Source organism: Hydrogenophaga sp. RAC07 (assembly GCF_001713375.1).
Taxonomy (GTDB): Bacteria; Pseudomonadota; Gammaproteobacteria; order Burkholderiales; family Burkholderiaceae_C; genus Hydrogenophaga.
In genome coordinates this window covers 3,094,202-3,149,650 of sequence record NZ_CP016449.1, presented here as the reverse complement: position 1 = coordinate 3,149,650, position 55,449 = coordinate 3,094,202, and the positions used below count along the sequence as shown (strand labels likewise).

Below are 55,449 nucleotides of genomic sequence, written 5' to 3'. Positions count from 1 at the left end.
GGTTGATCTGGAGAAGTGCCGCTACGCCTTCCCGGGCCTGGACCTGGCCCACGCCACGCTCTACACCTCCACCACCTGGGACGTGGACACGCAGACGGTGCTCGCGGCCGATGAGGTGCTGGGCTTCTACGCGGCCTGGGCCGGCGCGGTGGGGCCGATCGCTGCGGCTGCACGGCCCTGGCACGGGGTGCTTCGCCGTGCCATGTGGTTGTGGTCCATCACCTGGTGCGCGAAGTGGCGCGCACTCTCCGGCGCATCGGCACACGCCGGTGCCGACGGCGAGGACTGGTCCGGCGAACGCAGCGAGGCTGCACTGGTGGACCATGTGCGCGAGCGTGTGCACCACTACCTGAGCGCCGACGTGGTGGACGGCGTGCTCGCCGGCTTCGACCGGTTTGAACGCGGGCTGCGCGCATGAAACTCGCCATCGTCGTGCCGGTGCTCAACGAAGCCGCCACGCTGGTGGCGCGACTGCAGGCGCTGGCGCCGCTGCGATCTCGCGGCGCCGAGCTGCTGGTGGTGGATGGGGGCAGCAGCGACGGCACCATGGCCATGGCACAGCCGCTGGCCGACCGCGTGCTGCAGGCCCCACGCGGCCGCGCCTCGCAACTCAATGCGGGCGCTGCCGCCACACGCGCCGATGTGCTGCTGTTCCTGCACGCCGACACACAACTGCCCGAAGACGCCGATCGGCTGATCGGGCAGGCGCTGGCCAGCGGCCACCGCTGGGGCCGGTTCGACGTGCGCATCGAGGGCCGCCACCCGCTGCTGCCCCTGGTGGCCTGGTTCATGAACCACCGCTCGCGCTTGACCGCCATGGCCACCGGCGACCAGGCGGTGTTCGTGCAGCGCAGGCTGTTCGAATCGGTCGGCGGTTTTGCGGCCATACCCTTGATGGAAGACATCGAGCTGAGCCGGCGCCTCAGGGCCATCGAGAGGCCTGCCTGCCTGCGCGAGCGCGTGAGCACCTCGGGCCGCCGCTGGGACCAGCACGGTTTCTGGCGCACCGTGCTGCTCATGTGGCGGCTGCGAGCGGCGCACGCCCTGGGCACCGACGCTCACACGCTCGCGCTGCGCTACGGCTACCGGCCTCGCGCGCCGGCGGCGGTGGCCATCCTTGCCAAGGCCCCGATCGCCGGGCTGGCCAAGACGCGGCTGATTCCCTTGCTGGGCGCGGCCGGTGCAGCCCGCGCACAGCGCGGCTTTGCGCTGCAGACGCTGGCCACGGCGAGCGCGGCGGGCACGGGCGTGGTGACGCTGTGGTGTGCACCCGATGCCGCACACCGCTTCTTTCGCGCGCTGGTGCGGCGCCTTGGCGTGGACACCGCCGCTCAGCCCGGCGGCGATCTGGGGCATCGCATGGCCGTCGTCATGTCGCACCACTTCGCGCAGACGCCGAACATGCCACTGCTCATCGTCGGCACCGACTGCCCGGCACTCACGCCCGAACACCTGCAACAAGCCACCGATGCGTTGCAGTCGGTGGATGTGGTGCTCATCCCGGCCGAGGACGGTGGCTATGTGCTCATCGGTTTTCGCAAGCCCGTGCCCGACGTGTTTGTCGACGTGGAATGGAGCACGCCGCGTGTGTTGACCCAAAGCCGTGAACGCTTGCGTGCGGCCGGCGCCGCCTGGCACGAGCTGGCGACGCTGTGGGATGTGGACGAACCCGTCGACTGGTTGCGGTGGCGTTCGAAGCCGGCGGCTGGCAAGGGCGGGCGCTGATCGACCCGCCCTTGTTCTGCGCGGCCAGGGTGCCCCACTGTCACACCGGTGTGGCAGTCCGTTCCCCCACCGTTGAACGGCCGATTCCCCATGAAAATCCCGCGCGCCTTGCCCACGCGGCCACGCAGCCAGCGCTGAGCTGTGTCGCACCGGTGTGACACCCTGCCGCCCGTGCGCCCGGCGTGTTTTGCCGGGCCACCGCACGATGGCCATGGGTGTGCACCGCGCCGTGCCCCCCGGTCCCTCAGCGCGGGCGTCAACGCCTTGTGACAGTTGATGCAAGGCGTCTGAGTCGCCTCCCCCAGTTGTGGGGTGTGCCGTGGCCTTCGGCAGCCCGGTTTCTCCTGTGAGGACGCGCTTTTGTCGTCGGTCAGTTGCCGTTTGGCACCGAAGTTGCAAAGCAGCCTGCGATTTGCGCCTGCGCAACTCAACCCTGTTCCCGGTCCCATCAACTCATTGGAGGATTTATGAAGACAACACTCTTGGCCTCGGCCATGGCCGTGGCGTTCGGCATCAGCGGCGTGGCGCAGGCCAACACCACCCATCAGAAAGTCGACGACGGCAGCACCGCCACCAGCACCAGCACCAGCACGAAAACGGTCACCAACACGGACAGCAGCACCAACACGAAAACGCACTCGCACACCAGCACGAACACAGACACCGACAGCAGTGTGAACAAGCGGTCGGGTTCTGCCAAAGCCATCGGTGACCGGTCGGTGGCGCTGAACAACGGCTCGACCAGCAGCTTCAGCAACGCGTTCAACGTGACCACGGCGAAAGCCACCAGCAGCCTGCACGGCATGGTCACCGGCAACAAGGTGATGGGCCTGGGCAACAGCGCCTACAACACGGGTGACGCCAATGGCGGGAAAGCCTATGGGGGCTACGGTGGCAAAGGCTATGGCGGCAGCGCCAGCGGCTCGGGCACCGGGGGCAGCGGCGCTGGCGGTGTGGGTGCCGTGGGTGCGGCCGGTGGCGATGCGTCCAATGGCGACGCCTCCAACGGCGGAGCCAGCAACGGCAGCGCCAAGGCCGGTTTTGGTGGCAAGGGCTACGGCGGTGGCGCCAACGGTGGCGACAGTGGCGGCTCGGCCTCGGCCAACGGCAGCGGCAAAGGCCCTGGGGGCAGCAGCGGCTCGGCCAACGGCGGCCGCGAATACGACGCGGGTGATTCCGGTGCGGGTGGCACGTCCGGCACGGCGGGTGCCGGCAGCGGCACCGGCACCGGCGGCACGGCCAGCTCCACCGGTGGTGGTGGCACCCGCAACGCGGGCGCCGGCAATGGGGGCGCCGGTGGCTCGGCCAACAACGGCAGCGCCACCAACGGCAGCGCCAGCAACGGCTCCAACGCCGCCGGCAACGGGGGCTCTGGTGGCAGTGGCACGGGCGGCACCGGCGGCGCCGGCAGCGGTGGAACCGTCACCGCCAACGGCGGCACCGGCGGCAACGGCGCGGGTGGCAGTGGTGGCGCGGGCGGCTCGAACAACGTGAACGCCGGCACCTTCAGCATGGCCAACACCATGACCAGCGTTGGCCAGTCGGCCGCGGGCATCATGGTCGCCAGCCAGAACAGCGGCATCGCCGCACTGGTGCAGCAGAGCGTGAACGTGCAGGCCAACCTGGCCGTGGGCAACTGATCGCAGACCGATCACACCGCGTGGCTGGCCTGCCAGGCAGGCCGCGCGGTGCCGTCCCTCACCACCCCGACCACGGAGGGCTCACCATGATCCCGAACCGTTTGCTGTGCATGGCGGTGTGCCTGCTGGGCACGGGCTTGCTCACGCCGCTGGTGCACGCCCAAACCGCCCGCGCGGCACCCCCCCTGTCCACCTCGTCCGGCTTCCCGGCCCAGGCGGTTGATGCGGCCACCCTCGCCGGCCAGCGCGGCGGCAGCACCCAGGTGCGCAACAACATGACGCTGACCGGCACCACCGCCGACAACTCGGCACACAACGTCAACACCGGCGACAACGCCATCAGCGCGGGCGCCTTCGCCAACATGAGCGGCATGCCGGTGGTGATTCAGAACTCGGGCGCCAACGTGCTCATCCAGAGCGCCGTGATCCTGAACCTGCAGATGAACTGAACCGGGCCTCCACCATGCCACTGCGTCCGCTGTTTCTCGCGCTGCTGTGCGCCGCCACTGCGGTGGGTGCGCAGACCGCGAACATCCCCGCCACCGGCGCGGGCGACGTGAACCTGCCCCTGACCAGCATCCGCCAGGCGCGCCTGGCCGGCACGTTGCTGCAGCAATACGATTTCAGTTGCGGATCGGCGGCCATTGCCACGCTGCTGACCCACCACTACAACACCCCGATCGACGAGCAGACCGTGTTCTCGCGCATGTATGCACAGGGCGACCGGTCCAAGATCCAGCGCGAGGGCTTTTCTCTGCTGGACATGAAACGTTTCCTGGCCACCCTGGGCTTCGAAGCCGATGGTTTCGAGCAGCCTCTGGGCAAACTGCTGGAAGCGCGTGTGCCCGCCATCGTGCTGATCAACCGCAACGGCTACCAGCACTTCGTCGTGGTCAAGGGTTTGCAGGGCCAGCGCGTGCTCCTGGGCGATCCCTCGCAAGGCACGCGCGCCGTGCCGCTCGCCGAATTCGAGTCGCAGTGGCAGAGCAAGCTGCTGTTCGTCATTCACAACCGCATGGAGCAGGCACGCTTCAACCTCGCCGCCGACTGGCGCGTGGCGCCGCGCGCGCCCCTGGGCAGCGACGCGACCCGCGCCGGCCTCGGGGGTCCGGGCCTGCCCAGGCACGGACCGGGAGACTTCTGATGAAACCCTCACTTCTCCCCAGCGGCAGGCGGGCAACGGCCCGGCTCGGGGTTCTTGTCGTGTGCCTGCTGGGCGCCTGGACGGACCTGGTGCAGGCCGCACCAACCACCCAGGTCTGGCAGGCCGTGAGCGACCGCACGCTGGACCGACAGCGTGGCGGCTTCTCCTTCGGCGGGGGCCTGGAGGTGTCGTTCGGCATCACGCGCTCGGTGTTCATCAACGGCCAACTGATCACCGAGACCGTGCTCAACATCACGCGCATGGCCGACATCACACCGGCCTGGGCATCGCGCCTGCGCGAGGAGCTGCAGTCGCTCACACTGGTGCAGAACGGGCCGGGCAACACCTTTGTGTCCGGTACTGCGCCCGCTCCCCGTCCGCCAGCCACGACCACCGCCACCGCCAACGGCAGCGGCAGCGGCAGCGGCGCCGCCACCACCAGCTCCATCGTGGGCACGGTCAGCGGCACGGTGATCCAGAACACGCTGAACAACCAGCAGATCCTGCACCAGACCATCATCAGCGCGAGCAGCAACAGCCTGGGCATGTTGAGGCTGGCAAGCCTGCACAGCAGCCTGTCCGAGGCGATCCGCCAGAGCGTCGGACAACACTGAGGGCCGCCCGTGGCGGTGGCCACCGGTTGCGCCGAGGTGTCGGCGGGTGGTCGGCGCCACGTGCTGGCACCGAACGAACCAGGTTTGTGTGTGATTGAGCATGCTCAATCGGCTCCCCCCGGACCGGTCGCACGATGCCGGTACCGCGATGGCCACGACGACAGCGTCCGATGCGACGAAGCGTTGCGGCGTTTTTGGGGGGCGACAGAATGAAAAGCTTCAGTTCGCATCGGTCATGGGGGGCGGTGACCGGTTCGGTCCTTGTCCTGTCCAGTGCCCTGGCGCAGGCCCAGGGTGTGCCGGCCCGCAAGAGCGCGGCCCAGCGCGTGGAGGCGCTTGAACAGCAGGTGGTGGAGCAGGGTCGCCAGCTGGATGCGATGCGCGAGCAACTGCGTGAGCAGACGGCCCGGCAGCAGGAACTGGAGCGTGCGCTGACGCAGCAGGCCGTACGCGACGCGCAAGCCGCCACCGCCGCGGCAGCGGCGGCACCACCTCCGCCGCCCGCCGCGCCCGTTGGTGACGCGGGCCGCCCGGTGCGGGTGGGTGCGGCTCCGCAGGGCGACCCGCAGCCCCCGGTGGTGGCGCCCATCTTCGACCAGCCCGGCATCCTCACGCAGCCGGGTCACTACGTGCTGGAGCCCTCCATCCAGTACGGCTACTCGTCGAGCAACCGCGTGGCCCTGGTGGGCTACACCGTCATCCCGGCGCTGCTGATCGGCCTGATCGATGTGCGCGAAGTCAAGCGCAGCACCCTGACCGCAGCGCTGACCGGCCGCTGGGGCTTGACCCGCCGCCTGGAGGTGGAGGCGAAGTTGCCCTACGTGATCCGCTCGGACGACTCCATCAGCCGCGAAATCTTCACCGGCACCGCCTCCGAGCGGGCCTTCAACGCGAGCGGCAACGCCATCGGCGACATCGAACTCGCGGCCCGCTACCAGCTCAACCAGCCGCAGGCGGACGAGCCCTTCCTCATCGGTTCGCTGCGCTTCAAGACCCGCACCGGCAAGGACCCGTTCGAGGTGGTCACCGACTGTGTGACCCGCTGCGAAGGCAACACCACCGGCACCGGCCTGCCGCTGGACCTGCCCACCGGCTCGGGCTTCTATTCGTTGCAGCCCGCGATCACCTGGCTGTTCCCGTCCGACCCCGCCGTGTTCTTTGGCGGCGTCAGCTACACCCACAATTTCGGCCGCAGCAACCTGAGCCGCCAGGTGCTCAACGGCCAGTTCGAGTCCATCGGCTCGGTCAAACCGGGCAATGTCTGGGGCATCAATTTCGGCATGGGTCTGGCGCTCAACGAGCGTTCGTCGTTCAGCATGGGGGTGGACCTGAACTCGGTCGGACGCACCAAACAGAACGGTGTGACCGTGCCGTCGTCGGTGCGCACCCAGCTGTCGTCGCTGCTCATGGGCTATTCGTACCGCTACAGCCCGAAGACCACCCTGAATGTCACGGTGGGCGCGGGGCTCACGCGCGACACACCCGACCTCACGCTCAGCGTGCGTCTGCCGATGTCGTTCTGAGAAAGCCCCGGTCATGTTCGCGCGCAAGATCCTCTGTCTGGGCCTGGGCACCGAGACAGGGGCGGTGGAGGACCACCTGCAGCGCACAGGATGGCTCGTGACCCGTTGCGTGGAGGTCTGCGCCGCAAGACGCCAGCTGGCCATGCGCCGGTTCGGGGTGGCGGTGCTGGTGGCCGGGACCACGCCCACGCTGGATGCCGCCGGCGTGGCCGAGGTGGAGGCCTGTGTGCATGCGTCGTCGCCCACCGAATGGGTGGCCCTGTGCAGCCCGGGCGATCTGGAGTCGCCCGCCTTTCGCGCGCTGATCCTGGGCTGCTTTTTCGACCACCAGGTGCTGCCGCTGGAATGGCGCGACCTGGACCGCATGCTCGAACACGCCGAGCAGCGGGTGCTGCTGCGCAGCCAGGCCGGCACGCCGGTGCCCAACGGCGACACCCTGGGCATGGTGGGCCAGGCGGAGGCGATGGTGAAACTGCGCCGACAGATCCGCAAGGTGGCCGAGACCGGCGCGCCGGTGCTGATCTGCGGTGAGAGCGGCACCGGCAAAGAGCTGGCAGCCCAGGCCATCCACAACTGCTCGTCGCGCAAGGACGGCCCGCTGGTCGAGGTCAACTGTGGCGCCATTGCTGCGTCGCTGATCCAGTCGGAGTTGTTTGGCTACGTGCGCGGCGCCTTCACCGGCGCGACCACGGACCGCCGTGGACTGATCGAGGCGGCCGATGGCGGCACCATCTTTCTCGACGAGATAGGCGATCTGCCCATGGAGCTGCAGGCCAACCTGCTGCGTTTCCTGCAAGAGAAGTCCATCCAACGCGTGGGGGCGGTGCGCAGCACGCCGGTGGACGTGCGCGTGATCGCCGCCTCCCACGTCAATCTCGCCGACGCGGTGGCGGTGGGGCGCTTTCGGGAAGACCTTTTTTACCGACTCAACGTGTTGCCGATCGAGGTGCCGCCCCTGCGCCAGCGCATGGAAGACGTGCCGCTGCTGGCCCGGCACTTCCTCAAGGCCTGCACGACCGACTGTCCCCACCGCGTCGAGGGGTTCAGCCGGCAGGCGGTGGAGGCCATGGCGGTCTACGCCTGGCCAGGCAATGTGCGCGAGCTCTACAACCGTGTTCAGCGCGCGGTGGTCATGACCGAACAACGCTGGATCGGCCCGCACGACCTGGGTCTGCAGCCCGCCGACGGTGTGGCGGCCCACGACCTGGGGCAGGCGCGCACGGCGGCGGAGCGCGACGTGATCTGCCGCGTGCTCATGCGCGTGGGCAGCAACGTCACCCTGGCCGCGCGCGAGCTCGGGGTCTCCCGCATGACGCTGTACCGGCTGATGGACAAGCACGGCATCGGGGCCGATCCAACCGAGCTGGTGCAGCGCCACTGAGCCCGGGCCACTGCGCGCCGGCCGCGCGAATGCTTGATGCGCGTCATGCCGCGTGCAAGCGCGCTGGGCTATGGTCCTGTCATGGCCCCCGCACCCGACCCCTCCCGATCAACCGTGGCCCCCGAGGCCTGGCATGCGCGACCGAGCCCCTGGGCGCTGCGGCAGCTGGACAGCACCGACACCGGCCTCACTCCCGCGCAGGCCGCCGAGCGTCTGGCGCAGCATGGCCCCAACCGCATCGAACAGGGGGCACCGCCCGGCGTGTGGATGCGCGTGCTGCGCCAGTTCAACAACCTGCTGATCTACGTGTTGCTCGTGGCCGCGCTGGTCACCTTCTGGTTGCGCGACTACCTGGACACGGCGGTGATCCTGGGTGTGGTGGTCATCAACGCCGTCATCGGTTTTGTGCAGGAAGGCAAGGCCGAGCGTGCGCTGGAAGCCGTGCGTGCCATGCTGGCCAGCCGGGCCACGGTGTTGCGCGGAGGAGATCGCCACGAGATCGACGCCGCCGATCTGGTGCCGGGCGACGTGGTGCTGCTCGAATCGGGGGCGCGCGTGCCGGCCGAGCTGCGGCTGCTGCGCACCAAGAACCTGCGCATCGACGAGTCGGCGCTCACCGGCGAGTCGGTGCCTGCCGAGAAGGATGCATCGCCCGTGGCGGCGGACGCGCCGCTGGGTGACCGCCTTTGCATGGCCTTTGCCGGCACCACGGTGGCGGTGGGGCAGGGCAGCGGCGTGGTGGTGGCCACCGCGGGCCAGACCGAGATCGGCAAGATCGGTGCGCTGGTGTCCGACCTGAACAACCTGGCCACGCCGCTCACGCGCCGCCTGGACCAGTTCGCGCGCCGGATCACGCTGGTGATCGGTGTGGTGAGCGTCATCACCTTTCTCTACGGCAGCTTCATCGGCGGCCTGCCGCCGCTGGCGCTGTTTTTTGCGGTGGTGGGTCTGGCGGTGGCCGCCATTCCCGAGGGCCTGCCCGCCATCGTCACCATCACGCTGGCCATCGGCACCGCCGCCATGGCGCGCCAGCGCGCGGTGGTGCGCCGCCTGCCCGCGGTGGAAACGCTGGGTTCGGTCAGCGTGATCTGCACCGACAAGACCGGAACCTTGACCCGCAATGAGATGACCGTCGTGCGCGTGATGCTGGCCGGCCGCACGCTGGACGTGACCGGTGCGGGCTATGCGCCCGAGGGTGGGTTCCACCACGATGGCGCCGCGCTGGACGCGATGCAGGACAACGGCCTGCAGCGCCTGGCGCGTTGTGCACTGCTGTGCAACGACGCCCAGCTGCACCACACGCCGGCCGCCGGCTGGGTGCTGGCCGGCGACCCCACCGAGGGCGCGCTGATGTCGCTGGCGCGCAAGGCCGGCCTCGACCCCGCGCAGGAGGCCACGCTCACGCCGCGCCGGGACGACATCCCGTTCGAGTCCGAACACCGTTTCATGGCCACGCTGCACCACGACCACACCGGGCGCGTGTTCGTGTTGCTCAAGGGCGCGCCCGAGCGCGTGCTCTCGCTGTGTGTGAACGACACCGGGGGTGGTCCGCTGGACAGCGCCGCCTGGCAGGCACGCATGGACGGGGCCGCGGCCGAAGGCCAGCGGGTGCTGGCGCTGGCCGAGTGCGACCTGCCGGCGGGCACGGTGTCCTTGACCATGGGCGACATCACCCCACGATTCACCTTGCTCGGGCTGGTGGGTCTGATGGACCCGCCGCGCGCCGAGGCCGTGGATGCGGTGGCCGAGTGTCGGCGCGCCGGCATCCGCGTGGTGATGATCACCGGCGACCACGCAGTGACGGCCGCGGCGATCGGCCGTGCGATCGGCCTGCGCGATGGCCAGCCGCTGAGCGGCGCCGAGATCGACCGGCTCGGTGACGACGCATTGAAAGAACGGCTCGCGCAGACCGACGTGGTCGCGCGCGCCAGTCCCGAGCACAAGCTGCGCCTGGTGGCCACGCTGCAGGCGCAGGGCCAGCTGGTGGCCATGACCGGCGACGGGGTGAACGACGCGCCCGCACTCAAGGCCGCCGACATCGGCGTGGCCATGGGCCAGCGCGGCACCGACGCGGCGCGCGAGGCGGCCGACCTGGTGCTCACCGACGACAACTTCGCCACCATCGCCGCCGCCGTGCGCGAAGGCCGCACCGTGTTCGACAACATCAAGAAGTCGCTGCTGTTCGTGCTGCCCACCAACGGCGGCGAGGCCGGGCTGATCCTGGCCGCGGTGTTCGCGGGCCTGGCCATGCCGGTCACGGCCGCGCAGATCCTGTGGATCAACATGGTGACCAGCATCACGCTGGACATCTCGCTGGCCTTCGAGCCGGCCGAGCGCGGCGTGATGCGACGCCCGCCGCGACCGGCGAACGAGCCCCTCATCACGCGCTGGATGCTCACGCGCGTGGTGTTCGTGAGCCTGCTGCTGATGGGCGCCTCGTTCCTTGTCTTCAACTGGCAGCTGGCGCGCGGTGGCAGTCTCGAGATGGCGCGCACCACCGTCATCAACCTGATGGTGGTGGGCGAAATCTTCTACCTCTTCAATGTGCGGCATTTCACCGCCAGCGCCTTGACGTGGGAGACCTTGCTGGGCAACCCGGTGGCGGTGTGGACCGGCGTGGTCACGCTGGTGCTCCAGCTGCTGCTGACCTACGCGCCGCCGATGCAGCAGCTGTTCGGCACCGCCGCGCTGGATGCGCCGACCTGGGGCGTCATCGTCGCGCTGGCGGCGGGCCTGTTCGTGGCGGTGGAGGCCGAGAAGGCGTGGCTGCGGTACCGCGGTGTGCACCGCATCTGAATGGCGGTGCCGGTCACTTGAAACGCTGCCAGCCCCAGCCGATGCGCAACGCCGTGGTGATGGCGCACAGCGCCGCAAAGCCGTAGGCGATGGGCGCGAACCACTGTGGCCACAGGCACATGGCGACAAACGCCGCGATGGTCTCGGTGGCTTCGGTCAGTCCACCCAGAAAGTAGAAACTCTTGTCGGGCAGGGCGGTGGATGTCAGGCCGCGCTGGGCGGCCACGATGGCAAACGCCAGGAAGCTGCTGGCCGTGCCCATGAAACTGGCCAGCAGCACGGCGGCCGGCAGCGCGTTCTGCGCCGGGTCGACCACGGCAAACGCCAGCGGGATGGCCGCGTAGAACAGAAAGTCCAGCGTGATGTCGAGAAAGCCGCCCCGGTCGGTGGGCTGGGTCAGTCGGGCGACCGCGCCGTCCAGGCCGTCCATGAGTCGCGAGAGCAGCAACAACACCAGGCCGGCCATGAAGTGCTGGAACACGATGGCCGCGGCTGCGGCCATGCCGATCGCGAAGCCGATGAAGGTGAGCGCGTCGGCGCCGATGCCCACACGCACCAGGGTGTGGGCCACGCGGGTGAGCACCGGCTTCAAGACCCGTTGAATGGCGCTATCCAGCACGGCCGAGCTCCACCACCAGTGCCGGGTCGGCCACGTCGGCCGCATCGTGCGTCACCAGCACGGCGGGCACGCCGCTGTCGCGCAGGTGCTCGAACACGAAGGCGCGGAACTGGTCACGCAGCGCGGCGTCGAGTTTGGAGAAGGGCTCGTCAAGCAGCAAGGCCTTGGGGCGTGCGAGCAGGGCGCGCATGAGCGCCACACGGGCGCGCTGACCGCCCGACAGCGTGGCCGGGTCGCGCGCGCCGAAGCCGGCCAGGCCCGCTTCGTCCAGCGCTTGCGCCACCGCCGCCAGCCGCTCGCGCTTCGGGCCGGCGGGCACGGCGAACAGCAGGTTCTCGGCCACCGTCATGTGGGCGAACAGCAGGTCGTCCTGGAACAGCAGGCCGATGCCGCGCTGCGCGGTGGGCTGCTTTGTGAGGTCGCGCCCGTCCAGCGTCACCGTGCCTTCGAACTGCAGGGCCTCGCTGCCTTCGGTCACGCTGTGCAGCGTGCCGGCGATGGCCGCAAGCACCGAGCTTTTGCCGCTGCCGCTGGGCCCCATCAGCGTGAGGGTGTGACCCGCAGCGACGTCGAAGCGCAGGTCTTGCACCAGCGTGTGGTCGCGGGTGGCGAGGCGGTGGATGTGAACGGCGAGCGTCATGCAACAGGGTGGGTGAATCGGCGGGGGCGGCCCAGCCAGGCGGCCAGTGCGAAGGCCAGCATCGGCAAGGCCAGCTGCAGGCCGGCGTAGGCGCTGGTGAGCGAACGCTGGCCACCGGACGCCAGTGTGACGGCTTCGGTGGTCACGCTGGCGAAACGACCGGCACCCACGTAGAGCGTGGGCAGGTACTGCGCCACGCTCACCGCAAACCCGACGGCGGCGGCCGAGGCCAGCGCGCGTTTGAGCAGCGGCCATTTCACGCGCAGCAAGAACGCCCAGCCCGAGCGGCCCAGGCTCGCGTTGAGCTGGGCGTAGCGCGGGTCGAAGCCGAGGTAGGCGGGGCTGAGTGCGAGCAACACATAGGGCAGCACCATGAGCGTGTGCGCGATCAAGAGACCGCTGGCCTGGCCTTCCAGCCGCAGCTGCAGGCCCACGCCATACAGGCCCACCACCCACAACACGGCGGGCAGCACCAGCGGCAGGTACAGCAGTGGGCGCAGGGCGTCGTCCCAGCGGCGCGGCGCGAGTTCGAGCCAGGCCACGCTCCACAGCAGCGCCACCGCGCTGCTGCCCGCTGCCAGCCACAGCGTGGTGAGCACGGTGCCGCTGCTCTGCATCACCTGCGCCCAGGCAGCGTTGGTGAACGACTGCGGCCACACGGCGGGAAACGCCCACACACCGCTGACGCTGCCCACGGCGAGCGCCAGCAGCACGGCGGCGTACACACCCACCAGCAGCCACAGGCCGATGTCAGTGCCCGGTGTGCGTGCGGTCGAGCCGCGAACGCCATGGCCATGCGCCAGCGCCTGGCGTTGCAGGCGCTGCGCACCCAGCCAGAACGCGCTGCAGGCCAGCACCATGAGCGCCAGCAACACACCTGCGGCCGCGCCTTGGGTGTAGGTGGCCGGGTCGGCGTCCTGCAGCCACTGCCAGGCCAGCACGGCGAGCGTGGGCGGGGAGGCCGGGCCGATGACGAGGGCCATGTCCACCACCGTGAGCCCATAAGCCAATACCGCCAGCAGCGGCCAGCGCAGGCGGGTGGCGAGCTGCGGCCACAGCACCAGCCAGAAAGCGCGGCGCGGCGCGTAGCCCAGGGTTTGAGCGAGGGCATGTTCGGCGCGCCAGCGCTGGCGCACGTCGTCGCGCTGCAGCTGGGTGGCGGCGGTCCAGAGCAGGAACGGGATCTCCTTGATCACGAGGGCTGCGATCAGGCCCAGGCCCCAGGGGTCTTGTGTGGTGGGCCAGGGCGGCGGGCTGTCAAACCCGGTGAGCCAGGGCGACAGCGCGCGCAGCAGCCAGCCGCTGGGCGCGAGCAGAAACAGGAAGCCGATGGCCAGCGCGGCGTGGGGTGTGGCCAGCATCACCGGCAGGCCGCGCAGCAGGCGTGCCAGGCGCTGGCGCACGAAGCCGCGCGCCAGCAGCGCGGCCGCGCCCCACCAGGCCAGCAGCGTGGAGGCCAGGCCGGTCCACAGGGTGAGCAGCGCGGCGTGGACCAGCGCCGGGTCTTGCGCGAGTGAGCGCCAGGCCGCGGAGTGGCTGCCGGTCCTGAGCGCTTCGAGCGCGGTCCACAGCAACGGCACGGCGGCCAGCGCCAGCAGGGCGCCTGCACCCAGGCGCCGAAACGAGGCGTGGGACAACAAGCGCATCACACGCCGTAGCGGCGCGCCCACTCCTTCTCCAGCGGATCGACCCACGAGGCGTGGGGTTCGGGCAGCGTGGGCGCGCCCTTGGCCACCAGGCCGGGCTGGTTGCCGGTCTGGAACAGTGCACGGTCGGCGGCCGGGAGGCGGGCCACGTCGAGCACGGTCGGGTCGCCCCAGTGCGCGATGTCGGCCTTGCGCGCCTGGGCGGCGGGTGAGAGCAGGAAGTTGGCCACCACCTGTGCGCCGGCTTTGGCGCGCGCGTTGTACGGAATGGCCACGAAGTGCGTGTTGCCGATCGTGCCCTTCTCGAACTGCCAGCTCACCACCGAGGTGGGCAGGCGTTTTGCGGCGATCTCGTTGGCGGCTTCGTTGGGGTTGAACGTGATGGCCAGCAGCAGTTCACCGTCGGCCATCATCTGGCGCACGGCGGCCGCGTTCTGCGGAAACTGTTTGCCCGCGCGCCACAGGTGCGGGCGCAGCGCGTCAAGAAATGGCCAGAGTGCGGCGGTCTGCGTGGCGAAGGCGGCGTCGGTCACGGGCTGTGCCAGCGCCTTGGCATCGGGCGCGAACTCCACCAGCGCCTGCTTGATGAAGGTGGTGCCGTGAAAGTCGGGCAGGCGTGGGTGGGTGATGCGCCCGGGCTGGGCGCGCGCCAGCGTCAGCAGGGCCTGCATGCTCTGCGGCTGCTGCGGCAGGCGCTTGCTGTCGGCGAACAAGGTGAACTGCGCCATGCCCCAGGGCGACTCCATGCCGTCGGTGGGCACGGAGAAGTCGTTGAGTGTGGTGGGCTTGCCGGCCACGTCGACCAGCTTGAAGTGGGGCAGGGTTTCGGCCCACGGGCCGAACAGCAGGCCTTCGCGTTTCATGGCGGCGAAGTTCTCGCCGTTGATCCACACCAGGTCCACCGTGCCCTCGCTCGCCGTTCGGCCTGCGGCCTTTTCGGCGCGCACGCGTTTGACCACGTCGGCCGTGTCGGTGATCTTCACGTGCTGCAGCTTCACACCATGAGAAGTTTGCACCTGCTGCGCCACCCACTGCAGGTAGGCGTTGGTCTGTTCGCTGCCGGCCCAGGCGTTCCAGAACACGGTCTGGCCGCGCGCGGCCTGTTCGATGGCAGGCCAGGTCGACTGGGCCCAAGCGGGCGACAGAGACGCTGCGCCGGCGGCGAGCAGCAGTTGGCGGCGTGACAGGTGGGCGGTGGGGTGCTGGGGCAAGGTGTTGTCTCCGTGGGATTCGATGGTTTTCGATGGACCGGGAGGAGCTTAGTTCAAGGCCATGCCCGTTGCCGCCGTGCGGTTGAGGCGAGGCTGGATCCACAGGCCGTCCACCGACCATTTGCCGACACCGTAGATCGCCAGCGCCGCCAGCAGCACACCCCAGGTGATGTGTTGCTGCAGCGCGGCGGGTGCGATCTCGGCCAGGCTGACCACCGCCACCACATTCACCACCGACAGCCCGAGCGCCGAAAAGCGCCCCGCCAGGCCGAGCAGCAAGAGCACCGGCAAGACCAGTTCACCCGCCGTGCCCGAGATGGCCGCGAGCTGCGGTGACAGCAGCGGCACCTTGTATTCCTCGGTGAACAGCAGCAGGGTCGTCTCCCAGTCGCGGATCTTGGTCAGGCCCGAGAGGAAAAACACCTGGGCCAGGTAGACGCGCGCCGCGAGCGCGGCCAGCGGTTGCGCCGCGTTGAGCGCCTGTGTGACGAGAGACCAGAGTTCGTGGCCGCGCTGCAGCAGGGTGGGTGTGCTCATGGGTTGTCCTCCGTGTGTGGGGTGTTCAGGGTTTGGGGTGATGTGTTGGCCACGCCGAGCACCAGGCCGCTGTGCACGGCCTGGGTGAGCCAGTCGGAGAAGTCGAAGTCGGCCGGGACCTGGCCCAGCGCGTCGGTCAGGGCCGCGCCGCGCAGCAGCGCCGGCAGCAGGCCGAGCGCGTTGGCGGGACAGGCCGCCACACACGGACGCCATCCCTGGCGCCAGACCACGGCGGTCTCGCCCACGCGGTCGCGCACGCGCTGGCCCGCCTCGGCCAGGGTGGGCTCACCGGTGGTGTGCGCGGTGACCAGGCTGACCACCGGCCAGGCGCTGGGGATGAGGGCCGTGCCGGGTGCAAGGCGCAGCGTGAGGGATTCCGGGTCTTCGCTGGACAGGCGCGCGAAGCTGGCCATGTCGGGCTCTGCATCGGGCGCGCCCGCAGCGCGGTGCAGCGCCCACTCCACCTGCGCCACGTCGGGCAGGTAGGGCACCTCCGCAAGCTGTTCGCTGTTGGCGAGAAAGACGGGCAGGGCATCACCCCACTGCGCCAGATCGCCGCAGCGCGGAGGTTCGCTGTGCCAGAGGTCGCGCGCCAGGGCGTTGAAGTTGTCGCGCCCGATCAGTTGCGCGATCACCGGGTAGGCGGCCATCAAGCTGCGTTCGGCGAGCGCGTGGCCGTTGGCCTGGTAGGCCATGAAGCCGCGAGACGCGTGCGTTTCAAGTCGCGTGTGCAGGTGGTGCGGGGCGCCGGTGGCCCGTGGGCTCCCGGGCCGCGCGAACAGCGCGTCGAGCAGGCTCTGCTGTTGAAGCATCAGGGTGTTCATGCGGCCACCGTGTCCAGCGCGCGGCTGGTGTGTTCGCGAGCCGTGGCCGCCTCGTCGAGCAGCACCTGCAGGTCGGGCACATCGGTGTCCCACTCGATCAGCGTGGGCACGGCGCCAAAGCGCTCCAGCGCGTGGCGGTACAGCGACCACACCGCGGGCACCACGCGGCTGCCGTGATCGTCGATCACGATGTCGCCACAGTCCACGTGGCCGGCCAGGTGCAGCTCGGCCACAGCGTCTGGCTCGAGGGCTTCGAGCCAGTCGCGGCAAGCGGCCAAAGGCTCTCGCAACGAGCCCTGAAGCCGGTCGTTGAGGCCGTTCACATAGATGTTGTTCACATCCACCAGCAGATGGCAGCCGGTGCGCCGGGCCAGCTGGTTGAGGAACTCGGGCTCGCCCATTTCGTTCGCTTGCCAGCGCAGGTAGGCCGACAGGTTTTCCACCGCGATCGGGCGCTGCAGGTGGTCTTGCACGCGCTGCACGTTGGCGCACATCGCGTCCAGCGCCTCGCGGGTGAAGGGGGTGGGCAGGAGGTCGGAGGCGTGCACCGCGTGCCCGGGTCGGGAGGACAGGCTGCCGCGCGCAAAGCAGGCGTGGTCGCTCACGCGCACCGGCTCGATCTCGGCCACCAGGGCCGCAAGCCGATCAAGGTGTGCCTCGTCGATGCCGGTGGCCGAGCCCAGCGACAGGCCCACGCCGTGCAGGCTCACGGGATAGTGCTCACGCCCCTGGCGCAGCACCGCACGGGCGGCGCCGCCGGGCGCAAAGAAGTTCTCGGAGTGGACTTCGATGAAATCCAGGGCCGGCTGCCGCTGCAGCAGCTCGGCGTGATGGGGGTGCCGCCAGCCGATGCCCACGGGTGCGACCTTGTGGGTCTGCAGGAAGGGGTCGGCGGCGGTCATGGTTGGCCTTGAGAGAGGTGGGGAGATCAGGACTTCTTCATGTCCATCTTGGCCTTGTCCAGACCAATGCCACCCATCTGTTGGCAGGTGCCGGCGGGCACGTACTTCCATTCGCCTTTGTCGTTGTCGACCTTGGACTGGCCTGCGCACGAGTGGGTGCCGGCGATGTTGGCGCAGTCGTTCTGACCGGCCTTGGCGATGCCGAAGCACTTCTCCTTGGCGGCGTTCTGCGCAAAGGCAGGTGACGAGAGCAGGGCCAGCGACATCAGGGAAGTGGCGGCGGCGGCAATCATGGTGCGTTGGTTCATGGGAGGCTCCTGAAAGGATGGAAGAGTTGAAGAACAACCCACTGGTTCGGCTGTCGAGGCACACCACCAGCGGGTTGGGGATTGGTCTGCCGGTGAAGGGCTTTCTTACGCCGCCCAGAAAAATTTCTTCAAAGCAGGTCGGCGATGCGGTCCCAGGCCTCGGGCGGAATGCGGCCGTGGTACTGCTCCACGAGCTGCCCGCTCTTGTCGAGCAAAAAGGCCGCGGGCAACTGGCCGGTGGGGCCGAAGCTGTCGCGGTACTGCGGCTCACCGGTCCAGAGCGTGGTGAAGCGCTGGTTGGCCGGCACGGTGGCGTTGACCAGTTGCTGGTAACTCACTGCGTTGCTTCGCAAGCGGTCGGTGCTCACGCTGACCAGCTCGAAGGGTTGGCCCGCCCAACCTTTGACGTTGGCGCGCAGCTCGGGCATCTTGTCGCGGCAGACAGCACAGTCGGTGGACCAGAAGACCACCATGACCACCCTGCCGCGCAAGGATTGCAGGTCGAAGGACTTGCCCTCGAGCGTGTTGCCGCGCAATTGCTGGGGTGTGCTGGTGATCGTTTGCGCCAGCGTGGCTGGCGCAAAGAGGGCGGTGGCGATGGTCAGGGCGATGAGGCGTGCGTTGAAATGTGCAGGTAACAGTGACATGGAAACCTCCTGGGTGGTCTTCAGTCGGCATGTCCGCCGTTTCATTACACTCAGCCCCCATGCCGCAGCCCAACTCCCCGTCGTTCGAGCAACAAGTCGCCGATCTGCGTGTGTATTTGCTCAAATTCGCGCGCCTGCAGCTGCGCAACGACGCCTGGGCCGAGGACGCGGTGTCCGAAACCATGCTGGCCGCCATTGCGCGACCGCAAGGCTTCGAGCAGCGTTCCCAGCTCAAGACCTGGCTGGTCGGGATCCTCAAGCACAAGATCATCGACGCGATGCGGCAGAACAGCCGCGAGGTGTGCCTGTCCAGCGACAGTGACGACGAGGGCGCCGATCCGCTGGAGCACATGGCTTTCAAGGCCGATGGACATTACGCCGAGAAACCCGCCGAGTGGGGCAACCCGGAGCAGGACCTGAGCAGCCGGCAGTTTTTCGAGGTGCTGGAAGCCTGCACCGACAAGCTGCCCCCGGTGCAGGGGCGTCTGTTCCTGATGCGCGAGTGGCTGGAGCTCTCCAGCGAGGACATCTGTAAGGAACTGTCGCTGACTCCGACCAATCTGTACGTTCAACTGCACCGGGCCCGGCTGCGGTTGAGAGAATGTCTTGAACTCAACTGGTTTGCCCGCCCCAACACGCCATGAAGCCGATTTATCCGCTGCGCCGCACCTGCAAGGAGGTCTCCGCGCTGCTCATCGCGCGCGAAGACCGCGCCCTGCCGCTGGTGGAGCGCATGGCCCTGCGGCTGCACATGGCCATGTGCCAGGCCTGTCCGCGTTTCGAGCGCCAGTTGCTCACCATGCGCAACGCCATGGGTCAGTGGCGCAACTACTCCGACAACGAGAGCTGAGCGCTCAGGACAACAGCGCTTGCGCAAACTCGCGCGCGTTGAAGGTTTCCAGGTCTTCCAGCTTTTCACCCACGCCGATGAAATAGATCGGCACCGGCTTTTCGCGCGCGATTGCGCAGATCACACCACCCTTGGCCGTGCCGTCGAGCTTGGTGATGATGAGACCCGTGAGCCCCAGGGTCTCGTCGAAGGCCTTCACCTGCATCAAGGCGTTCTGCCCGGTGTTGCCGTCGATCACCAGCAGCACTTCATGCGGTGAGGTTGGATCGGCCTTCTGCACCACGCGCTTGATCTTGCGCAGCTCTTCCATCAGGTGCAGCTGGGTCGGCAGGCGCCCGGCGGTGTCGACCAGCACCACGTCGCGTCCACGCGCGCGCCCGGCGGTCACCGCGTCAAAGCTCACCGCAGCCGGGTCGCCGCCTTGTTGCGTGATGATCTCCACCGTGTTCCGGTCGGCCCACACCGCGAGCTGCTCGCGCGCGGCAGCGCGAAAGGTGTCGGCCGCGGCCAGCAGCACGGTGGCGCCGCCCTGCGCCAGGTGCCGCGTGAGCTTGCCGATGGAGGTGGTCTTGCCCGCGCCATTCACGCCGGCGACCATGATCACGGTGGGTTTGTGTTCACCGATCACCAGCGGCTTTTGCAGCGGCATCAAGAGAGCGGTGATGGCATCGGCCAACAGGCCTTTGACCGCGGCGGGGTCGGTGGTCTTGCTTTCCTTCACCCGACGTTTCAGGTCCGCCAGCAGGTGGGTGGTGGCTTTCATGCCGGTGTCGGCCATCAGCAGCGCGGCTTCAAGTTCTTCGTACAGCGCGTCATCGATCTGTGTGCCGGTGAAGACCGTGGTGATGCTCGATCCGGTCTTGCGCAGGCCGTTCTTGAGCTTGTCCAGCCAGCCCTGGCGCACGGGTGCGGCGACAGGTGGCGGGGGGGGCGGTTCGACGGGGGTAGCCACCACAGGCGTGACTGTGGCGGGCGTGGGAATCGCCGGTGAGGGCTCGGTGGGGGCTTTTTTGCGAAAGAACGAGAACATTTGTCCATCTCTAGAATCCATTGCATTCTATGAAACGCACTCTGAACCTGCCGGACGGGCGCCGCGCCGCACTGTCCATCGCACTGGCTTTCGCGGCCTTCGGGTCGTCGGCACAGTCTTCAAGCCCGACTTCCGCCAACCCGGTGGCCCAGAGCTTCACGCTCTCCAACGGCATGACGCTGATCGTGCGGCCCGACCGGCGCGCTCCCACCGTGGCCCACATGCTGTGGGTGCGGGTGGGCTCCATCGACGAGGTGGACGGCACCTCGGGCGTGGCCCATGTGCTCGAACACATGATGTTCAAGGGCACTCCCGACCTCAAACCGGGTGAGTTCTCGCGCCGCATCGCGGCCCTGGGCGGGCGCGACAACGCCTTCACCAGCCGCGACGCCACGGCCTACCACCAGCAGGTGCCGGCGCAGGCGCTGGAGTCCGTGATGAAGCTGGAGGCCGATCGTTTTGCCAACAACCGGTGGAGCGACGACGAGTTCAAGCGCGAGATCGAGGTGGTGAAGGAAGAGCGCCGCCAGCGCACCGAAGAGTCGCCGCGCGCGCGCATGTTCGAAGCCATGAACGCCATGGTCTACCAGGCCAGCCCGTACCGTCGGCCCATCATCGGCTGGATGAGCGACATCGAGGCCATGACGCCCAACGATGCGCGCGAGTTCCACCAGCGCTGGTACACGCCAGCCAACGCTGCCGTGGTGATCGCGGGCGACGTGGACGTGGCGCAGACCCGTGCGCTGGCCGAGAAACATTTCGGTCCCATTCCTGCCCGCGCGCTGCCCGCGCGCAAGCCGCGCGAGGAACCGCCGCAGTCGGGTCCGCGCCGCATGGAGTACCGCGCCGTGGCCGACCAGTCGCTGGTGGCGCTGAGCTACAAGGTGCCGCGCTGGAGCGGCGCCGCCGAAGAAAGCAAGTCCAGCCAGGACGCGTTGGCCTTGACGGTCTTGTCGGCCGTGCTCGACGGGTACAACGGCGCCCGGCTCGACCGCGCACTGGTGCAAGGCCAGGGGACCGGGGGCAAACGCATCGCCGACAGCGCAGGCGCTTCCTACGGTTTGATGGGGCGCGGTCCCCAACTCTTCTCGCTGAGCGCGGTGCCGGCGCGTGGCGTCACACCGGAGATGGCCGCCGCAGCGCTCAAGTCCGAGGTGGAGCGCATTGCGCGCGAGGGCATCAGCGAAGCCGAGCTGCGCCGTGTCAAGACGCAGTGGACGGCGGGCGAGGTCTACAAACTTGATTCGGTGTTCAACCAGGCGCAGGAACTCGGCAGCTACTGGGCCAACGGCCTGGACATCCACACCGGGGACCGCCTGATGAACCGCCTGAAGGCGGTGACGGCTGCGCAGGTGCAGTCGGTCGCGCAACGCTACTTCTCCGATCAGCAGCTCACCACCGCGGTGCTGGTGCCCGAGGGGGGGCAGAAATGAAGGCCATTCTGAAAACACTGTTCCGCACCACCGCTGTGCTGGCTGTCCTGCTCGCCGGCGTGTTCAACACCGCGCAGGCGGCCATTCCCATCGAGCACTGGACGCACAGCAGCGGCGCGCGCGTGTACCTCGTCGCCAGCCCGTCCATCCCCATGCTGGACGTTCAGCTCGACTTCGACGGTGGCAGCCGGCGCGACCCGGCGGCGCAGGCCGGTCTGGCCAGCGCAACGGCGGGTTTGCTTTCGGGCGGCGTTGCCGCGCAGCCGGGCCTGCCCGCGCTGGACGAAAACCAGCTCAGCGAAGCCTGGGTGGATCTCGGGGCGCAGTTCGGGGCTCAGGCCAGCGCCGACCGCTTCACGCTGTCGCTTCGCACGCTGACCGAGCCTGATTTGCTGCAGCGCGCCGTGGCCTTGGCCGCCCGCCAGATTGCGGCACCGGCCTGGCCACAAGCGGTGTGGCAACGCGACCGCGAGCGTGTGCTGGCCTCGCTCAAGGAAGCCGAAAACCGGCCGGGCACGCAGGCCGGCCGCGCGTTTGCGCGCGCTGTCTACGGACCGCACCCCTATGGCTACCAACCCGACGCTGCCACCTTCAACGCGATCAGCGTGGCCGACATGCAGGCCTTCTACCGCCGACACGTGGTCACCTGCCGCGCGCAGGTGACGCTGGTGGGCGCGATCGACCGCGCACAGGCCGACGCCATCGTGGGTCGGTTCATGGCACCGCTGAAAGCGCACGGCTGCGAGCCTTTGCCGGCTGTGCCGCAGGTGCAGGCGCTGGAGCGCGCGATCGACGAGCGTCTGCCGTTCGCCGCCGCCCAAGCCCAGGTGTCGATCGGCCAGCCCGGCATTGCGCGCAACGACCCCGACTTCTTTCCGCTCTTCGTGGGCAACTACATCCTCGGCGGCGGTGGTTTTGTTTCGAGACTGACCACCGAAGTGCGTGAGAAGCGTGGCCTGAGCTACAGCGTGTTCAGCTACTTCGCGCCGGGCCGACATGCCGGGGCCTTCCAGATCGGCCTGACCACGCGTCCCGACCAGGCCGCCCAGGCCGTGGAGGTGTCGCGCAACGTGGTGAAGCAGTTCGTGGAGCAGGGCCCCACCGAGGCCGAGCTGGTGGCGGCCAAGGCGTTTCTGGTGAACGGCTTTTCACTGCGTATCGACAGCAACCGCAAGTTGCTCGACAACGTGGCCAACATCGGCTGGAACGGCCTGCCGCTGGATTACCTGGACACTTGGACCCAGCAGGTGGAGCGCGTGAGCGTGGCCGACATCCGCCGTGCGTTTGCTCGCGTGCTGCAGCCGGACCGCATGGTGACGGTGGTTGTTGGAGCCCAGCCCTGAACGCGATGCGCGTTCGGGTCGCGTAAGCTCGGCGGCATGAAAAAACCTCCCGTTTCCGCCGCACGCGCTGCGGCCAGCGCCCCGCACGAAATCCGCATCATCGGCGGTCTCTGGAAACGCACGCTGCTGCCTGTGGCCGACCGGCCAGGTCTGCGTCCCACGCCCTCGCGTGTGCGCGAGACCCTGTTCAACTGGCTGGGGCAGGACCTCACCGGCCTGCGCTGCGTGGACGCCTTTGCCGGCACCGGTGCGCTGGGCCTCGAAGCCGCTTCGCGCGGCGCGGTGGAGGTGGTGCTGGTCGAACAGGACAGCGCCTTGCTTGCCAACCTCAGCCGCACCGTGACCAAACTCAAGGCCACCGCCGTGCGCGTGGAGCGCGGTGACGGTGTGGCCGCGCTGCGCCAGCGCGCCGGGCAGGGCTTTGACGTGGTGTTTCTCGATCCACCGTTCGCCGATGCGCAGAACGAAACCCTGGTGCTTTCTGCGCTGACGGCTGCGCGTCAGGCCATCGGTGTTGATGGCCTCGTGTACCTGGAGGCGCCACGCCCCTGGCTCGACGATGAGCTGGCGATGCTGGGTCTGCAGTTGCACCGACAGGGCAAGGCGGGCGCGGTGGCCTTTCACCTGTTGCGGCCTTTGCCCGCGCAGTGAGCGGGCACTGACAGCCCCGCGCGCATAATTCCGGCCATGCCTTCCGACCTTTCTCCGTCCTCAAAACAGCCCCGTGTGGCGGTGTACAGCGGCACCTTCGACCCGCTCACGCTGGGCCACGAAGACGTGGCGCGCCGCGCTGCGTTGCTGTTTGACGAGGTGATCATCGCGGTCGCCATCGCCCACCACAAGAAGACCCGCTTCGCCTTGCAACAGCGGCTGGACATGGCGGCCGAGGCCGCGTCTCGCATGCCCGGGCAGATGCGTGTGCTGCCGTTCGACGGTCTCATCATGGATTTCTGCCGCGAGCAAGGCGCGTGTGCCGTGGTGCGCGGCATCCGCAACCTGACCGACTTCGACTACGAGGCCCAGATGGCCGCGATGAACCGCAAACTCAACCCGGCGGTGGAGACGGTGTTCCTGTTGCCGCAGGCCGAGCTGCAGTGCATCTCCAGCACGCTGGTGCGCGAGATTTCGCAACTGGGTGGCGATGTGTCCCAGATGGTGAACGCCCACGTGGGCGCGAACCTCAAACCGGCTCCGCTGCAAGCCTGAACAGGGAGCGACCGCCATGGCCCTGCTGATCACCGACGAATGCATCAACTGCGATGTGTGCGAGCCCGAGTGCCCGAACCAGGCGATTTACATGGGCGAGGAGATCTACGAGATCGATCCGTCGCGCTGCACCGAGTGTGTGGGCCATTTTGACGAGCCACAGTGTGTGCAGGTCTGCCCGGTGAGTTGCATCCCCATCCACCCCGACCACATCGAGTCGCGCGAAACGCTTTGGCAGAAGTACCAGCGTCTGCAAAAAGCCGGTCAGCCCTTGTCGGCCGCAGGTGACGTGCCTTCGCCCGCTGCGCCTTCAACGGGCACCTGATCGGCCTTGGCCGGGCGAGGCGGTTTGGCCCTCGGTGGCTTGCTGGTGTGGATGAGCGCGGTGGCCTTGTCCATTTCCCCGGCGATCAAATGCGGCAAGGCCTTGAGGCTGCGATCCAGCGCCTGGGCAATCGCAATGCGGTCGTCGGGTGAAGGCTTCTTCAGCACCCAGTTGGCCACTTCGTTCTTGTTGCCCGGGTGGCCAATGCCCACGCGCAGGCGCCAGTAGTCGGCGCTGCCCAGCTGGGCGTGGATGTCGCGCAGTCCGTTGTGGCCCGCGTGACCACCACCCTTCTTGAGCTTCACTTCACCGGGTGGCAGGTCCAGCTCGTCGTGCACCACCAGCACTTCTTCAGGAGCTATCTTGAAGAAGCGCGCCACCGACGCCACCGACTTGCCCGAGAGGTTCATGAAGGTCTGCGGCTCCACCAGCCAGACGCTCTGACCCCCCACATTCGCGCGCGCCACCAGACCGAAATGTCCCCGCTCCATCTGCAGCGATGTCTTGAGCAGGCGCGCCGCTTCATCCACCCACCAGAAGCCGGCGTTGTGACGGGTGTGTTCGTAATCCGGGCCCGGGTTGCCCAGGCCGGCGATGAGTTTGATCATGGGGTGGGATTATCGGCAGGTATCCTGGGCACCAAGCAAAACGGCCCGCCAAGGCGGGCCGTTTCAAGGCAGTCATCGGTCCGAAGACAGATTACTTCTTCTTGCCCTTGGCGCCTTTTTTGTCGTCGACGGGAGCGGCCACAACAGCCACCACGACGTCTTCAACCGGCTCCACCACAGTGGCGATGGTCAGGTTCTTGCGGCCATGCATCACGAGCTTGATGCCCTTGGGCAGCTTGATGTCGCCGGTGTGGACCGTGCCGCCCTTGACGACTTCGCCCAGGTCGATGGTGATGTTCTCGGGCAGCTGGGTGGCCAGGCACTCGATTTCGATCTCGGTCATCACGTGGTTGATCACGCACTTGTCGGTCTTGACCGCAGGCGAGTTCTCTTCGTTGATGAAGTGCAGGGGCACTTTCTTGTGCAGGCGGGTCTTGTCGTTCACACGCTGAAAGTCCACGTGCAGCACGAGCGGCTTGTACGGGTGGTACTGCACATCGCGCAGCAGCACTTTTTGCACCGAGCCGGCCACGTCCATCTCAAGGATGGAAGAGTGGAACGCTTCCTTCTTCAGGGCGTGCCACAGGGCGTTGTGATCGAGTTCGATCGTGGCGGCGGGTGTTTCACCACCAAAGACGATACCGGGCGTGCGGCCGGTGTTGCGGAGACGGCGGCTCGCACCCGTACCCTGCTTGGCGCGCTCAAAAGCGACGAATTGCATGACTTACTCCTGTGGAGGGGTTCCGCGACCAGAACACCTCTGTTTCAAAAGAGCGACCCCCACCATGGAGGTCACCCGCTTTTGCTGCCTTCAGAACCTCTTAGAAGAGGTTGTCCTGATCGGCAAACAAACTCATCACCGACTCACCCGAAGCAATGCGCGCGATGGTTTCGGCCATCAGCGGTGCCACGGAGAGTTGGCGGATCTTGGCGCAGGCCTGGGCGGCTTGCGACAGGGGAATGGTGTTGGTGACCACCACCTCGTCGAGGGCGTTGCCCTTGGCGATGCGTTCGATGGCCGGGCCCGAAAAGATCGGGTGCGTGCAGTAAGCGTAAACGTGTTTGGCACCGCGCTCCTTGAGCACCTCGGCGGCTTTGACCAGCGTGCCGGCGGTGTCGATCATGTCGTCCATGATCACGCAGTTGCGCCCGTCGATGTCGCCGATCACGTGCATCACTTCCGACACGTTGGCCTTGGGTCGACGCTTGTCGATGATGGCCATGTCGCAATTGAGCTGCTTGGCCAGCGCGCGGGCGCGCACCACGCCGCCCACGTCGGGCGAGACCACCAGCAGGTCCGGGTAGTTTTTCTGACGCAGGTCGCCCAACAGCACGGGCGAGGCGTAGATGTTGTCCACCGGGATGTCGAAGAAGCCCTGGATCTGGTCGGCGTGCAGGTCCATGGTGAGCACGCGGTTCACGCCCACGGCGGTCAGCATGTTGGCCACAACCTTGGCCGAAATCGGCACGCGGCCGGAGCGCGGACGGCGGTCCTGGCGGGCGTAGCCGAAGTAGGGGATGACGGCGGAGATGCTCACGGCCGATGCGCGCTTGAGCGCGTCCACCATGATGATGAGTTCCATCAGGTTCTCGTTGGTCGGCGAGCAGGTGGACTGGATCACGAACACGTGGCGGGCGCGAACGTTTTGTGTGATCTCGACCGTGACTTCACCGTCGGAGAAGCGCCCCACGTTGGCCGCACCGAGCTGCGTGCCCAGATGCTGTGCAATTTCCGCGGCCAACACCGGATTGGCGTTGCCGGTGAAGATCATGAAATCCGGCGGCTGAACTTGCATGGGGTTCCCAGCTGTTTGAGCGACGGCCCAAATGGATCGCCGTCAAAAAATGGCCGTTCGTGGAACGGCCGGGTGGGTACGTGATGTGATGAAAACGGGTGGCAGGGGAGGAAGGACTCGAACCCTCGCATGCTGGAATCAAAATCCAGTGCCTTTACCAACTTGGCGACTCCCCTACGCAGGAGATCTGTTCAACGTGAAGCCGGACAGATCACCGAAAAACCTTGTCGCAGGTTGCGCAACCACTGCCTGGGCTGAACGCTTGCCGATTCTAATCGGAGCACCAGTCGAGCAATGGATGGACATCCATGTTGCTGCATTCACGAACCGTCCAGTCGCTCGGGGCGGTGGTCAGTTGCATGGCTTGCGGCACTTGCGCAAACACCGCCGTTCCCGATCCGGTCATGCGCCCCTGCAAACCCTGGTCTTGCAACCATTGAATGCAGTGCCCCACATCGGGACACAGCGCCTGCGCCACGGGTTGAAGATCGTTGTGTCCGAAAGCCAGAATTTTCTGGAGTTCGATCACCCCAGTTGCCTGGGCATCTTCACGCGAGTCGTTTGCAGCAAAGCCTTGGATTGTAGCAGTTTTTGTGTCCCGTTTGAGCTCGGGCGCGCTGAAGATGCGTTGCGTGGACGCTCCGCCGGGTGGTTTGACCACCACAAAGTGCGCCGCGGCCAGTGCCACGGGCGTGAGACGCTCGCCCACGCCCTCGACCCATGCGTGGCGCCCGCCGATGAAAAACGGCACATCGGCGCCCAGCGTGAGGCCAATGGCGGAGAGCTGTGGGCGTGTCAGACCCAGACCCCAGAGGCGATTGAGTGCCAGCAGGGTGGTGGCAGCGTCCGACGAACCCCCGCCCAGACCGGCTTCCGCGGGCAGCTGCTTTTCGAGTGCGATGTGCACGCCGTGGGTGCAGCCGGTGGCAGCCTGCAGCGCACGGGCGGCGCGCACAGAGAGGTCTTCGGCCGGCAGCGGCATCTGCGCGAGGTCTTCCCGGCTGATCTGGCCGTCGGGCCGCAACTCGAAATGCAGGCGGTCGCACCAGTCGATCAGCATGAAGACGGATTGCAGCAGGTGGTAGCCGTCGTCTCGCCGCCCGGTGATGTGCAGGAACAAGTTGAGTTTGGCGGGCGCCGGGACATCGAACAGGCGACGCAATCGGGTCCCCTGCGTCATGGTTGCACGACGACCCGAAGCTCGGCCACGGGCGCGGGCGAGGTCCGGCGAGCCGTGATGCGACCTTCGGATTGGCGCGTCAGATCGGCCTGCCAGCCTGGCACATCGCCTGCCCGGCCGCGCAGCCAGCCGAAGAGGGCGGCCACCGGCACGGGCGTGCCGCTGAGCTCGGTGGTGAGTTCGTCCAGGCTGCCGCGCCGGGTGACCTGACCGCCCTGGCGCATTTCTGCGCTGCCGGGCAACCACACCACGGTGGCAAGCGACGTGCCCAATGGCGAGGTGAGCTGGAGTTCACCGGCCTCCGGTGTGCCACGCAACTCGAAGCCCGCCGAAAAGGACTGCGGCGGATCGCTCTGCACGGTCATGGCCAAACGTCCACTCCAGAGCTCTTCACCGGGCTGCATGGCGCGTTGCGGTGTGGCGCAGGCCGACAGCAAGGCCACGGTGACGAGCAGCGCAGCCCACCTCATGGTTTGACACGCAGGCGCTTGAGTGTTCCTTGCAGGGTTTCGTTGTCGGCCGACAGCATCAGACCTTCGCGCCAGATCTTGAGGGCCTGATCACGTTGTCCTTTTGACCAAAGGACTTCACCCAGGTGCGCTGCGATTTCCGGATCCGGGCGCTTCCCGTAGGCCGCCTGCAGGATCTCGAGTGCGCGCCCGGTGTTGCCGAGCCGGAATTCGACCCAACCCAGGCTGTCCTGGATGTAGGCGTCGCCGGGGGCCAACTCCACCGCCTTCTCGATCAGCCGCTTGGCTTCGGGCAGACGTTCGTTGCGATCGGCCAGCGAGTAACCCAGGGCGTTGTAGGCGTGGTGGAAGTCGGGTTTGGCCACGATCAGCGCGCGCAACAGCACTTCCATGTCGGCCGGCTTGCCCGCCTTTTCGGCCATCATGGCCTGGTCATAGCGCAGATCGGCTTCGTCAGGGAAGCGCGCAACGGCCTCGCCATAGACCTCGTAGGCTTCTTTCCACAGCTTGAAGTCGCGCAGCAGCTGCGCTTCGGCCGCCAGCTTCAGGCGCGCGTCTTCCGGGCGGCGTTCGGGCTGGCTGCGCAACAAGGCCCGTGCTTGCGGCATCTGGCCTTGCCGGGCCAACAGCGAGGCACGGCGCATTTGCGCCGCCATGATGTCGTCGGCGTTTTCAATGCGGTCCAGCCACGCGGTGGCGGCTGCGTAGTCCTGACGCTTTTCTGCGATCTGCGCCATCATCAAATAGGCTTGCGTGAGTCCGCGGGCCGAGCGTTCATCGCCCGCTGGCCGGGCCAACGCCATGTACTTCTCCAGCGACGCGGTCGCTGCGGGCAGGGCGTTTTCCTGCAGTTGCAAGGAACCGAGCAAGAGCCAGGGTTCGGCCTGGTCGGCCTGGCGCGCGGTCAGCTTTTCGAGTTGCGCGCGGGCTTCCGCGTTGCGTTGCGTATCGATCAGGATCCGTGCATAGGCCAGCGCGACGGCGGTGTCGGCGGCGGTGTTGATGTTGCTGGCTTCGAGCTGTTGACGCACGATGGGCTCGGCCTGCGTTTCTCCACGCTCCATGAGCTCCAGTGCCAGCAACGCGGGAAAGGCCGACGCCGGTTCGGCCGTGTGGCCGAGGCGGGCCGAGACCAGCGCCTCGGGCATCTGGTCTTGCGCGAGATACATGCGGCCAATCGACGTGAAGGCGGCTGCCGCGTGAGCGGGTTGTTTGAGGAAAGGGCCCAGGGCTTCACGAACCACGGCCGCTGCCTGGTTTTTGTCGGTCACGCGCGAATACGTCTGGGGGATCGCATTGATGGTGTCGTTGCGGTCAGAGGCCGTGGCCTCGTTCAGGATGGCTTGCAGCACCGGCCCGGTTTCGCCGACCCGGTTGAGGGCCAAGAGAATCTGGAGTTCGAACCGGCGGGCTTCCGCGCTGCCGGGCAGCTCGACAGTCCAGGCGCGAGCAGCCGCCAGCGCGGCATCACCTGACCGGGCTTGCAGCGCCACTTCGACAGCACGGCGGTAGAGCAGCGGATCGCGCTGTTTGCGCGCCGCATCGAGGATGAACGAGTAGCCCGTGCCGGGCTCGCCCCCGCGCACGTTGAGTTCGCCGAGCAGCAGTTGGTAAAAGAGGGGCGCGTTCAGTGCCGAGTTGACCACCGTGTCGCCAGGGCTTGCCGCAGTTGCTGGTGCGGGCGTGGGCGTGGTGGTTTGTGCCGACGCACCGAACAAACAGCCGGCCAGCGCCATGGCGAGGGCCGTGTGTCGCGCCAGCCTTGCAGGATTTCCCGGACCGACATGGGGCGGGCGAGCACGCTGGGTGGACGGGCCTTCGGCGCGGTGCAAGGTATTCATCGGGTCATGATAATGGAAGGTTTTCGGGGCGCAGGGGTCTGATCTGAAGACCGCACAAGCGTTCCGGATGCTAGGAAGAAAACACCGTCCCATGCCCGAACTCCCCGAAGTTGAAGTCACCCGGCGCAGCTTTGCCGACCGCATTGCCGGGGCTTCCATCCTGCGTTTGCAGATGGGAAAACCGCTGCGCTGGCCGTTGGGTTGTGAAGAGACTGCTTTGCAGGGTCGAACGGTGGTCTCTGTCACGCGGCGGGGAAAGTATTTGCTGATCAACCTGGACCGCGGCGTGCTCCTGGTGCATCTGGGCATGTCGGGCAGCCTGCAGTTCGACCTGGCACTGCCGCCGCGGGGTGTCCACGACCATTTCGAACTGTTGACCAGCCGGGGGACCCTTCGATTGCACGACCCCCGCCGCTTCGGTGCGGTGGTCCACGCCGACGCCCTGGACAGCGCCACCGCTGCCAAGCTGCTGGGCGGTCTGGGCGTGGAGCCGCTGGAAGGCGGGTTTGATCCTTTGGCGTTCCACCGCGCGCTGCAGTTGCGCCGTTCGGCCATCAAGCAGGTGTTGTTGTCCGGTGACATCGTGGTGGGCGTGGGAAACATCTATGCGTCCGAGGCCTTGTTCATGGCGGGTATCCGGCCCACGTTGCGCGCGGATCGCCTGACCAAGCCGCGAGCGGCGCGCCTGCACATGGCCATCGTCGAGGTACTCACACGTGCGGTCGCGCTGGGCGGCAGCACCTTGCGGGATTTCTCCAGCGCCGAGGGCCAGTCGGGCTACTTTCAGCTCGACGCTTTCGTGTACGGCCGGGAAGGGCACCCCTGCAGGGTATGTGGTACACCCGTCAAAGCCATTCGCCAAGGGCAGCGATCGACGTTTTTCTGCACCATTTGCCAGAAAAGCTGATGGCTCAAACGACCCGGCTGTCGGGCATGCGGGCCGCCCGGTATTGCGAGGGAGGCCGATGCTATATTGACCAGTGGTTACAACATCAGAGCTATGAGTTTCAATCAGGAATTTGATCAACACGGCGTGTGGCGCAAGCAGTTTGCCTTGCGGTTGCGCCTGCTTGCGGAGTGGTTGACCGACCACGACCTGATGGAGCCCGGCATTCGCGAGCGCCTCGACGGCCTGCACGCCCAGGTCAAGAACGACAAGATCATGGTGGCCTTCGTGGCCGAGTTCTCGCGCGGCAAATCGGAGCTGATCAACGCGGTGTTTTTTGCCGGTTATGGGCGCCGCATCATGCCGGCGAGCGCCGGGCGCACCACGATGTGTCCCACCGAGCTGGGCTACGACGCGGAAGTGCCACCGTGCCTTCGCCTCTTGCCCATTGAAACCCGTTTGCAACCCCTGTCGCTGCTCGATTGGCGCAATGCCCCTGACAAATGGGAGCGGGTTGACCTGGACGTGAACGACCCCAAGCAATTGGCGCGTGCCATTCAAAAGGTGGCCGAGGTTCGGCGGGTCACGCTGGACGAAGCGCGGGGTCTGGGTTTCTGGAGCGATGAATCGCCCGAAGACAACCCGCTCACCGGCGCCGATGGCACGGTGGAAGTGCCCAAGTGGCGCCATGCCCTGATCAACATGGCGCACCCGCTGCTCAAGCAGGGCCTGGTGATTCTGGACACACCTGGTTTGAACGCGATTGGTGCCGAACCCGAGCTGACCGTGAGTTTGTTGCCGCAGGCGCAGGCGGTGGTGTTCATCCTGGCGGCCGACACCGGTGTGACCAAATCCGACCTCACCATCTGGCGCCAGCACCTGTCGGTCCTGGGTGAGGGCAAAGAGTCGCGTCTGGTGGTGTTGAACAAGATCGACACCATGTGGGACGCGCTCAGCTCGCCCGAGCAGGTGCAATTGCAGATCGCATCGCAACGCACCGACTCCGCCGAGATTCTGGGCCTTTCACCGCGCCAGGTGCTGGCTGTGTCGGCCCAGAAGGGCTTGCTGGCCAAGGTCAACCGCGACAAGAAACTGCTCGCGGCCAGCAACCTCATGGAGCTGGAAACGGCCCTGGGCGTGGACCTGCTGGGCCAGAGGCGCAAGATCTTGAGCGGGGCGGTGGCCACCGGCATCCAGTCCTTGCGGGTGGAGACCACGCGCATGGTGCACACGCGCTCGCGCGACCTTGTGGAGCAGATCCAGGAGCTGGAAGGCTTGCGTGGCAAGAACGCCGGCGTGATCAAGCAAATGCGTCTGCGCATCGAGCAGGAGCAGGCCGACTTTGATGCCAGCGGCGCCAAGATCCAGGCCGTGCGTTCGGTGCACCTGCGCTTGCTCAAAGACCTGTTTGCCATGCTGAGTTCAACACACCTCAAGGCCGAGGTGTCGGTGTTGTCCAAGGCGCTTCGGCAACCGGGCATCAAGCTGGGCGTGCGCCGCGCGTACGACCACACCTTTGACCGGTTGCGCGCCGACATGAACAAGGCCGACGGCATGGCGGGTGACATCCAGTCCATGCTGGAAGGCAGCTTCAAGAGCTTGAACGCTGAATACGGCTTTTCGTTACAGGCGCCCACGCCGCCGCAGCTCGCCCAGTACGTGAAAGACCTCGACCTGATCGAGAAGAGTCACCTGCAGTACCTGAGCCTGGGCAATGCGCTCAAACTGGCGAACCCCGAATTTGCGGAACGCCTTGCGCGCGCGCTCATGAGCCGCTTGAGGGTGGTGTACGACACCGCGGTCAACGAAGTGGAGCTGTGGAACAAGTCCGCGGCTGCGCAGCTTGATGCCCAATTGCGCGAGCGCCGCCGCAACTTCACCCGGCGCATTGAAGCGGTCTCGCGCATCCAGCAGGCCGCGGGCGGTCTGGATGAGCGCATTCGCGAACTGCAGTCCCACCAGGCCAAGCTCAACCTGCTCGACGCGAAGCTGTCCGAGCTGACCGACCACCTGCTGGCCGCGCCCGACGAAGAGCCCGCCGAAGCCTTGGCGGCATGAGTGAGGTCGGCGGCCCGCGCGCCGATCTGCCCACCGCCTTTGCCCCCTTGCTGATCGACTGGCAACGCCGCGCCGGGCGCAGCGGCATGCCCTGGCAGAACAGTCGCGATCCTTACCGGGTGTGGCTGTCCGAAGTGATGTTGCAGCAGACCCAGGTGAGCACCGTGCTGGGCTACTACGCGCGGTTCCTGGAGCGATTTCCCGACGTGGAGGCCTTGGCCGCTGCTGAGGCAGACGAGGTCATGTCTTTGTGGGGTGGCCTTGGTTACTACAGCCGTGCGCGCAACCTGCACCGCTGCGCCCAGATGGTGGTTGAGCAGCATGGCGGCCGGTTTCCATCAACGTCTGCAGGGCTTGAGACGCTGCCCGGCATCGGCGCTTCAACCGCCGCAGCCATCGCATCGTTCTGTTTTGGCGAACGTGTGTCCATTGTGGATGGCAATGTGCGCAGGGTGCTCACGCGACTCCTGGCGTTCGAGGGCGATCTGGCGCAGACCAAACCCCAACGCGAACTGTGGGAAATGGCGCAGGCGCTGTTGCCGATCGAGCCGTCTGCCGACGACATGACGGCCTACACACAAGGGCTCATGGACCTGGGCGCAACGGTTTGCACGCGCAGCCGTCCGGCCTGCGGGCAGTGTCCCATGCAGGGTATTTGCCAGGGCTACCAGGTGGGTGAACCGCAGCGGTTTCCGGTGAAGACCCGCAGCTTGAAGCGCCGCCATGAAAGCTGGTGGTTGTTGGTCGTGAGGTTGACCGAGGGGCCAGAGCGCTTCTGGCTGCAGCGTCGGCCAGCCAGCGGCATCTGGGCCGGTCTGTACTGCCCGCCGGTGTTTGAAAGCGAGCTGGCAGCTCATGCCGGGTTGCCTTCAGCCTGGGTGAAGCGTCTGGTCGCGCTGGACGCCGTGTCGCACAGCCTCACCCACCGGGAGTTGCGCTTGCATCCCTTGCTGCTGGAACTCACGTCAGAACCCCTGCCCGGCGAATGGCCTGCAGGCCAGTGGGTGGACGCCGAACGGCTGGTCCAGCATGGCCTGCCCGCGCCCGTGAAGCTGCTGTTGCAAGCCTTGCGGGCGCCAGACCTGTTTGCGCGGCCTTAGACGCCGGGCACCATCGGCGTGGGCCAGCTGTCGGCTTCCCGGTGTCTCACTCGCGTGGACCAGTCCATGCCGAAGGCCCGTGCGAGTTGCTCCACCAGGTACACCGAGCGGTGCTGTCCGCCGGTGCAGCCAATGGCCACCGTCACATAGCTGCGGTGATCGCGCAGCATTTGCGGCAACCAGTGCGCCAGGAAATCGGTGATCTGCTGCTCCATCTGCCGCACCTCGGGTTGCGCCTCCAGGTAGGCGGCCACGGGCGAGTCGCGGCCAGTCAGCGCCTTGAGGTGGGGCTCGTAGTGCGGGTTGGCGAGCATGCGCACGTCGAACACGAAATCGGCGTCCATGGGAATGCCGCGCTTGAACGCGAACGACTCGAACACGAGCGTGAGCGGCGCTTGCGTGGCACCCAGCAAGTCCTTGATCTGGCTGCGCAGGTGCGTGGGCCGGATCAGGCTGGTGTCGAGCACCAGTGCCTGGTCGCGCAGTTCGGCGAGCAGTTCACGTTCCTGCTCGATGGCGTCGGTGAGCGCTCTGTGCTGGTCGTTGAACTGCTTGAGCGACAGGGGATGCAGCCGCCGCGTTTCTGAAAACCGGCGCACCAGCGTGTCGGTGGTGGCGTCGAGGAACACGGTGGTGAGGTTCACCGGACGCTGTGCGTGGTGCTGCAGCTGCGCCAGCCGCTTGGGCAAGCCCGGTAGCGAGCCTGCACTGCGCACGTCCATGGCGATCGCCACCTTGCTGGCCTTGTGGCTCTGCTCGAGTTCGATGAAGGCTTCGAGCAGCTCGGGCGGCAGGTTGTCCACGCAGTAGAAGCCCACGTCCTCCAGCGCGGTGAGCGCAACCGACTTGCCCGAGCCGGACATGCCGGTGATCAACACCAGGTGGATCGGGGTGTCGTTCGTTGTGGTCATGGGGTTTGGAGCGCTCAGGCCGACAGGAGTTCGCGGGCGTGCGCCAGCGAGATTTCCGACTTCTCGCTGCCACCCAGCATGCGTGCCAGCTCGACCACACGCGCTTCGTGCCCGATGGGCGCAACCGTGCTCAGCGTTTGCTTGCCCACCAGTTGCTTGCTCACCAGCAGATGGTGGTCGGCGCACGCCGCCACCTGGGGCAGGTGGGTCACGGCCAGCACCTGGCGATCGCGCCCGAGCTGGCGCAGCAACTGGCCCACGGTGTGCGCCACGGCGCCGCCGATGCCGGAATCCACCTCGTCAAAGATGAGCGTGGGCGCCAGCCCCAGCCGGCTGGTGACCACCGAGATGGCGAGTGCGATGCGCGAAAGCTCCCCGCCCGAGGCCACCTTGCCCACCGGCTTGGGTGTGGCGCCCGCATGGCCCGCCACGCGGAACTCGACTTGTTCCCAGCCGTGTGCCTGCGGCTCTTCGAGGCGCAGCAAGGCCACTTCAAACACGCCGCCCTGCATGCCGAGGGTCTGCATGCTGTGCGTGACTGCCTTCGACAGTTTGGGAGCAGCTTTCTGGCGTTCTTTGGTGATGCCTTGCAGCTCGGCGTTGAACGCTTTCCAGGCCGAGCGCTCGGCTTGCTGCAGCGCGTCCAGGTCGAGTGCCTGGTCGATGGTGGCGAGTTCACGTTTCCACTGCGCCAGCACGTCGGCCAGTTCGTCGGGGCTGCGCCGGTAGCGCCGGGCCAATGACACCCACTGCGCCAGGCGCTGGTCGAGTGCATCCAGGCTCGCTGGATCCTGGTCGGTGTGGCGCGCGTACTGGTGCAGGTTGTGCACGGTGTCCTGCACCTGCGCGAGCGCAGCTTCGAGTGCGGCAATGCCGTCCGCAAACCGGGGCTCGATGTGGGCTTGCGCCTGCAGCGCCGTGAGTGCGCGGTGGATCAGTGCCGCGGCATTCGATTCTTCGTCGTCCAGCGCGGTGACAGCGGCTTGCACGGCGTCCAGCAGGCCCTGCGCGTTGGCCAGGCGGCTGTGTTGTGCGTTCAGTTCTTCCCACTCACCCGGCAGCGGAGCGAGCTTGTCGAGCTCGGCGATCTGCCAGGAAAGGCGTTCGCTTTCCTGCTGCAGCGAGGTCTGTTTTTCGGTGGCGTTGTCCAGGGCCTTGCGCTGGTGGCGCCAGTGAGTCCAGGCGAGCAAGGCGGCCTTGGTGTCGATGCCGGCGTAAGCATCCAGCAGATCGCGCACGGCTTCGGCGCGGGTGAGGCTCTGCCAGGCGTGCTGGCCGTGGATGTCGACCAGACCATCGGCCAAGGCCTTGAGCTGCGCCATGGTCGCGGCGCTGCCGTTGATCCAGGCGCGGCTGCGGCCTTCGGTGTCCACGGTGCGGCGCAACAGCAGGCTGTCGTCAACCGGAAAACCCTGTTCCTCCAGCCATGCTGTGACCGAAGCGGGTGCGTCGAACTCGGCGGCAATCTCGCAGCGCGCGGCGCCTTCGCGCACCACGCCGCTCTCGGCGCGCGCGCCCAGCGCCAGTTGCAATGCGTCAATCAGGATGGATTTGCCCGCACCGGTTTCGCCCGTGAGCACACCAAAGCCCTCGTCCAGTTCCAGGTCCAGGGATTGCACGATGACGAAGTCGCGCAAGGCGATGCGGCGGAGGCTCATGTCGGGGGGTATGGCGGTGGAAACAGACGCGATTCTGCCGGGTCCTCAGACCCCTTCGTTCCAGTGCAGCTTTTTGCGCAAGGTGTCGAAGTAGCTCCAGCCCACCGGGTGCAGCAGGCGCAAGGCGTATTCGGAACGTCGCACCACGATGCGATCGCCGTGCAGCAGGCTGGTGAAGGACTGCATGTCGAAATTGGCGCTGGCTTCCTTGCCCGAGACGATCTCCACCGCAATCTCGCTGTGGCCGGGCAGCACCACTGGACGGTTCGACAAGGTGTGTGGCGCGATCGGCACCATCAACCAGCCGCCGATGGCCGGGTGCAGCAGTGGGCCGCCAGCCGACAGGGCGTAGGCGGTGGAGCCGGTGGGTGAGGCAATGATCAAGCCGTCGGCGCGCTGGTTGGCCACAAAGTGCCCGTCCACTTCCACGCGCAGTTCGATCATGCTGGCCGCGCCGCCGCGGTTGACCACCACGTCGTTGAGCGCGGTGGCCTCGAACACGCAGCGACCGTCGCGCCACACGCCCGCGGCCATGAGCGAGCGGGGGTCGTCTTCGAACGCGCCGCGCAGGATGGGGCGCAACTTGTCGCGGAAATCTTCAAACGGGATGTCGGTGATGAAGCCCAGGCGCCCCTGGTTGATGCCCACCAGCGGCACACCGTAGCGCGCGAGTTGCCGGCCGATGCCCAGCATGGTGCCGTCGCCACCCACCACCAGCGCCAGATCGCAGTGTTGCCCCATCTCGGGCACCGAGAGCGCCGGGTACTGCGTCAGGCCGGTGTTGAGTGCGGTCTCCTGCTCGATCGACACGTCGCAGCCCTCGTCGTGCAGGAAGTGGGCGATTTCGTCGACCGCGTTGCGCGATCCGGGTGCGTGGTATTTGCCGACAATGACCACGTGCGCGAAGCGCAAGGGACGGTCCGTTCGGGTGGGGGTGGACCGTGTGTCGGGGGGCATGCTCATGCGCAAATTACAACATAGCCGGTCTGTGGTGGATTGCCCGAAAACCCTTGCTCGCAAACGGTGCCGGGCATCGGTCTCTCCGTAAAATGAAACGATGTTGGATGACCGCGCGAAGCTGCTGCTCAAAACCCTCGTCGAGCGATACATCGCCGACGGCCAGCCCGTGGGCTCGCGCACCCTGGCGCGTGCGGCGGGCATGGAGCTGTCGCCGGCCACCATCCGCAACGTGATGAGCGACCTGGAGGAGCTCGGCCTGATCGCCAGCCCGCACACCTCGGCCGGGCGCATCCCCACCGCGCGCGGCTACCGCATGTTTGTCGACACCATGCTCACTGTGCGCCGCGAAGGCTTGTCGCCCGTGAACGAGATGACGGCGCCGGGCATCGAGGCCGGTCAGCCCCACCGCGTCATCAGCCACGCGGCGAACATGCTGTCCAGCCTGTCGCAGTTCGTGGGCGTGATCACGGCTCCACGCCGCGCCTCGGTGTTTCGCCACATCGAATTCCTGAGCCTCTCCGACCGCCGCGTGCTGGTGATCATCGTGTCGCCCGAGGGTGAGGTGCAGAACCGCATCATCCACACGCAGGCCACGTTCACGCAGTCGCAACTGCTCGAAGCCGCCAACTTCCTCAACAGCCACTACTCGGGCCTGACCATGGAAGCTGTGCGTGAGCGGTTGAAACACGAAGTCGACGCCTTGCGCGGCGAAATCGCCGACCTCATGAAAGCTGCGGTGGACATCGGCGCTGAAGGTGATGCCGCGCAGGACGAGGTGGTGGTGTCCGGCGAACGCAACCTGCTGTCGGTGACCGAGTTCTCCAGCGACATGGGCAACCTGCGCCGCATGTTCGACCTGTTCGAACAAAAGACCCAGCTCATCCGCCTGCTCGATGTGTCGGCCCAGGCCGACGGCGTGCGCATCTACATTGGTGGCGAAAGCCAGGTCGTGCCGTATGAAGACCTGTCGGTTGTGACGGCGCCTTACGAAGTCGATGGCCAGATCGTCGGCACGCTGGGCGTGATCGGCCCCCAGCGCATGCCCTATGAGCGCATGATCCAGATCGTGGACGTGACGGCCAAGCTGGTGGGCAATGCCCTGAGCCACAACAAATAGGACGGGACGGGGCGACCCCTACAATCCCCTTGCGCAGGGCCGTTAGCTCAGTTGGTTAGAGCAGAGGACTCATAATCCTTTGGTCGTTGGTTCAAGTCCAACACGGCCTACCAAGAAAAACCCTGCTATAATTCGAGGCTTCGCGGCTGTAGCTCAGTTGGATAGAGTACTTGGCTACGAACCAAGGGGTCGTGGGTTCAATTCCTGCCAGCCGCACCAGAACATCGTTCTAGATCAACGGGTTAGCTCCAAAAGAGCTAGCCCGTTTTTCTTTGCTGCGGGACTTTTGCGGGACTCGGAATTGATCATCAGCTTCCGAGGCTCAAGTCCGTGTGCCAGCTTTCCGCAGCGCATGCTCCGCTTTTAGCGCCTGGAGGCTCTTGTTCCAGCCATTGGTCGGCTGTGTGATCTTCTCCAGAGCTTCATGAAGCTCTCGAATCTGGGCCATGGAGTAGTGGTTGGTGACGGAGCGATTGCTGTGCCACAACACGTCCCGTCGAGTCGACTCACTGACTCCTGCCTCACGCAGTCGCATGCCCACGGTGTGTCGAAGGTCGTGGACACGCAGATCGCCCAAACCAGCCCTTGAGCGCGCAGCTTGCCACGCGCTGTTGTTCATGGCCTTAATCGGTCCCAGTTCACGGTGGCGCCATGACATCGCAAAAACGTGGGTAGGGTGATGTCCTCGTGCTTCCTCAATCACCGCCTGAGAAATGCGGTTGCACACCACCAGCTTTGAAGTGCGGCGACCCTTGACGTTTTCTGGTGGAGTCTCGAACACAGAGATGTTGAGCTCCGGTACTGGGATCTCCCAATCCCATTGGAGATTACAAACCACATCATCTCGCACGCCACTGTGCAGGATAAACAGCGCCATGTCGTGAAGATGTTTCGGCAACTCCTTGAGCAAACGCTCCTGCTCGTCCCAGGTGATCGGTCGCGGCGACCGCTGATAACCTGTCAAAGGCAACATGGTGATCAGTGGGGCCGAGGCCAGCCAAGGCTTGCCCGACTCGGAGTCGCGCCATGTGCCCGCTGCCAGATTGAGCACTCGACGCACCGCTCCCAAGCTCAGATTGATCGTTTTGTGTGAGATCTTTGCCTTGCGTCGAGCATCGATGAAAGGCTGCAGTGTTCCGGAGTGAACTTGCTCAAGCAGAAGGTCGCCAACGTACGGTATCACCGCCTTCAGGTGATAGCCAGATGACTCAACTGACGGAAGATGCATATTCTCTTCAATGTAGCGCCCAGCTGCTTGGTCGAAGGTGATCTGCGGAGTGCCGCCATGGACGCGCGTCTGCCGTAGTACCTCTAGTTCCCGGGTCAGCCACGCTTCTGCGTCTTCATACGATTCAAAGCTTTGGTAAAGACGAACGCCTTCGACGAATTTGTCGACGACCCAGCTACCGTTTTGACGTTGATAGATGCCTGTTGATTTTTTTCCCATGGTGTTGCGCTCGTTTTCTCAGGTTTGGTTTGCGTGTCGTCGGCGCGAGCGATCTCAGTGCCGGGTGCATTGAACATTTCGTATGCGATCGCCTTCACTTCTTCGCAAAGGAACAGGAGAGAAGTTCCTTGCTTTGTTGTTCTCAAGCGCGGCCTGATGTGCGTGTCGAAGTAGTTTGGCTTGACGCAAAGTGCTTGAATGGCGTGCTGGCGGTTCATGCAGTACCGAGGGAGTTCATCGTCGAAGTCAGGCCGTGGTTTTTCTTTCATGTGTGGTTCTCTCTGATCAAGATTGCATAGGTCAGTCACTTGTCAAGAGCACGGCAGTACGCAAGCGCCTCAGTGAGGCAAAGCCGAGCCTGGGCACAGACAACTTGCCCAAATGATGAAAAGGAAAAAATGAAGAGCCCGCTTTGCGAAGAGCGGAACGGAAAATGCCTGTGTGGCCTGCGCAGAAGGCGGCCGGTGCGAAGCTGGCGCGTGAATGGCTGCTAGCTCGCGATGATTGAAGGATTTCGCCTTCACGCACTTGCGTGCGCTGACCCGGGTATCTAGGTCAGATCTGAATCAATCAGACAACCATGACCAGTCTTTTCATTCGAGACTTGTCACAACGCTGATCTGGGCGGAGTTCACTCATAAAAATCAGTGAACTCAAGTTGAAGGAAGGCATGTGCCTTCACGTACTGTTGTACGGTGACTAGAAATGTATTGTGCTGACCGAACCTGGTCAATCGATCACGACCAGTCCTGCGCGCTGGAGCTTGTCAGTGCTCGCACGCCTGCCCCAACTGTCCATCGCGTTTCACGCTGGCCCGCGTCTCATGGTTTCGGCGACAACGCCACTGCGTGTGGCCCAGGCAAGCGACAGGACGTGTTTTGCCATGAAACGGCTGGCGTAAGTCATCTGAGGAGTGCCGTCCGCAATACTCAAAACGACGATCCGCGCTGGATGGGTTGCTGCCGCGCTTGCATGCCAGAGTGCCAGAAAGGGTTTCAAGTCATCGCGGGGCCAATGTTGATAAGCAACTTCAAGTTGTGCTGGTCCCCCGTGCTCATCAGCCCTGCTACCGGGAGCAGTAGCAGATGGGTCCATCGCAATCACCTCGACGTTGCAGGTTGGGCTCCGGAACTTGACTGTGTTTGCCAGCGTGCTCGGGAGCATGGCGATGCACTCCGAAGTAGCCGGTACCGGATGTCCCAAGGTCGCAGCCGCCATGTTAACGACCAATCCGATCCTGTGGCGCGTCACTGCCGCACGAAGCTCCTGTAGCACGGCCTGCCGGTCTGTGAACTGATTCACCCCGAAGTCCCGCTGAGGTGTGAACACCAACAGGATCGGATCATGCTGCTGGTTGACCAGGGCGAGCTTGCCGAGCAGCGCCTCAAGCCGCAGGGCTTTTTTACGCTGCACGTCGGGGCTATGCAGCTTCCCCTGAGTTCGATTGGCCGACACTGCTGCGACAGGACCTAAGTGGCTTGGCGCAGCCGTCTGATCGAAGGTTCCGCCCAGAATCACAGTGGCGCAGATAGCAAAGGCGAGCGATCGCCCGGAGATGACGCTCACCGGTGCCTGCTGCTCACGTTCTCTGCGAATGGCGGTGAGCAGGAGCGAGGTCAACACGCCAGCAGCGACAAGGGTCAGCGCGCCCATTCCCCCCTTGCCGATGAAGAGCCAACCCAGGGCGGGATGTGCCAAACCCCATCCACCCATTGGTGTGACGAGTGTCACGAACCACGCGCCCAGCATGGTGATGAACCGCCTAAATGCAGTTGGGTGGTGGCCACCAGTGAGCGCCCATGCCGATGAGGAGAAAGCCAGAACCAGGCAAGCGGTCATCAGCCTTTCCCATCCATCGGTGCCCTGTGTGACCAGGAGTTCACCGATAGCGTACGGGCCGAGCGCGCCAAGGTAATAGCCAGCGGAGATTGCCAAAGCTCGCAGCCGCGTTGGCTGAAGTCCGCACATGAAAGGCAGCACGACGCTGAGGGCGCCTCCCCATGCGGTCCCCGGCCAAGCCACATAGCCAAGCGTAAGTCCACAGATGCCAATCGCCAGCAGATACATCTCAAGACTGCGCTTCACTGCCGTACCTCTGGGTGGCGTGGGGCTAGTAGGCCCATGTGGGACGCGATTCGTGACAGGCCGGTCGAACCAATCAGATGGGACCGGAGGGGGACGCGAAGCTGGGACGCTGGCTCGCCTGCTCGCGCGAGATGGATCCACCTGCGATCCGCGTCGTATCGGTCGAGATGAAGGTCCCAGGCGTTGTGGCCTGAGAGCTCGACCTCCAGCGTCAACCAGTCGCAGATTCCCTGTGTCAGTGCTTCCGATGCGGGTAACACCGCACCCACTTGCGCGACACATGCCCCTTCGAATTCGAGCAAAAATTTCATGACAGCTTTGAGACGTGCGCCCTCCTGCACACGGCGCAGCCATCGCGTTGGCCAGCCTCGTTCACTGCTTGCCACCAGCAGGATGAAGCCAAGGCGCGATGCTGGGCTTTGTGCAGGTTGATGTGCTGGTAGTGCGAGCTCATGCTGAAACGTCGCACCTCCGGGCAGCGCGTGTTCCAGCAAGAAGCGGGTGGTCTCAGGTTCCCAGTGCTCAAGATCGGTTACCCACGGTAGCCGGTGCAGGACACTTGTGCGTACGCCTTCGGGTGCCCAATTTTGCAGGGCCTCCTGAACCATGTCCCAATGTGTTGAGCGCGGCCGCAGAGCTGGGCCGTTATTAACGACCACATGGTCCATCTCGCAGAACAGCACGGGAATGGCCAGGAGGTCATTGAAAGTGACTTTTTGGCGGTGCCGGTAGGCCAGCCGGGTCGCCGTGACGGCAAGTTGGTCCAGATCCTCTGCGGTTTGTACGCCGGGATCCATCGCGTTCTCGCCTGTTTGAAGGGATGTGCGCCCTGCACCCCTGGTCTGGCTTCCCTGTTGCATCTCGCTTAAACACTTCACGAGCAGCGATTGCCGTTCTTCTTTCATGGCATCCCTGCGGTCCGGACGGTGGCATGTTTCGCAGGAACCAAGTCAGATGTCACCTGGCTTGTGTTGATGTGTGATGGTTGTGTCATGGCTGAATCAGTAGTCGCTGTCCTGCCAGAGGCGGTAAAAGTGGTCCTCCTCCATCTGATCCTGAATCTGCTTGTAGGGGTCGTCATCGTCGTCATCAGAGTGTGATGATCGGCCTCTCGCGCTGCTGTTACCTTGATACGCGATCCAGACAACAAAAATCAAGAATCCGAGCATCAGCCAGGTAGTGGAGTTCATGCCCGAGCTCCTGTGAGGAGGGAACCTCGGCCAAGCAAGCGCAGTGGCTCCCTCGAGATAATTCGTGCAGCGGCCCAACGCAGAAAGCAGATCTGCTCTTGCAGGTTGCTAGGTTCCGGCATCGTGCGCAGCCCAAGCTCGTCGACCATGGCCTCGAGCAGGGGATCCAATGCACTGCGGGTTGCCCAGAGCGAGAATCCCAGGCCGGGCCGCAATTGACGCAGCTTCTGCACGAGCAGGTTGCGTCCGCACACCGACTTCAAGAGCCAGTGGGGCGCCCCGGTGATAGATCGATTCAGCGCGGCAACGTCGAAGTGCTGTCTGAGGGTTTGGCGCCAGGCCGTGGCCCGAATCGCTTCTTGGAGAGTGGGAGTCATTCGTTCCTCTTGCGTGTGGATTGGTCAGACCAAGTTCGCACAAGAGGCCCTGATGTCAAGGCCGCGCGGTCAATGTTTCGTCGACTGCAGCTCGACCTGCAGGCCGCTGGCAAGCGGAGTACATCGGGTGAATGAAAAATCTAGGGGCCCGTTGCCAATGCTCAACAAACCAAGTTGCGATGACATTCGCAGGAGCACGCTTTTCCGCTGCGCTTAGCTTGCTTTCTGAGCATGGACGCCTAGAATATTTTTCAACGATTGTGTTCAACCAGGAGTTCAAATGTCGGCGCCAGATCTGCTCAAGGTATTCATGCTTGTTGGAATCCTGTTGGCCATTTGTGGAATCCGTTGGTTGAACAGAGAAATTGCAAGGCTTGCCGAGGAGAATCGGCGCAAGCGTGCTTGTATGGGTTGCAGTGAAGAGTCGCCCTGAAGTATTCACCTCACCACGATCTGTTGTTGATCGAGTTGATGGTGACTGCGTCACTTAATCCCACTCCTGGCCAAGTCAGGCCGACGCCTTTCGGTTCCTTGTTCGTTCGTACGCGGGCCCGAATATGCTCTTAAAGCTTGCATCGAACGGACTGGCAACGGATGCTCCTTCCTCCAAGGGATCGGCAGCGTTGACTTGGATGTTTTCAGGTACGCCAGTGGGAACCGATAGATTCAGGGGAGCGACTGACGCTTCAACTGCAGTTGGCGTGGGATGCAGTGGGCCGAAAGGCGGCAAGCTCCAGCGGCCCCTGGCCATTCGGAACTGGTTGCCCAAGTGGACCAACTGCAGGATCTCCATGTTGAGACCTGCAGGGCTGATCCCCTTGAGATAGTCCAGGACTCCAACTCCATCGGGGGGAATCGTGACTCGGACCCGCAGAGCTTCGTCTGGATTCTGTGATCGTTTTCGTTGCACCATGGTGTGCTCCCTTTGATCAACCGTTCGCGTAGGCTTCATTCGCAGCGTAGTCGGCGACTACTTGGAAGCCGCGCACGTTGGAGAAGGTTGAGCCACCATCCATCTTCAGGCGGCGCCGCAGTCCGGGTGCGTGTTCACGGAGAAATTCAAAGAACACCGCACCACCACCACCGCAGACCAAGATGTTGTCAAAGTCATTCAAGGCGCCCACCGTGTTTAGCATTGCCTCGTAACCCCTGCGCAGGACCTCGTTGATGGCACCCTTGTATCGGGCCATTTCGTAGTCCTCGCCGCCAATGCGAACGGTTTCCCGGTTGTCGCGGATGGCCAGGTCAATCGCCTGAATCACACCGTATTGATTCTTGAGCTCCGGATTGATCGCTTTGGCCACTTCGTACGCGCACGCCAGCATCGACTCTGGATGAGCACCCGACCGTTCGTAGTTGGGGACCTTGTCGTAGGCCGCCAGAAAGTCAATCGTTCCGCCGCCCACGTCGACCACGAGATTCCAGACGCAGCTCGCGCAGCGCGCGTTCGATCTCGATCATGTTCATGACTGGGTGCTCTCGGAGGATTGGGTGGCGGTGGCGACGTGGTCAAACAGATCGCCATATTTATCGGCGCTGCGGATGAGCGCGTGCTGCTGGGTCAGCGTTGAAGGCGACGCCAACGGTGTTGGTGAGTCAGCGTCCAAGGCAGCCAAGGCATCGGCCACCAGCCGCTCGGTCAGCGCCTTGACGTGGCCGTAGATGTGCACCCCTTGCTCCATGGCGGCGGCACAGGCCGCGTCGATGATCCTGTGCGGGTAGCGCCGCGCCAGGTTGACGATGCCCCAGAGCGTGCGCTGGCCCACGCGGCCCTTGATGGCAAACAGCATCTCGCACAGCCGGGCCGCCTGAGGGCCGATGGCTCGGGCCTGGCTGAGGATGAAGCGGGTCTCGCGCGAGGGGTTGAACACCCGCTCTGCCAATGGCAGCACCACGGTGCCGGGGCGCTCCACCCGGGTGTGGGTGCGCAGCAAGGCCTGGGTGCGCAGATCTGGGGACTTTTCCTCTGAAGTGCAGTTGTCCAAAAAAAGCCAGTGTTTCCTAACCCGTTGAGTGAGCCTTCACCTGGGTGGAGCACTACAACCCTGCGGTACGGCGATGGGCTGCACCGAAGATCCTGCTGAACTGCTCCACGCCGGCAACGTCTTCTGGAGAACTGTCCTCTCGCCTCGGAGCTTGCCCAAATTTTGGGTCCAGGTTTGCTGGTGATTGTGTGTCGGCCGTCATTGCATGCATCGTTACTGCCTGATTGAATGGGGCGAGGTTGAGTCCCATCTCACCATCCCTCCGAGCCAATGCGTTTCTAAAATGGAACCCCATTCGCATGAGATGCAGGATTTCTGAATGGAGACCGGCGACGTTGATGTTGTTCAGGTACTCCATCATTCCGTCGCCGTCGGGATAGATGGTCAGTCGAGTTCGCAGTGGTGGAACAGACTCGGCAGTGTTCTTGCGTCTGGGCATCTGAAAATCCCAACTGCTTATCGCGCAGCAGTTGTCTGTTCGCGCATGAACTCCGACACAACGTGAAAGCCGCGCACATTTGAGAAAGTGGAGTCAGCGCCGTTGCGCAAGCGTCGACGCAGAGCGGGATAGTGCTCACACAGGAAATCATAGAAAACGGCACCACCACCACCGCAGATCAGAATGTTCTGAAAATCCTCCAAAGCTCCGACCGTGTTGAGCATTGCCTCGTATCCACGGCGCAGTACCTCTGTGATCACCCCTTTGTAGTTCGCCATTTCAAATTCCTCGCCCGCGATGAGAACCGATTCACTGCCATCGCGAATGGCCGTGTCGATTGCTTGAACAACGCCGAACTGACTCTGAAGGTTGGGGTTGATTGCCTTCGCCACGGCGGTCGAACAGGCAAGCATCGATTCAGGGTGTGCGCCAGAGCGAACGTAGTTAGGGGCCTTGTCAAACGCAACAAGAAAGTCGATGGTTCCGCCACCCACGTCTATCACAAGATTCCACCCACTTGTGTCAAAGTCTGAGTTCACTAGACCATAGTAGTAGAGGGATCCCAAAGGCTGGACGATGACACTCGCATCCATGACGGTGACATGCCGAAGACCGACGTTCGGGTCGGGGCTGAAAATCGCGTGGCGACCCCGTACTACGTCTATGAGACGCGCACGGTACGTATCGAAGTTGTTGAGAGGAAGCCCAACCGTGAGATGTTCGATCTCCATTTCCTTGGGATTTCCTTCGTCCTCCAACATGTAGTGCAAGGCGCCGTGAACGAGCGCAAGGTAGGACGGTGAAGTGCAATAGTCCGCCATGACATGTCGTGGCTGAATCCCACGCAGATGCATCGTCACACCAAGGCCGGCGAAGTGTTGAACGCCATCCACATCGGTGATGCAGCCATCAGCGCCCAAGGTTCCAGGAGCGTGTAAGAACGAGGCGCCTGGCTGGAGCTGCCCAGTGATCGAAGGAAAGAGTCCCGCCCGGATGATGTTCTGTCCTTGAACACGCTTGCGCTCACATGTGAACTTGGTGTTTGCGTACCCTACGTCGATGGCTCTTGCAGGTACGGTGATCATTTGCGCTTCGCGCTTCATAGGTTTCTCCACATTGATTCAAAGCACGAACATGTGCTGGAACCGAAGTCTGTATGCGGATCTGCAAGGCTGCAAGCGTTGGCGACCAGCTCGTAGACACTGTTGGCACGCGACGGATCCGGTCTAGCTGTGAAGGCCGGGTTCCTGCGCAGGGAGTATTGAATGATTTCGACGTCGAGCCTGACACCAGTGGCCTGGATGCGACCGCGAACGGCCAGGACAGCCTCAACGTGTTCATGATCCCGATGTGCAGAGGGCGCTAGCGGCCTGAACTGGCCACTTGAGGCCATCGAGCCGGTCTGAGCATCTGGTCCGTTTGGATGTCGGTCACTAGTGGCCCCCCAGGAGAACGAGAGTTGTTCACATTCCTCGGTTTGTCGAGCGGTCGAATTTTCCGGGAGGGTCGCGAGTTCGCGGTTGTATGCCACCTTTTTTGTCTGCACCCACCCAATCGAACCTGCTGGAGGGTTGCACCGCAGTCTCAGCATTTCGTCATCTGCAGCAACGCTGCGGTGAGCGTCCAAGTAATGATGTCCATCAACTTATTCGGCTGTATGACCTAGGTCCTGCAGGAGTTTGGACGCTTGTCGCTGGCCGATGAACTGACAGGTTGAGCATCACGGTCGAGCCGCTGTCGCTTTTTAGCGACGCATGGCTTAGTCGAATTTCTGAATGGAGAGAAGAGGCAGAGAGATACACAAATCATTGATTCTTAAGTAAGAAATGTGTGCTTTCGGGTGCGAGATTTGAGATCTGAAGAATTTTTCTTGGCGATGGATAACCCGGAACTGGCGAGAGCTGCGGTCTCATAAACTTCGCAACTGGCCTGCATTGCGCGACATCCACAAAAAAACCAACTACTATCCGTCTCGCTGTACCTTGTACTTCGGACATCCTGATTAATCCCTGTGATGTCATGCTCCTAGCGAGCAAAACTTTGAAAGACGTTCCTTCGTAGACGTCAATGTGAAGGCAACCCTCCCTGCTTGGGGAGGTTGCCTCGGACGCTTCGTTTTCTGAGCGTCGTACCAGCAGGTCACCAAGACCTGGCAACTGAGTTCGCCCCGTGGCTCAGGCAGGACAACCCCGCACAGGGTTGCTCCGTGCAATTCCAACAAGTCTCCTTCGGGGGATCCATTCAACGCTCTGAGCTACGGAGCATGAATGTGCGCGCGAGCGCACCTTTCAACTTACGTTTTGACTTTGCTCTGACGCCAGCCCTCGGGCGCGGTGTCACAAAACCTCCTCGCCCGGCAACTGCGCCGGGAGCCTTCCGGGCTTGAAATTGAGAAGTTTGGACAAGACAGCGAAGGACAACGCCGCATAAAAGTCATGCGGTGAAGTGAGTTCACCTGGGTAGTGACGAACTACCTCGATCTGGCCAATCACATACGGCCCTGTCCGAAAAAGACAGTACCCCCCCGACCGCCATTTCCGCGCCGGGGTGCCCGTCAACCAATGACGGTGGTCGCGCAGCTGCCCCACTGCGCCGACAGGACAGCTTGCTAAAGAAGCCGGGATTTCAAGACTTTGAGTGGCCTGTCCGAGGCGATGTATCGGGCAATCAGTAGCAAAGCCGAACTGTCAGAGCGATCTGGCATGTAGTCCCTCGTTCGTAGGGCTTCATCTGCAGGCATGGTGCCTGCAGATCAAGCCCCTCATCTTGAGGTTTGAAACCTTTTAGAAAGCAAATATGAAGAAAGCCTCCAATCGTCCAATGGGTCTGACCCGGATCAATCACGCAGTACATGCTCATGTCGGCGTAACGGGAAAGTCCTGTAAGAACAAGCGTGCTTTGACTCGCGCTGATACCCTGGCCACGGGGGGGCCTGGTAGCTATGTGGTCTTGATCAAAGAAGCGAAGGAAAAATTTCCCACCGACCCTTTCAAGCAAACGACTTACGTGTTGGGAAATGGTGATCTTCAGGCGCACACTGGACGCCGCCGTTCGGTGTCAGAAGCGACGCGAACTAGCTTCGGCAAGACCCTGATGCTCGCGATCGCTGATTTGAAGAAGCTGCGTATGCCGATTCAGCAGATTGATCAAATCGGACGAAAGCAAGCCGTCGCGCTGGTGGCGTATTGGGCGCTTGAGAAGGGTCAGTCTGCCGCGACGCTGACCACGAAGCTGAGCCAACTCCGCAAGTTTTGCGTGCTGATCGGTAAACCTGATGCCATCCCGATGCGGGAGGATTTGTATGCGCTGCTGGAAGCTGTAGGCGTTGACCGCTCTGCGCTGACTCGCGAGCAGGTCACGCCAGGAAGCAAGAACTGGAGCTCGGTGTCTGTTGATCCCAAATCGATCATTGCGCAGATCGCAATCGAACACCCGCATGAGGCCCTGTTGCTCGAACTGATGTTGTACTGGGGATTGCGCGTATCCGAGGCGCTGAGCTTGCGCCCGCAGGACTCCGATATCGGTAGCGAGTTGGAGGTGACCCGAGGGACAAAAGGCGGTCGCGCGCGGATGGTTCCTTACATGACTGATCCCTCGATTGCAACGTTGCAGCGTGACCTCCTGGATCGTTGCCTCGGCTGGTCCAAGGCATTCCCAAAGCTGGGTATGGGCTACCGGAATCTGACGATGGAGGCTGCCCGCAAGAAGTTCTACAACACCATGGAAAAGCTGGGCATTACTTTGGAAGGACTGGGTGTGACGCCCCATGGTTTGCGCCATGAGTTTGCTGCCAACTTGTTCAATGACATCACCGGGCACCGCCCGCCCGCTGAGGGCAATGAACCGCCAGACTGGTTCAAGGCAAACCGCCAGCTGGTGGAGGATGCTTACAAGCGTGTCTCGCGGGCACTGGGTCACACCCGGCCCGACATTTCGTCCGCTTACTTGGGTTCGGTCACGAAGATGAGCAAGCTCCAGAAAGAGCGTGTTGAGCGTTGGGTGCAGTTGGTAGAGAAAACGCCGGGCGTGGCGCAAGCGCTGATGCGCGCCGGCGTGGAGCGCGCATGGCTGACGGGTCGTGCTGCCAAGGGTCTCGATATTCACCCCGAGGAACAGGTGCATTTGACCGTCCAGATCAAGCCGGACTTTGATCGCGTCGAGCTCGGTGTCTCCATGGGTGTTCTTGATTTGTTGTTGAGCGGGCGCGTTTTGCTCGTCTTGCTTCACGGTGAAAACCAACCTGATGGCGGTGCTGAGGTTTTCTTCAAAGCGTAGCCGAAGAGTCGTTCGCGCCCATGTGTGGAAACATGGGCGTGGACGCGGTTTGCGGATTGACTGCGCGCCCATCGGTCGGTCACAGAACGGGCCAGAAGAAGGTCAATACTTTTGCTTGTTACCAGCGCAGACACCAAATGTTCGCTCTTGCACAACCTCTTTGCATCGGGAAGCCACATCGACCCCTCATTCAGTCCGCAAGGGGTCGATAACGAGGGGGTTTCCCTGCGATAGCAGGGGGACCGTGATCAATGAATGGCATTAACGTTGAGGCGTCGGCATCGTGTTTGAGCACGCTGTGCCTGCTTCCAAGGGCCTTGGCTCTTTAAATCCCCAACTGAAACTGGAACAGATTAAATGCAAGACGATCCTCCCAAGAACCCCAGGCAACAAAAGGCTTTTCGCAGGCTGAACGTTGCGAGTCCAAGTGCCTCTTTCCATGAGGTTCTGGTCGTAGCCCGGTCAAGAAACCTTGAGGCAATATGTAAAAACTTTATAGAGAGGTTGGCGAAGACGAACCCTTATGATGCATTGTTATGCAATCTGATGTTTGTCTCTGGTCTTCAGCTTTCAGAGGCACTGGCTTTCAAGCCACACGATTCGATTCGGCATGACGGATTGCATATTTCAAAGGGAACAATGGATGGACGGACACGTTTTATCCCCAATGCAAAGTCGCCACACTTGGCGCAACGGCAGCGCCTCGTGTACGAATGTTGGTTGCGCCAGACAACGAACAGCACTCAGCGCAACCTGTTCCTCGAAGGCTTGTCGATAGAGCGGAGAGCTTGTCGGTTCCAACGTGTGCTGGCCTTCCATCGTCAATTGAGTGGATTGAGCATCACAGATCACCATTTGCGCATTGCTTATGCACGCATGATGTTCGAGGACTGCATGGGGTACTCTCACCCTACTAAGGGTAGCTACTCGCTTGCATCAACGGAAGAGCATTGTTTGCTGGTGAAGGCGTCCATCCAACTGGTGATGCGAGCGATGGGTCACTAGGCGATGCACATATCCGTTCCTGTTTGCGAGCCCTTCCCAAAGTTATTGAGTCGATGAACTCACGATTCTGGGCAGTGTTCACGTTGACGCGAGCTTCCTTTGAAGACTTCCCAGAACTTCAAAATTCGGACGTGATGTACGCAGGGCCAGCTTCCCGAGTGGCAGTGGAAACAAAAATCACTCGGGCCATGATCCTCAACTTTCTCACAGATAGAAGAAGTCACATCCGGGAACTCTCAATGCAGTTCCAGCCCGCTGTGACTAAAGCTGTATGCAAAAGATCAATTGAAGCGGCTGGCCCACCTCCGCCCGGAAGGAGAGAAATCTTCTTGGCCCATCGTGCAGCCCGTAGAGTCAGGGCTTCTGCTTGAACTCCTCAGGTGAGCATGGAACGATCGACCAAGTCAAATACAGGTTCGGACCGTCAGCTGTCGGACCAATCAGCCCTGTGCCAAGGTTGAGGGCCTCAGTCGCTCTGGCTTATCAATGCCAACGCATCGCGCTTGCCCATTGCGAGCCTGTCAAGAATCTGAGGCACCCGAGAGGCCCTGGGAACAGCACCGCCTGTCTCCCATTTCCAGATGGACAAACCGGAGACGCCCAGCAGTTGGGCCATTTGTTCCTGGGTGAAGCCAAGTCGGGCGCGTTGGGCTTTCAGACGCTCCGCAGTGAACGTCACTTTACGGCCTGGCTTTCCTCGGGGTGTATCGGGTGTGGGTTTGGCCGTCGGCGAAGGTTTGGCCATGGAGCCAGAGGAGGAGGGCGCCGCCCGTATCTTCTCCAGCCGGTTCAAACTCGACTGAAGGGACTTGACCTCCTTCTTCAATGCCGAAAGGTCGGCTCGCTGTGTCGCGCCGAGCTTACGCAGCAACGTGATTTCTTCGCGCAGTTCCTTGCGGGCCACACGGGCGATCTCTTTTTTGAGGGTTTCGGCAAAGGTGGTCATACATACATAATACGACAGAGCCCGCGAGGCATCCCATACTTGTATGAAAGCCGGCGTATTTTTCTGGCGCGCGAGTCGGTATCGATAATGGGTGTTTTCAACACCAATTCGTTTGGGCGCCCTGAATCTGCACCTTGGTCGTATCTGCGTTGTGTGCCGCTATCGATCGACTCGACTTAGGTCCGAGCGGCAGCGTTGGCCCGAGCCTGAATCTGGGCGCAGGCCTGCATCAGTTGATCGAAGGGCAGGGCATCACCCACCATGACCTCGTCCTCCAGCATCTTGGCGTAGTCAGCGGCCAGCGCGTCTCGTGCGGCCCCCTCGGGCACGATCCGCAACGCGCCCAGGACGGCGAAGGTGTAGTTGATGGTCTTGTTGTCGGCGGCCTTCTCGCTGAAGAACCAGGACTTGTGTTCCGCTACCTCCCGGGCCACGGCGCGATCAGCAATGACAGCATCAAAGTGTTCACTGCGCATGATGGCCGCCAGGTCGTGCCAATGGCGCGCGTACCGCTCACCCCGGATGCGTCCCTGCGCGCAGTAGACGTGTGTCGCTGTGGCCTTCTCCCAGAAGGTCCGCGCCACACCCATCACCTGCGGCAATGCCTGGGGGAAGGACACGCCATCGACATGACCGGCCATGTCGCAGGTAACGGGCAGCACGCCGTGCGGCTCTCCGGTGGCCCTGCCACCAAACTCCAGCGTGATGACGGGTGAGACATACCCAGTGCCCTGCTTGATCGCTGGGTAGTGCAGCAGGAGTGTGTCGTGCTCCGCGCCTGCGATTTCCAGCGTTGCCCCAAGTCGCTCGCGCTCAAGCGCTGCCTGCAGATGGGGCTGTACGGTCGATCCGATCCAGTCGGGGAGCCGATCCCTGACGGCCTTGCTCCATCTGCTGGCCTGGCTGCGGCTTGCCGGGAGAAAGTACCCGTCACCGGTGAGATCCGGGATCAGTTTGCGGATGTCGTAGGTGAGGTCGATGTCCTCGGAGAACCGCTCAAAGATCTTGTACGCCTTGGACAGCGATGTGCCACCCTTGAAGGTGAGGTCGGCTGCAAACGGCGATTCAAACAAGACGCCGAGTGTCCAGACGACCCACAGGTCCTTCTCCAGCAGATGGGCAGGTCTGCCCGTCCTCGCCCGGGCCTGCTCCAGAACTTCGTTCTGGTCCTCCTTGTTCAAGTCGAAGTAGCGCTCAGCCACGCAGCGTCTCTTCGCCGATGGCCCTCGCCATCCAGGAGGGCAACGCCGCCCGGGCCGCCGCCAGTGCCTGCCACTCGGCGGGCGGCAGCGTGCGATGCAGGGTGCTCAGCGATTCGCTCACGTGGGAGGGCCCCATCCAGGCCAGGGCGCGCACGGCGGAGCCGGCCGGACCTGGGCCAAGCGCCAGCATCCAGCGCGGTGCGTGTTTCACCATGATCTCGGAGCGACCTAGCTTGAGATGGCGGGTGCGGCCTGAGGTCAGGTACACCTCGCGAATCGGCACCTGTTGGGTCAGCCCCAGGGCATTGGCCGCATTGGCTCCGTGAGGCGAGACGATCTCGCCATGTTGGGCGGCCAGGGCCTGGACGACTTTTTCAGGTGAGGGCGCACGCGTTCCGAACCGGCTGGACACAGGCATGACGTACGTGCCCCGCGCCACACGCAACAGCTTGCCCTCTTTGGTGAGGCGAGACAAAGCCTGGTCGACCGCATCGCGGCTTCCCATGTGCAGAAACTCTTTTGGCGACAACACGCCTCCCTCGGGCAGGGACTTTGCGTGAAGCAGGATGAACTCAGGGAGCGTGACCATAGTGAAACCAGTTTATCAGAAATACATTTCAGTTTCTGACATCAAGAATATCGTTCGTTGTCCTGAAAGTTGCTTGCTTTTCAGTAGGCCGTGCAGCGACGGGGGGTGCTTAGGATGCTAGCCAACCCACCCTTGGCGGCCTTGGTCGGGCTGCGCAGCCGCCCAGTGCCAGCCCAGTCACTGCGGCAGAGACCTGCTCATCAAGCGCCTCCGACCAAAATTCCCTCGCCCACGATGGAGATGATGTTCACGGCTTCGTTGCCGCAATGGCTGCGAGCAAGTGTCTGATCGGGCAATGGGATACTTTGGCAATATTCGCAGCCAAAGGTTGGACCCCATCGAAATTGCGCCCATGACACCTGTTGAAGGATTGAGCCCGTGAGTGGACCGCTGTGAACCACGCCACCCTCGTCACGCTTCGGGACCGCCACCCCGCCTGGAGGTTGCTGGCCTCGCCGCATGCGCCGCTGGTTGCCAACTTCCTGCACCGGGTCTTCGTGGCGCCGAACGAGCGCGTCATCAGCGAGGCCGACCTGGCCGAGGCGCTGGAGGACGAACTTTTTGTCTTGCGAGAGCAACTCGGATCCGAGACCTATCCCAAAGGTGCTTCGGAGTACCTCAACGACTGGGCGGCTGCCGACAAGGGCTGGCTGAGAAAGTTCTACAAGCCCGGTACCGACGAGGCGCAATTCGACCTGACACCGGCCACCGAGAAAGCCATCGCATGGTTGGGGTCGCTCACGGAACGGGCGTTCGTGGGAACCGAGTCACGCCTGCTGACGCTGTTTGCGCTGCTGGAGCAGATCAGCGCTGGCACCGAGACTGATCCGATCAAACGGGTCGACGACCTGCGCAAGAAGCGAGATGAACTCGATGTAGAGATCGCCCGCGTTCTGGCCGGCGATGCGCCCGCGCTGGACGACACAGCGGTCAAGGACCGCTTCCAGCAGTTTCAACAGCTCGCCCGAGAACTGCTGTCC

General features: G+C 64.3%; 54 protein-coding genes, 3 tRNA genes and 1 pseudogene (2 of these 58 only partly in view). 25 read left to right on the top strand and 33 right to left on the bottom strand.

The window, feature by feature from the left end; translation table 11 throughout:
- The 9 genes from BSY239_RS14740 to BSY239_RS14700 form a co-directional block, all read left to right on the top strand.
- A protein-coding gene (locus tag BSY239_RS14740) for a hypothetical protein (protein ID WP_069047452.1) crosses the window boundary here: on the top strand, positions 1-418 show its 3' end. 641 nt of this gene lie to the left of the window's left edge; only the last 418 of its 1,059 coding nucleotides appear in the window; its start codon lies off the left edge, out of view; its stop codon occupies positions 416-418.
- Positions 415-1,725: a TIGR04283 family arsenosugar biosynthesis glycosyltransferase gene (locus BSY239_RS22865; protein WP_069047451.1), complete on the top strand. Its 1,311-nt coding sequence runs from the start codon at positions 415-417 to the stop codon at positions 1,723-1,725. The genes BSY239_RS14740 and BSY239_RS22865 overlap by 4 nt, the downstream gene beginning before the upstream one ends.
- A gap of 467 nt (positions 1,726-2,192) precedes the next feature.
- Positions 2,193-3,365 carry a hypothetical protein gene (locus BSY239_RS14730; protein ID WP_069047450.1) on the top strand — a complete coding sequence of 391 codons (1,173 nt, stop codon included), beginning with the start codon at positions 2,193-2,195 and terminating at the stop codon, positions 3,363-3,365.
- An 86-nt stretch (positions 3,366-3,451) separates the two neighbouring features.
- Positions 3,452-3,814 (top strand): hypothetical protein, encoded by a 363-nt coding sequence (locus BSY239_RS14725; RefSeq protein WP_236944078.1) that lies wholly within the window; start codon positions 3,452-3,454, stop codon positions 3,812-3,814.
- Between the two features lie 14 nt (positions 3,815-3,828).
- Positions 3,829-4,509, top strand: a complete 681-nt coding sequence (locus BSY239_RS14720; protein ID WP_069047449.1) for a C39 family peptidase — start codon at positions 3,829-3,831, stop codon at positions 4,507-4,509.
- Positions 4,509-5,123 carry a hypothetical protein gene (locus BSY239_RS14715; protein WP_156775502.1) on the top strand — a complete coding sequence of 205 codons (615 nt, stop codon included), beginning with the start codon at positions 4,509-4,511 and terminating at the stop codon, positions 5,121-5,123. Before BSY239_RS14720 ends, BSY239_RS14715 begins: the two co-directional genes overlap by 1 nt.
- A 209-nt stretch (positions 5,124-5,332) precedes the next feature.
- Entirely contained in the window at positions 5,333-6,646 is a 1,314-nt protein-coding gene (locus tag BSY239_RS14710; RefSeq protein WP_069047447.1) for an acetate kinase, read from the top strand.
- 13 nt (positions 6,647-6,659) lie between these two features.
- Positions 6,660-8,027 (top strand): sigma-54 dependent transcriptional regulator, encoded by a 1,368-nt coding sequence (locus tag BSY239_RS14705; protein WP_069047446.1) that lies wholly within the window; start codon positions 6,660-6,662, stop codon positions 8,025-8,027.
- Between the two features lie 81 nt (positions 8,028-8,108).
- The gene (locus BSY239_RS14700; RefSeq protein WP_069049003.1) at positions 8,109-10,823 is read left to right on the top strand and encodes a cation-translocating P-type ATPase; all 2,715 of its coding nucleotides are present in this window, start codon (positions 8,109-8,111) and stop codon (positions 10,821-10,823) included.
- 13 nt (positions 10,824-10,836) lie between these two features.
- Here BSY239_RS14700 and BSY239_RS14695 read toward each other — a convergent pair whose 3' ends face one another.
- The 9 genes from BSY239_RS14695 to BSY239_RS14655 form a co-directional block, all read right to left on the bottom strand.
- Positions 10,837-11,442 (bottom strand): CDP-alcohol phosphatidyltransferase family protein, encoded by a 606-nt coding sequence (locus BSY239_RS14695; protein WP_069047445.1) that lies wholly within the window; start codon positions 11,440-11,442, stop codon positions 10,837-10,839.
- On the bottom strand, positions 11,432-12,082 hold the full coding sequence (locus BSY239_RS14690) for an ATP-binding cassette domain-containing protein (RefSeq protein WP_069047444.1): 651 nt from the start codon (positions 12,080-12,082) through the stop codon (positions 11,432-11,434). The genes BSY239_RS14695 and BSY239_RS14690 overlap by 11 nt, the downstream gene beginning before the upstream one ends.
- Complete coding sequence (locus tag BSY239_RS14685; protein ID WP_069047443.1) at positions 12,079-13,728, bottom strand: ABC transporter permease; 1,650 nt, start codon at positions 13,726-13,728, stop codon at positions 12,079-12,081. The genes BSY239_RS14690 and BSY239_RS14685 overlap by 4 nt, the downstream gene beginning before the upstream one ends.
- Positions 13,728-14,939, bottom strand: coding sequence for an ABC transporter substrate-binding protein (locus BSY239_RS14680; RefSeq protein WP_083239994.1), 1,212 nt, complete (start codon positions 14,937-14,939; stop codon positions 13,728-13,730). The genes BSY239_RS14685 and BSY239_RS14680 overlap by 1 nt, the downstream gene beginning before the upstream one ends.
- A 48-nt stretch (positions 14,940-14,987) precedes the next feature.
- Positions 14,988-15,476: a DoxX family membrane protein gene (locus BSY239_RS14675; RefSeq protein ID WP_069047442.1), complete on the bottom strand. Its 489-nt coding sequence runs from the start codon at positions 15,474-15,476 to the stop codon at positions 14,988-14,990.
- Positions 15,473-16,300, bottom strand: a complete 828-nt coding sequence (locus tag BSY239_RS14670) for an HvfC/BufC N-terminal domain-containing protein (protein WP_069047441.1) — start codon at positions 16,298-16,300, stop codon at positions 15,473-15,475. The genes BSY239_RS14675 and BSY239_RS14670 overlap by 4 nt, the downstream gene beginning before the upstream one ends.
- Positions 16,297-17,202: an MNIO family bufferin maturase gene (bufB, locus tag BSY239_RS14665; protein WP_069047440.1), complete on the bottom strand. Its 906-nt coding sequence runs from the start codon at positions 17,200-17,202 to the stop codon at positions 16,297-16,299. The genes BSY239_RS14670 and bufB overlap by 4 nt, the downstream gene beginning before the upstream one ends.
- Positions 17,203-17,228: 26 nt before the next feature.
- Positions 17,229-17,510 (bottom strand): BufA1 family periplasmic bufferin-type metallophore, encoded by a 282-nt coding sequence (locus BSY239_RS14660; RefSeq protein ID WP_069047439.1) that lies wholly within the window; start codon positions 17,508-17,510, stop codon positions 17,229-17,231.
- Between the two features lie 128 nt (positions 17,511-17,638).
- Positions 17,639-18,157: a TlpA family protein disulfide reductase gene (locus BSY239_RS14655; protein WP_069047438.1), complete on the bottom strand. Its 519-nt coding sequence runs from the start codon at positions 18,155-18,157 to the stop codon at positions 17,639-17,641.
- 59 nt (positions 18,158-18,216) lie between these two features.
- Here BSY239_RS14655 and BSY239_RS14650 point away from each other — a divergent pair, with 59 nt between their 5' ends.
- A complete protein-coding gene (locus tag BSY239_RS14650) occupies positions 18,217-18,801 on the top strand; it encodes a sigma-70 family RNA polymerase sigma factor (RefSeq protein WP_069047437.1) in 585 nt (194 codons plus the stop codon).
- Positions 18,798-19,007 carry a zf-HC2 domain-containing protein gene (locus BSY239_RS14645; protein WP_069047436.1) on the top strand — a complete coding sequence of 70 codons (210 nt, stop codon included), beginning with the start codon at positions 18,798-18,800 and terminating at the stop codon, positions 19,005-19,007. The genes BSY239_RS14650 and BSY239_RS14645 overlap by 4 nt, the downstream gene beginning before the upstream one ends.
- 4 nt (positions 19,008-19,011) lie before the next feature.
- On the opposite strand, the gene ftsY is transcribed toward BSY239_RS14645, so the two are convergent.
- Complete coding sequence (ftsY, locus tag BSY239_RS14640; protein ID WP_069047435.1) at positions 19,012-20,037, bottom strand: signal recognition particle-docking protein FtsY; 1,026 nt, start codon at positions 20,035-20,037, stop codon at positions 19,012-19,014.
- Between the two features lie 29 nt (positions 20,038-20,066).
- On the opposite strand from ftsY, the gene BSY239_RS14635 reads away from it, so the two are divergent.
- Genes BSY239_RS14635 through BSY239_RS14615 form a run of 5 tightly spaced genes read left to right on the top strand, consistent with a single transcriptional unit; the run spans position 20,067 to position 24,344 of the window.
- A complete protein-coding gene (locus BSY239_RS14635) occupies positions 20,067-21,470 on the top strand; it encodes a M16 family metallopeptidase (RefSeq protein WP_083239993.1) in 1,404 nt (467 codons plus the stop codon).
- Positions 21,467-22,813: a M16 family metallopeptidase gene (locus BSY239_RS14630; RefSeq protein WP_069047434.1), complete on the top strand. Its 1,347-nt coding sequence runs from the start codon at positions 21,467-21,469 to the stop codon at positions 22,811-22,813. Before BSY239_RS14635 ends, BSY239_RS14630 begins: the two co-directional genes overlap by 4 nt.
- Before the next feature lie 36 nt (positions 22,814-22,849).
- The gene (rsmD, locus tag BSY239_RS14625) at positions 22,850-23,464 is read left to right on the top strand and encodes a 16S rRNA (guanine(966)-N(2))-methyltransferase RsmD (protein ID WP_069047433.1); all 615 of its coding nucleotides are present in this window, start codon (positions 22,850-22,852) and stop codon (positions 23,462-23,464) included.
- 36 nt (positions 23,465-23,500) lie between these two features.
- The gene (gene coaD, locus BSY239_RS14620) at positions 23,501-24,019 is read left to right on the top strand and encodes a pantetheine-phosphate adenylyltransferase (RefSeq protein WP_069047432.1); all 519 of its coding nucleotides are present in this window, start codon (positions 23,501-23,503) and stop codon (positions 24,017-24,019) included.
- 16 nt (positions 24,020-24,035) lie between these two features.
- Positions 24,036-24,344: a YfhL family 4Fe-4S dicluster ferredoxin gene (locus BSY239_RS14615; RefSeq protein WP_069047431.1), complete on the top strand. Its 309-nt coding sequence runs from the start codon at positions 24,036-24,038 to the stop codon at positions 24,342-24,344.
- Here BSY239_RS14615 and pth read toward each other — a convergent pair.
- The 7 genes from pth to BSY239_RS14580 form a co-directional block, all read right to left on the bottom strand.
- Positions 24,284-24,952: an aminoacyl-tRNA hydrolase gene (gene pth, locus BSY239_RS14610; protein WP_069047430.1), complete on the bottom strand. Its 669-nt coding sequence runs from the start codon at positions 24,950-24,952 to the stop codon at positions 24,284-24,286. The genes BSY239_RS14615 and pth overlap by 61 nt on opposite strands.
- 91 nt (positions 24,953-25,043) lie before the next feature.
- Complete coding sequence (locus BSY239_RS14605; RefSeq protein WP_069047429.1) at positions 25,044-25,673, bottom strand: 50S ribosomal protein L25/general stress protein Ctc; 630 nt, start codon at positions 25,671-25,673, stop codon at positions 25,044-25,046.
- Positions 25,674-25,773: 100 nt separating this feature from the next.
- Complete coding sequence (locus BSY239_RS14600; RefSeq protein ID WP_069047428.1) at positions 25,774-26,748, bottom strand: ribose-phosphate pyrophosphokinase; 975 nt, start codon at positions 26,746-26,748, stop codon at positions 25,774-25,776.
- A 99-nt stretch (positions 26,749-26,847) separates the two neighbouring features.
- A tRNA-Gln gene (locus tag BSY239_RS14595) sits at positions 26,848-26,924 on the bottom strand.
- A 95-nt stretch (positions 26,925-27,019) separates the two neighbouring features.
- Positions 27,020-27,910 carry a 4-(cytidine 5'-diphospho)-2-C-methyl-D-erythritol kinase gene (gene ispE / locus BSY239_RS14590; RefSeq protein WP_069047427.1) on the bottom strand — a complete coding sequence of 297 codons (891 nt, stop codon included), beginning with the start codon at positions 27,908-27,910 and terminating at the stop codon, positions 27,020-27,022.
- A gap of 14 nt (positions 27,911-27,924) precedes the next feature.
- Positions 27,925-28,398, bottom strand: a complete 474-nt coding sequence (locus BSY239_RS14585) for a lipoprotein insertase outer membrane protein LolB (RefSeq protein ID WP_069047426.1) — start codon at positions 28,396-28,398, stop codon at positions 27,925-27,927.
- Positions 28,395-30,239 carry a tetratricopeptide repeat protein gene (locus BSY239_RS14580; protein ID WP_083239992.1) on the bottom strand — a complete coding sequence of 615 codons (1,845 nt, stop codon included), beginning with the start codon at positions 30,237-30,239 and terminating at the stop codon, positions 28,395-28,397. Before BSY239_RS14580 ends, BSY239_RS14585 begins: the two co-directional genes overlap by 4 nt.
- Before the next feature lie 91 nt (positions 30,240-30,330).
- Here BSY239_RS14580 and mutM point away from each other — a divergent pair, with 91 nt between their 5' ends.
- The 3 genes from mutM (at position 30,331) to mutY (ending at position 34,283) form a co-directional block, all read left to right on the top strand.
- The gene (mutM, locus tag BSY239_RS14575) at positions 30,331-31,146 is read left to right on the top strand and encodes a bifunctional DNA-formamidopyrimidine glycosylase/DNA-(apurinic or apyrimidinic site) lyase (protein ID WP_069047424.1); all 816 of its coding nucleotides are present in this window, start codon (positions 30,331-30,333) and stop codon (positions 31,144-31,146) included.
- 93 nt (positions 31,147-31,239) lie between these two features.
- Positions 31,240-33,183: a dynamin family protein gene (locus BSY239_RS14570; protein ID WP_069047423.1), complete on the top strand. Its 1,944-nt coding sequence runs from the start codon at positions 31,240-31,242 to the stop codon at positions 33,181-33,183.
- Positions 33,180-34,283, top strand: a complete 1,104-nt coding sequence (gene mutY / locus BSY239_RS14565) for an A/G-specific adenine glycosylase (RefSeq protein WP_069047422.1) — start codon at positions 33,180-33,182, stop codon at positions 34,281-34,283. Before BSY239_RS14570 ends, mutY begins: the two co-directional genes overlap by 4 nt.
- On the opposite strand, the gene rapZ is transcribed toward mutY, so the two are convergent.
- Genes rapZ through BSY239_RS14550 form a run of 3 tightly spaced genes read right to left on the bottom strand, consistent with a single transcriptional unit; the run spans position 34,280 to position 37,809 of the window.
- Positions 34,280-35,194, bottom strand: a complete 915-nt coding sequence (rapZ, locus tag BSY239_RS14560) for an RNase adapter RapZ (RefSeq protein ID WP_069047421.1) — start codon at positions 35,192-35,194, stop codon at positions 34,280-34,282. The two genes, mutY and rapZ, sit on opposite strands and share 4 nt — an antisense overlap.
- 14 nt (positions 35,195-35,208) lie before the next feature.
- A complete protein-coding gene (gene recN, locus BSY239_RS14555) occupies positions 35,209-36,852 on the bottom strand; it encodes a DNA repair protein RecN (RefSeq protein ID WP_069047420.1) in 1,644 nt (547 codons plus the stop codon).
- Between the two features lie 45 nt (positions 36,853-36,897).
- Entirely contained in the window at positions 36,898-37,809 is a 912-nt protein-coding gene (locus BSY239_RS14550) for an NAD kinase (RefSeq protein WP_069049000.1), read from the bottom strand.
- 100 nt (positions 37,810-37,909) lie between these two features.
- Between BSY239_RS14550 and hrcA the strand changes: the two genes are divergently transcribed.
- The 3 genes from hrcA (at position 37,910) to BSY239_RS14535 (ending at position 39,148) form a co-directional block, all read left to right on the top strand.
- Positions 37,910-38,929: a heat-inducible transcriptional repressor HrcA gene (hrcA, locus tag BSY239_RS14545; RefSeq protein WP_069047419.1), complete on the top strand. Its 1,020-nt coding sequence runs from the start codon at positions 37,910-37,912 to the stop codon at positions 38,927-38,929.
- Positions 38,930-38,965: 36 nt separating this feature from the next.
- Positions 38,966-39,042 (top strand) — tRNA-Ile (locus tag BSY239_RS14540).
- A gap of 29 nt (positions 39,043-39,071) precedes the next feature.
- Positions 39,072-39,148, top strand: a tRNA-Arg gene (locus tag BSY239_RS14535).
- A gap of 103 nt (positions 39,149-39,251) precedes the next feature.
- Here the strand turns inward: BSY239_RS14535 and BSY239_RS22730 are convergent.
- The 10 genes and pseudogenes from BSY239_RS22730 to BSY239_RS14495 all read right to left on the bottom strand — a co-directional run bounded on the left by BSY239_RS22730 (position 39,252) and on the right by BSY239_RS14495 (position 47,555).
- Complete coding sequence (locus BSY239_RS22730; RefSeq protein ID WP_216637530.1) at positions 39,252-39,902, bottom strand: tyrosine-type recombinase/integrase; 651 nt, start codon at positions 39,900-39,902, stop codon at positions 39,252-39,254.
- Positions 39,903-40,252: 350 nt separating this feature from the next.
- A complete protein-coding gene (locus BSY239_RS22725) occupies positions 40,253-40,645 on the bottom strand; it encodes a hypothetical protein (RefSeq protein ID WP_216637482.1) in 393 nt (130 codons plus the stop codon).
- Positions 40,646-41,180: 535 nt separating this feature from the next.
- Positions 41,181-42,461 carry a hypothetical protein gene (locus BSY239_RS14525; RefSeq protein ID WP_156775500.1) on the bottom strand — a complete coding sequence of 427 codons (1,281 nt, stop codon included), beginning with the start codon at positions 42,459-42,461 and terminating at the stop codon, positions 41,181-41,183.
- Positions 42,458-43,366 (bottom strand): hypothetical protein, encoded by a 909-nt coding sequence (locus tag BSY239_RS14520; RefSeq protein WP_156775499.1) that lies wholly within the window; start codon positions 43,364-43,366, stop codon positions 42,458-42,460. Before BSY239_RS14520 ends, BSY239_RS14525 begins: the two co-directional genes overlap by 4 nt.
- Before the next feature lie 96 nt (positions 43,367-43,462).
- Complete coding sequence (locus BSY239_RS22505) at positions 43,463-43,651, bottom strand: hypothetical protein (protein ID WP_156775498.1); 189 nt, start codon at positions 43,649-43,651, stop codon at positions 43,463-43,465.
- Positions 43,648-44,028: a hypothetical protein gene (locus tag BSY239_RS14515; protein ID WP_069047415.1), complete on the bottom strand. Its 381-nt coding sequence runs from the start codon at positions 44,026-44,028 to the stop codon at positions 43,648-43,650. The genes BSY239_RS22505 and BSY239_RS14515 overlap by 4 nt, the downstream gene beginning before the upstream one ends.
- A 929-nt stretch (positions 44,029-44,957) precedes the next feature.
- Positions 44,958-45,443, bottom strand: a complete 486-nt coding sequence (locus tag BSY239_RS14505) for a hypothetical protein (protein WP_069047413.1) — start codon at positions 45,441-45,443, stop codon at positions 44,958-44,960.
- Between the two features lie 48 nt (positions 45,444-45,491).
- Positions 45,492-45,980 (bottom strand): annotated as a pseudogene (locus BSY239_RS14500) (IS21 family transposase); the annotation flags it as partial.
- 85 nt (positions 45,981-46,065) lie between these two features.
- A complete protein-coding gene (locus tag BSY239_RS22500) occupies positions 46,066-46,452 on the bottom strand; it encodes a hypothetical protein (protein WP_156775497.1) in 387 nt (128 codons plus the stop codon).
- A 17-nt stretch (positions 46,453-46,469) separates the two neighbouring features.
- Complete coding sequence (locus tag BSY239_RS14495; RefSeq protein ID WP_156775496.1) at positions 46,470-47,555, bottom strand: ParM/StbA family protein; 1,086 nt, start codon at positions 47,553-47,555, stop codon at positions 46,470-46,472.
- Positions 47,556-49,248: 1,693 nt separating this feature from the next.
- Between BSY239_RS14495 and BSY239_RS14485 the strand changes: the two genes are divergently transcribed.
- Together BSY239_RS14485 and BSY239_RS22495 are read left to right on the top strand one after the other, a co-directional pair.
- Positions 49,249-50,727 (top strand): tyrosine-type recombinase/integrase, encoded by a 1,479-nt coding sequence (locus BSY239_RS14485; RefSeq protein ID WP_083239990.1) that lies wholly within the window; start codon positions 49,249-49,251, stop codon positions 50,725-50,727.
- 357 nt (positions 50,728-51,084) lie between these two features.
- Positions 51,085-51,732, top strand: a complete 648-nt coding sequence (locus tag BSY239_RS22495; RefSeq protein ID WP_156775495.1) for a hypothetical protein — start codon at positions 51,085-51,087, stop codon at positions 51,730-51,732.
- Positions 51,733-52,198: 466 nt separating this feature from the next.
- Here BSY239_RS22495 and BSY239_RS14480 read toward each other — a convergent pair whose 3' ends face one another.
- From BSY239_RS14480 to BSY239_RS14470, 3 genes are all read right to left on the bottom strand, one after another.
- Positions 52,199-52,678: a helix-turn-helix domain-containing protein gene (locus tag BSY239_RS14480; RefSeq protein ID WP_069047409.1), complete on the bottom strand. Its 480-nt coding sequence runs from the start codon at positions 52,676-52,678 to the stop codon at positions 52,199-52,201.
- Positions 52,679-52,854: 176 nt separating this feature from the next.
- Positions 52,855-53,880, bottom strand: a complete 1,026-nt coding sequence (locus tag BSY239_RS14475; RefSeq protein WP_069047408.1) for a nucleotidyl transferase AbiEii/AbiGii toxin family protein — start codon at positions 53,878-53,880, stop codon at positions 52,855-52,857.
- Positions 53,873-54,469, bottom strand: a complete 597-nt coding sequence (locus BSY239_RS14470; protein ID WP_069047407.1) for a DUF6088 family protein — start codon at positions 54,467-54,469, stop codon at positions 53,873-53,875. The genes BSY239_RS14475 and BSY239_RS14470 overlap by 8 nt, the downstream gene beginning before the upstream one ends.
- A 392-nt stretch (positions 54,470-54,861) precedes the next feature.
- On the opposite strand from BSY239_RS14470, the gene BSY239_RS14465 reads away from it, so the two are divergent.
- Positions 54,862-55,449: the 5' portion of a DUF3375 domain-containing protein gene (locus BSY239_RS14465; protein WP_069047406.1), read on the top strand. Its footprint extends 903 nt past the window's final position; the window shows 588 of its 1,491 coding nt (coding positions 1-588); it begins with the start codon at positions 54,862-54,864; the stop codon falls past the right edge of the window.

Excerpts from the sequence above, each read along its gene's own strand:
- BSY239_RS14715 (WP_156775502.1), top strand. The coding sequence starts at position 4,509 with ATGAAACCCTCACTTCTCCCCAGCGGCAGGCGGGCAACGGCCCGGCTC.
- BSY239_RS14570 (WP_069047423.1), top strand. The coding sequence starts at position 31,240 with ATGAGTTTCAATCAGGAATTTGATCAACACGGCGTGTGGCGCAAGCAG.
- mutM (WP_069047424.1), top strand. The coding sequence starts at position 30,331 with ATGCCCGAACTCCCCGAAGTTGAAGTCACCCGGCGCAGCTTTGCCGAC.
- BSY239_RS14690 (WP_069047444.1), bottom strand. The coding sequence starts at position 12,082 with ATGACGCTCGCCGTTCACATCCACCGCCTCGCCACCCGCGACCACACG.
- recN (WP_069047420.1), bottom strand. The coding sequence starts at position 36,852 with ATGAGCCTCCGCCGCATCGCCTTGCGCGACTTCGTCATCGTGCAATCC.
- ftsY (WP_069047435.1), bottom strand. The coding sequence starts at position 20,037 with ATGTTCTCGTTCTTTCGCAAAAAAGCCCCCACCGAGCCCTCACCGGCG.
- BSY239_RS14700 (WP_069049003.1), top strand. The coding sequence starts at position 8,109 with ATGGCCCCCGCACCCGACCCCTCCCGATCAACCGTGGCCCCCGAGGCC.
- BSY239_RS14485 (WP_083239990.1), top strand. The coding sequence starts at position 49,249 with ATGAAGAAAGCCTCCAATCGTCCAATGGGTCTGACCCGGATCAATCAC.
- BSY239_RS14630 (WP_069047434.1), top strand. The coding sequence starts at position 21,467 with ATGAAGGCCATTCTGAAAACACTGTTCCGCACCACCGCTGTGCTGGCT.
- BSY239_RS14635 (WP_083239993.1), top strand. The coding sequence starts at position 20,067 with ATGAAACGCACTCTGAACCTGCCGGACGGGCGCCGCGCCGCACTGTCC.
- BSY239_RS14675 (WP_069047442.1), bottom strand. The coding sequence starts at position 15,476 with ATGAGCACACCCACCCTGCTGCAGCGCGGCCACGAACTCTGGTCTCTC.
- BSY239_RS14580 (WP_083239992.1), bottom strand. The coding sequence starts at position 30,239 with ATGAATACCTTGCACCGCGCCGAAGGCCCGTCCACCCAGCGTGCTCGC.
- BSY239_RS14550 (WP_069049000.1), bottom strand. The coding sequence starts at position 37,809 with ATGCCCCCCGACACACGGTCCACCCCCACCCGAACGGACCGTCCCTTG.
- hrcA (WP_069047419.1), top strand. The coding sequence starts at position 37,910 with ATGTTGGATGACCGCGCGAAGCTGCTGCTCAAAACCCTCGTCGAGCGA.
- BSY239_RS14725 (WP_236944078.1), top strand. The coding sequence starts at position 3,452 with ATGATCCCGAACCGTTTGCTGTGCATGGCGGTGTGCCTGCTGGGCACG.
- BSY239_RS14495 (WP_156775496.1), bottom strand. The coding sequence starts at position 47,555 with ATGAAGCGCGAAGCGCAAATGATCACCGTACCTGCAAGAGCCATCGAC.
- BSY239_RS14655 (WP_069047438.1), bottom strand. The coding sequence starts at position 18,157 with ATGTCACTGTTACCTGCACATTTCAACGCACGCCTCATCGCCCTGACC.
- BSY239_RS22505 (WP_156775498.1), bottom strand. The coding sequence starts at position 43,651 with ATGAACTCCACTACCTGGCTGATGCTCGGATTCTTGATTTTTGTTGTC.
- BSY239_RS22495 (WP_156775495.1), top strand. The coding sequence starts at position 51,085 with ATGCAAGACGATCCTCCCAAGAACCCCAGGCAACAAAAGGCTTTTCGC.
- BSY239_RS14520 (WP_156775499.1), bottom strand. The coding sequence starts at position 43,366 with ATGAAAGAAGAACGGCAATCGCTGCTCGTGAAGTGTTTAAGCGAGATG.
- bufB (WP_069047440.1), bottom strand. The coding sequence starts at position 17,202 with ATGACCGCCGCCGACCCCTTCCTGCAGACCCACAAGGTCGCACCCGTG.
- BSY239_RS22730 (WP_216637530.1), bottom strand. The coding sequence starts at position 39,902 with ATGTTGCCTTTGACAGGTTATCAGCGGTCGCCGCGACCGATCACCTGG.
- BSY239_RS14720 (WP_069047449.1), top strand. The coding sequence starts at position 3,829 with ATGCCACTGCGTCCGCTGTTTCTCGCGCTGCTGTGCGCCGCCACTGCG.
- rapZ (WP_069047421.1), bottom strand. The coding sequence starts at position 35,194 with ATGACCACAACGAACGACACCCCGATCCACCTGGTGTTGATCACCGGC.
- BSY239_RS14660 (WP_069047439.1), bottom strand. The coding sequence starts at position 17,510 with ATGAACCAACGCACCATGATTGCCGCCGCCGCCACTTCCCTGATGTCG.
- BSY239_RS14670 (WP_069047441.1), bottom strand. The coding sequence starts at position 16,300 with ATGAACACCCTGATGCTTCAACAGCAGAGCCTGCTCGACGCGCTGTTC.
- BSY239_RS14585 (WP_069047426.1), bottom strand. The coding sequence starts at position 28,398 with ATGAGGTGGGCTGCGCTGCTCGTCACCGTGGCCTTGCTGTCGGCCTGC.
- BSY239_RS14705 (WP_069047446.1), top strand. The coding sequence starts at position 6,660 with ATGTTCGCGCGCAAGATCCTCTGTCTGGGCCTGGGCACCGAGACAGGG.
- BSY239_RS14730 (WP_069047450.1), top strand. The coding sequence starts at position 2,193 with ATGAAGACAACACTCTTGGCCTCGGCCATGGCCGTGGCGTTCGGCATC.
- BSY239_RS14685 (WP_069047443.1), bottom strand. The coding sequence starts at position 13,728 with ATGCGCTTGTTGTCCCACGCCTCGTTTCGGCGCCTGGGTGCAGGCGCC.
- BSY239_RS14710 (WP_069047447.1), top strand. The coding sequence starts at position 5,333 with ATGAAAAGCTTCAGTTCGCATCGGTCATGGGGGGCGGTGACCGGTTCG.
- BSY239_RS14600 (WP_069047428.1), bottom strand. The coding sequence starts at position 26,748 with ATGCAAGTTCAGCCGCCGGATTTCATGATCTTCACCGGCAACGCCAAT.
- BSY239_RS14515 (WP_069047415.1), bottom strand. The coding sequence starts at position 44,028 with ATGACTCCCACTCTCCAAGAAGCGATTCGGGCCACGGCCTGGCGCCAA.
- BSY239_RS14605 (WP_069047429.1), bottom strand. The coding sequence starts at position 25,673 with ATGCAATTCGTCGCTTTTGAGCGCGCCAAGCAGGGTACGGGTGCGAGC.
- coaD (WP_069047432.1), top strand. The coding sequence starts at position 23,501 with ATGCCTTCCGACCTTTCTCCGTCCTCAAAACAGCCCCGTGTGGCGGTG.
- rsmD (WP_069047433.1), top strand. The coding sequence starts at position 22,850 with ATGAAAAAACCTCCCGTTTCCGCCGCACGCGCTGCGGCCAGCGCCCCG.
- BSY239_RS14470 (WP_069047407.1), bottom strand. The coding sequence starts at position 54,469 with ATGGTCACGCTCCCTGAGTTCATCCTGCTTCACGCAAAGTCCCTGCCC.
- pth (WP_069047430.1), bottom strand. The coding sequence starts at position 24,952 with ATGATCAAACTCATCGCCGGCCTGGGCAACCCGGGCCCGGATTACGAA.
- BSY239_RS14480 (WP_069047409.1), bottom strand. The coding sequence starts at position 52,678 with ATGACCACCTTTGCCGAAACCCTCAAAAAAGAGATCGCCCGTGTGGCC.
- mutY (WP_069047422.1), top strand. The coding sequence starts at position 33,180 with ATGAGTGAGGTCGGCGGCCCGCGCGCCGATCTGCCCACCGCCTTTGCC.
- BSY239_RS14645 (WP_069047436.1), top strand. The coding sequence starts at position 18,798 with ATGAAGCCGATTTATCCGCTGCGCCGCACCTGCAAGGAGGTCTCCGCG.
- BSY239_RS14650 (WP_069047437.1), top strand. The coding sequence starts at position 18,217 with ATGCCGCAGCCCAACTCCCCGTCGTTCGAGCAACAAGTCGCCGATCTG.
- BSY239_RS22865 (WP_069047451.1), top strand. The coding sequence starts at position 415 with ATGAAACTCGCCATCGTCGTGCCGGTGCTCAACGAAGCCGCCACGCTG.
- BSY239_RS22725 (WP_216637482.1), bottom strand. The coding sequence starts at position 40,645 with ATGAAAGAAAAACCACGGCCTGACTTCGACGATGAACTCCCTCGGTAC.
- BSY239_RS14615 (WP_069047431.1), top strand. The coding sequence starts at position 24,036 with ATGGCCCTGCTGATCACCGACGAATGCATCAACTGCGATGTGTGCGAG.
- BSY239_RS22500 (WP_156775497.1), bottom strand. The coding sequence starts at position 46,452 with ATGCCCAGACGCAAGAACACTGCCGAGTCTGTTCCACCACTGCGAACT.